General features: G+C 66.6%; 47 protein-coding genes (1 of these 47 cut by a window edge). 25 read left to right on the forward strand and 22 right to left on the reverse strand.

Annotation, left to right across the window (positions count from 1 at the left end):
* From VF168_07865 to VF168_07895, 7 genes are all read right to left on the reverse strand, one after another.
* A protein-coding gene (locus tag VF168_07865; protein ID HEX7004088.1) for a hypothetical protein crosses the window boundary here: on the reverse strand, nucleotides 1-207 show its 5' end (the start). It extends 2,043 nt beyond the left edge of the window; 207 of the gene's 2,250 nt are visible here — the first part of the coding sequence; the start codon lies at nucleotides 205-207; the stop codon falls past the left edge of the window.
* A gap of 10 nt (nucleotides 208-217) precedes the next feature.
* Entirely contained in the window at nucleotides 218-1,105 is an 888-nt protein-coding gene (locus VF168_07870; protein ID HEX7004089.1) for an ABC transporter permease, read from the reverse strand.
* Nucleotides 1,098-2,048 (reverse strand): ABC transporter permease, encoded by a 951-nt coding sequence (locus VF168_07875; protein HEX7004090.1) that lies wholly within the window; start codon nucleotides 2,046-2,048, stop codon nucleotides 1,098-1,100. Before VF168_07875 ends, VF168_07870 begins: the two co-directional genes overlap by 8 nt.
* A gap of 88 nt (nucleotides 2,049-2,136) precedes the next feature.
* Nucleotides 2,137-3,645 carry an ABC transporter substrate-binding protein gene (locus VF168_07880; protein ID HEX7004091.1) on the reverse strand — a complete coding sequence of 503 codons (1,509 nt, stop codon included), beginning with the start codon at nucleotides 3,643-3,645 and terminating at the stop codon, nucleotides 2,137-2,139.
* A gap of 53 nt (nucleotides 3,646-3,698) precedes the next feature.
* Nucleotides 3,699-4,178, reverse strand: coding sequence for an Lrp/AsnC family transcriptional regulator (locus tag VF168_07885; protein HEX7004092.1), 480 nt, complete (start codon nucleotides 4,176-4,178; stop codon nucleotides 3,699-3,701).
* A gap of 105 nt (nucleotides 4,179-4,283) precedes the next feature.
* Nucleotides 4,284-5,063: an amino acid racemase gene (locus tag VF168_07890; protein HEX7004093.1), complete on the reverse strand. Its 780-nt coding sequence runs from the start codon at nucleotides 5,061-5,063 to the stop codon at nucleotides 4,284-4,286.
* On the reverse strand, nucleotides 5,063-6,061 hold the full coding sequence (locus VF168_07895) for a D-cysteine desulfhydrase (GenBank protein ID HEX7004094.1): 999 nt from the start codon (nucleotides 6,059-6,061) through the stop codon (nucleotides 5,063-5,065). The genes VF168_07890 and VF168_07895 overlap by 1 nt, the downstream gene beginning before the upstream one ends.
* Nucleotides 6,062-6,209: 148 nt before the next feature.
* On the opposite strand from VF168_07895, the gene deoC reads away from it, so the two are divergent.
* The 9 genes from deoC to VF168_07940 all read left to right on the forward strand — a co-directional run bounded on the left by deoC (nucleotide 6,210) and on the right by VF168_07940 (nucleotide 15,573).
* Nucleotides 6,210-7,184: a deoxyribose-phosphate aldolase gene (gene deoC, locus VF168_07900; protein HEX7004095.1), complete on the forward strand. Its 975-nt coding sequence runs from the start codon at nucleotides 6,210-6,212 to the stop codon at nucleotides 7,182-7,184.
* Nucleotides 7,185-7,251: 67 nt separating this feature from the next.
* The gene (locus VF168_07905; protein HEX7004096.1) at nucleotides 7,252-9,654 is read left to right on the forward strand and encodes an aldehyde dehydrogenase family protein; all 2,403 of its coding nucleotides are present in this window, start codon (nucleotides 7,252-7,254) and stop codon (nucleotides 9,652-9,654) included.
* A gap of 131 nt (nucleotides 9,655-9,785) precedes the next feature.
* Nucleotides 9,786-10,016 carry a hypothetical protein gene (locus VF168_07910; GenBank protein ID HEX7004097.1) on the forward strand — a complete coding sequence of 77 codons (231 nt, stop codon included), beginning with the start codon at nucleotides 9,786-9,788 and terminating at the stop codon, nucleotides 10,014-10,016.
* A 48-nt stretch (nucleotides 10,017-10,064) separates the two neighbouring features.
* The gene (locus VF168_07915; GenBank protein ID HEX7004098.1) at nucleotides 10,065-10,901 is read left to right on the forward strand and encodes a TIGR02587 family membrane protein; all 837 of its coding nucleotides are present in this window, start codon (nucleotides 10,065-10,067) and stop codon (nucleotides 10,899-10,901) included.
* A gap of 1 nt (nucleotide 10,902) precedes the next feature.
* Nucleotides 10,903-11,466: a hypothetical protein gene (locus VF168_07920; GenBank protein ID HEX7004099.1), complete on the forward strand. Its 564-nt coding sequence runs from the start codon at nucleotides 10,903-10,905 to the stop codon at nucleotides 11,464-11,466.
* 57 nt (nucleotides 11,467-11,523) lie between these two features.
* Nucleotides 11,524-12,843, forward strand: coding sequence for an ABC transporter substrate-binding protein (locus VF168_07925; protein HEX7004100.1), 1,320 nt, complete (start codon nucleotides 11,524-11,526; stop codon nucleotides 12,841-12,843).
* Between the two features lie 35 nt (nucleotides 12,844-12,878).
* The gene (locus VF168_07930; protein ID HEX7004101.1) at nucleotides 12,879-13,724 is read left to right on the forward strand and encodes an ATP-binding cassette domain-containing protein; all 846 of its coding nucleotides are present in this window, start codon (nucleotides 12,879-12,881) and stop codon (nucleotides 13,722-13,724) included.
* Nucleotides 13,721-14,608 (forward strand): ABC transporter permease, encoded by an 888-nt coding sequence (locus VF168_07935; protein ID HEX7004102.1) that lies wholly within the window; start codon nucleotides 13,721-13,723, stop codon nucleotides 14,606-14,608. Before VF168_07930 ends, VF168_07935 begins: the two co-directional genes overlap by 4 nt.
* Nucleotides 14,609-14,877: 269 nt before the next feature.
* The gene (locus VF168_07940; GenBank protein HEX7004103.1) at nucleotides 14,878-15,573 is read left to right on the forward strand and encodes a hypothetical protein; all 696 of its coding nucleotides are present in this window, start codon (nucleotides 14,878-14,880) and stop codon (nucleotides 15,571-15,573) included.
* A gap of 22 nt (nucleotides 15,574-15,595) precedes the next feature.
* On the opposite strand, the gene VF168_07945 is transcribed toward VF168_07940, so the two are convergent.
* Nucleotides 15,596-16,219 carry an NAD(P)H-dependent oxidoreductase gene (locus VF168_07945; protein HEX7004104.1) on the reverse strand — a complete coding sequence of 208 codons (624 nt, stop codon included), beginning with the start codon at nucleotides 16,217-16,219 and terminating at the stop codon, nucleotides 15,596-15,598.
* Nucleotides 16,220-16,333: 114 nt separating this feature from the next.
* Complete coding sequence (locus VF168_07950) at nucleotides 16,334-18,418, reverse strand: sodium-translocating pyrophosphatase (protein ID HEX7004105.1); 2,085 nt, start codon at nucleotides 18,416-18,418, stop codon at nucleotides 16,334-16,336.
* A 176-nt stretch (nucleotides 18,419-18,594) separates the two neighbouring features.
* On the opposite strand from VF168_07950, the gene pgm reads away from it, so the two are divergent.
* Together pgm and VF168_07960 are read left to right on the forward strand one after the other, a co-directional pair.
* Entirely contained in the window at nucleotides 18,595-20,235 is a 1,641-nt protein-coding gene (pgm, locus tag VF168_07955; GenBank protein HEX7004106.1) for a phosphoglucomutase (alpha-D-glucose-1,6-bisphosphate-dependent), read from the forward strand.
* Between the two features lie 89 nt (nucleotides 20,236-20,324).
* Nucleotides 20,325-20,606 carry a winged helix-turn-helix domain-containing protein gene (locus VF168_07960; protein HEX7004107.1) on the forward strand — a complete coding sequence of 94 codons (282 nt, stop codon included), beginning with the start codon at nucleotides 20,325-20,327 and terminating at the stop codon, nucleotides 20,604-20,606.
* 3 nt (nucleotides 20,607-20,609) lie between these two features.
* On the opposite strand, the gene VF168_07965 is transcribed toward VF168_07960, so the two are convergent.
* Together VF168_07965 and VF168_07970 are read right to left on the reverse strand one after the other, a co-directional pair.
* Nucleotides 20,610-20,939 carry a cyclic-di-AMP receptor gene (locus VF168_07965; GenBank protein HEX7004108.1) on the reverse strand — a complete coding sequence of 110 codons (330 nt, stop codon included), beginning with the start codon at nucleotides 20,937-20,939 and terminating at the stop codon, nucleotides 20,610-20,612.
* A gap of 104 nt (nucleotides 20,940-21,043) precedes the next feature.
* On the reverse strand, nucleotides 21,044-22,291 hold the full coding sequence (locus tag VF168_07970) for an MFS transporter (GenBank protein ID HEX7004109.1): 1,248 nt from the start codon (nucleotides 22,289-22,291) through the stop codon (nucleotides 21,044-21,046).
* Between the two features lie 222 nt (nucleotides 22,292-22,513).
* Between VF168_07970 and VF168_07975 the strand changes: the two genes are divergently transcribed.
* Together VF168_07975 and VF168_07980 are read left to right on the forward strand one after the other, a co-directional pair.
* The gene (locus VF168_07975) at nucleotides 22,514-22,987 is read left to right on the forward strand and encodes a hypothetical protein (protein ID HEX7004110.1); all 474 of its coding nucleotides are present in this window, start codon (nucleotides 22,514-22,516) and stop codon (nucleotides 22,985-22,987) included.
* An 8-nt stretch (nucleotides 22,988-22,995) separates the two neighbouring features.
* Nucleotides 22,996-23,478 (forward strand): YetF domain-containing protein, encoded by a 483-nt coding sequence (locus VF168_07980; GenBank protein ID HEX7004111.1) that lies wholly within the window; start codon nucleotides 22,996-22,998, stop codon nucleotides 23,476-23,478.
* A 39-nt stretch (nucleotides 23,479-23,517) separates the two neighbouring features.
* Here VF168_07980 and VF168_07985 read toward each other — a convergent pair whose 3' ends face one another.
* The 3 genes from VF168_07985 to nirK all read right to left on the reverse strand — a co-directional run bounded on the left by VF168_07985 (nucleotide 23,518) and on the right by nirK (nucleotide 28,081).
* A complete protein-coding gene (locus VF168_07985) occupies nucleotides 23,518-24,618 on the reverse strand; it encodes a glycosyltransferase family 9 protein (protein HEX7004112.1) in 1,101 nt (366 codons plus the stop codon).
* A gap of 95 nt (nucleotides 24,619-24,713) precedes the next feature.
* Complete coding sequence (locus VF168_07990; GenBank protein HEX7004113.1) at nucleotides 24,714-26,759, reverse strand: hypothetical protein; 2,046 nt, start codon at nucleotides 26,757-26,759, stop codon at nucleotides 24,714-24,716.
* Between the two features lie 173 nt (nucleotides 26,760-26,932).
* Complete coding sequence (gene nirK, locus VF168_07995; protein ID HEX7004114.1) at nucleotides 26,933-28,081, reverse strand: copper-containing nitrite reductase; 1,149 nt, start codon at nucleotides 28,079-28,081, stop codon at nucleotides 26,933-26,935.
* A 136-nt stretch (nucleotides 28,082-28,217) separates the two neighbouring features.
* Between nirK and VF168_08000 the strand changes: the two genes are divergently transcribed.
* Both VF168_08000 and VF168_08005 read left to right on the forward strand, forming a co-directional pair.
* Nucleotides 28,218-28,952 (forward strand): NTP transferase domain-containing protein, encoded by a 735-nt coding sequence (locus VF168_08000; GenBank protein ID HEX7004115.1) that lies wholly within the window; start codon nucleotides 28,218-28,220, stop codon nucleotides 28,950-28,952.
* Nucleotides 28,949-29,911 (forward strand): hypothetical protein, encoded by a 963-nt coding sequence (locus VF168_08005; GenBank protein HEX7004116.1) that lies wholly within the window; start codon nucleotides 28,949-28,951, stop codon nucleotides 29,909-29,911. Before VF168_08000 ends, VF168_08005 begins: the two co-directional genes overlap by 4 nt.
* A 50-nt stretch (nucleotides 29,912-29,961) precedes the next feature.
* Here VF168_08005 and VF168_08010 read toward each other — a convergent pair whose 3' ends face one another.
* The 6 genes from VF168_08010 to VF168_08035 all read right to left on the reverse strand — a co-directional run bounded on the left by VF168_08010 (nucleotide 29,962) and on the right by VF168_08035 (nucleotide 36,116).
* The gene (locus VF168_08010; GenBank protein ID HEX7004117.1) at nucleotides 29,962-31,557 is read right to left on the reverse strand and encodes an ATP-binding protein; all 1,596 of its coding nucleotides are present in this window, start codon (nucleotides 31,555-31,557) and stop codon (nucleotides 29,962-29,964) included.
* A 1-nt stretch (nucleotide 31,558) separates the two neighbouring features.
* Nucleotides 31,559-33,343 (reverse strand): ATP-binding protein, encoded by a 1,785-nt coding sequence (locus VF168_08015; GenBank protein HEX7004118.1) that lies wholly within the window; start codon nucleotides 33,341-33,343, stop codon nucleotides 31,559-31,561.
* Nucleotides 33,340-34,344: an ATP-binding SpoIIE family protein phosphatase gene (locus VF168_08020; protein ID HEX7004119.1), complete on the reverse strand. Its 1,005-nt coding sequence runs from the start codon at nucleotides 34,342-34,344 to the stop codon at nucleotides 33,340-33,342. Before VF168_08020 ends, VF168_08015 begins: the two co-directional genes overlap by 4 nt.
* Before the next feature lie 102 nt (nucleotides 34,345-34,446).
* Nucleotides 34,447-34,851, reverse strand: coding sequence for an anti-sigma regulatory factor (locus VF168_08025; protein ID HEX7004120.1), 405 nt, complete (start codon nucleotides 34,849-34,851; stop codon nucleotides 34,447-34,449).
* A gap of 9 nt (nucleotides 34,852-34,860) precedes the next feature.
* Entirely contained in the window at nucleotides 34,861-35,247 is a 387-nt protein-coding gene (locus VF168_08030) for an STAS domain-containing protein (protein HEX7004121.1), read from the reverse strand.
* A 5-nt stretch (nucleotides 35,248-35,252) separates the two neighbouring features.
* Nucleotides 35,253-36,116 carry an STAS domain-containing protein gene (locus VF168_08035; protein HEX7004122.1) on the reverse strand — a complete coding sequence of 288 codons (864 nt, stop codon included), beginning with the start codon at nucleotides 36,114-36,116 and terminating at the stop codon, nucleotides 35,253-35,255.
* Between the two features lie 107 nt (nucleotides 36,117-36,223).
* Here VF168_08035 and VF168_08040 point away from each other — a divergent pair, with 107 nt between their 5' ends.
* The 3 genes from VF168_08040 to nagZ are packed head-to-tail and all read left to right on the forward strand — an operon-like array spanning nucleotide 36,224 to nucleotide 40,010.
* Nucleotides 36,224-37,282, forward strand: a complete 1,059-nt coding sequence (locus VF168_08040; GenBank protein ID HEX7004123.1) for a serine hydrolase domain-containing protein — start codon at nucleotides 36,224-36,226, stop codon at nucleotides 37,280-37,282.
* Nucleotides 37,279-38,478, forward strand: a complete 1,200-nt coding sequence (locus VF168_08045) for an anhydro-N-acetylmuramic acid kinase (GenBank protein ID HEX7004124.1) — start codon at nucleotides 37,279-37,281, stop codon at nucleotides 38,476-38,478. The genes VF168_08040 and VF168_08045 overlap by 4 nt, the downstream gene beginning before the upstream one ends.
* A gap of 5 nt (nucleotides 38,479-38,483) precedes the next feature.
* Nucleotides 38,484-40,010: a beta-N-acetylhexosaminidase gene (nagZ, locus tag VF168_08050; protein ID HEX7004125.1), complete on the forward strand. Its 1,527-nt coding sequence runs from the start codon at nucleotides 38,484-38,486 to the stop codon at nucleotides 40,008-40,010.
* A gap of 40 nt (nucleotides 40,011-40,050) precedes the next feature.
* Here the strand turns inward: nagZ and VF168_08055 are convergent, their stop codons facing one another.
* Both VF168_08055 and VF168_08060 read right to left on the reverse strand, forming a co-directional pair.
* Entirely contained in the window at nucleotides 40,051-40,815 is a 765-nt protein-coding gene (locus tag VF168_08055) for a gamma-glutamyl-gamma-aminobutyrate hydrolase family protein (protein HEX7004126.1), read from the reverse strand.
* 45 nt (nucleotides 40,816-40,860) lie between these two features.
* Complete coding sequence (locus VF168_08060; GenBank protein HEX7004127.1) at nucleotides 40,861-42,546, reverse strand: glycoside hydrolase family 3 N-terminal domain-containing protein; 1,686 nt, start codon at nucleotides 42,544-42,546, stop codon at nucleotides 40,861-40,863.
* A 194-nt stretch (nucleotides 42,547-42,740) separates the two neighbouring features.
* On the opposite strand from VF168_08060, the gene VF168_08065 reads away from it, so the two are divergent.
* The 7 genes from VF168_08065 to VF168_08095 all read left to right on the forward strand — a co-directional run.
* Nucleotides 42,741-43,994, forward strand: coding sequence for a sugar ABC transporter substrate-binding protein (locus tag VF168_08065; GenBank protein ID HEX7004128.1), 1,254 nt, complete (start codon nucleotides 42,741-42,743; stop codon nucleotides 43,992-43,994).
* Nucleotides 43,995-44,072: 78 nt separating this feature from the next.
* Entirely contained in the window at nucleotides 44,073-45,218 is a 1,146-nt protein-coding gene (locus tag VF168_08070) for a sugar ABC transporter permease (protein ID HEX7004129.1), read from the forward strand.
* Nucleotides 45,219-45,221: 3 nt separating this feature from the next.
* Complete coding sequence (locus VF168_08075; GenBank protein HEX7004130.1) at nucleotides 45,222-46,046, forward strand: carbohydrate ABC transporter permease; 825 nt, start codon at nucleotides 45,222-45,224, stop codon at nucleotides 46,044-46,046.
* A 180-nt stretch (nucleotides 46,047-46,226) separates the two neighbouring features.
* The gene (locus VF168_08080; GenBank protein ID HEX7004131.1) at nucleotides 46,227-46,679 is read left to right on the forward strand and encodes an SRPBCC family protein; all 453 of its coding nucleotides are present in this window, start codon (nucleotides 46,227-46,229) and stop codon (nucleotides 46,677-46,679) included.
* 2 nt (nucleotides 46,680-46,681) lie between these two features.
* Nucleotides 46,682-47,008 carry a metalloregulator ArsR/SmtB family transcription factor gene (locus VF168_08085; protein ID HEX7004132.1) on the forward strand — a complete coding sequence of 109 codons (327 nt, stop codon included), beginning with the start codon at nucleotides 46,682-46,684 and terminating at the stop codon, nucleotides 47,006-47,008.
* 39 nt (nucleotides 47,009-47,047) lie between these two features.
* A complete protein-coding gene (locus VF168_08090; GenBank protein HEX7004133.1) occupies nucleotides 47,048-47,575 on the forward strand; it encodes a DinB family protein in 528 nt (175 codons plus the stop codon).
* Nucleotides 47,576-47,876: 301 nt separating this feature from the next.
* The coding region (locus tag VF168_08095; protein ID HEX7004134.1) for a hypothetical protein at nucleotides 47,877-48,550 on the forward strand (674 nt) is incomplete at its 3' end.

Below are 48,550 nucleotides of genomic sequence, written 5' to 3' on the forward strand. Positions count from 1 at the left end.
CCGTGCGAGAGCGGCCCCTGCGGCGAGTCCGAGCACGGCGATCGACAGAACCAGATAGCTGTAGGTGGAGAAGAAGAGGACCGAGAGCAGACGAGTGAGGGAGATCTCGAACAGGAGGCCGCCGGCGGCGAGGAGACTGAGCGCGGCCGCAAGGCGGAGAGTCCTCCCGGTCCGCTGCGGCGCCCCTGCGGTGGCGACCGAAGTCACCGCCGTCCCATCAGCGCATCCGCGGATCGAGCAGATCGCGTAGGCCGTCCCCCAGCAGGTTGAAGCCGAGCACCGAGATCATTATCGCCAGGCCCGGGAAGATCCCCATCCAGGGCGCCTGAGCCAGGTAAGAGCGCCCCTCGGCCAGCATCCGCCCCCATGACGGGTCCGGAGGTTGCGTGCCCAGTCCGAAGAAGGAGAGCGCCGCCTCGGCGAGGATGGCGAAGGCTAGACTGAGCGAGGTCTGGACGATTATCGGGCCGGTAGCGTTGGGGAAGACGTGGCGGTACATTATCCCGCCCGAACCGCGGCCCAACGCGCGAGCGGCGGTGACGAACTCTCTGCCCCTCACGCTTATGACCGCGCCCCTCGCGACCCTGGCGAAGATCGGGATGTAGACGATCGCGATGGCGATCATGGCGTTGGTCACCCCGCGACCGAGGATGGCCATGACGGTTATGGCGAGGAGGACGGCCGGGAAGGCGAAGAGGACGTCCATGAGGCGCATGATCAGCTCGTCGAGCCAGCCGCCCAGGTAGCCGGCGATCACCCCGAGGAACACGCCGACGGTACCGGAGATGCCGACCGCGATTAGGGCGACCTTCAGTGACACCGCCGCCCCGTAGAGGACCCGGGTGAAGATATCCCTGCCGAACTCGTCGGTTCCGAAGGGGTGCTCCAGGCTGGGCGGCGCGAACTGGGCGGTGAAGTCCATCTGAGTGTACTCGAAGGGGGCGATCCTGCCGCCGAAGAGGGCGGTGAACACCAGCAGCAGCACGATGAGGGCGCCGGTGACTGCCAATCGGTGGCGCAGGAAGCGTCTGGCGAAGCGCGCGGCTGCGCCCGCTTCCACCGGCTCGCGCCGGCTGGCAGCGCCGGGGGCGGTCGTCTCAGGCATATTCCACGCTCGGGTCGAGCAGCACGTAGGAGAGGTCGGTGAGCAGGTTGATGATGACGAAAGCCGCCGCCGTGGTCAGAACCGCCGCCTGCAGCAGCGGATAGTCGCGCTGGAGGGTGGCGTTGAGCGCTATCGACCCCAGGCCCGGCCAGGCGAAGATGATCTCGACCACCACCACCGCCGAGAAGAGCGTGGCCATCTGCAGTCCGACGATGGTCACGATCGAGATGGCGGCGTTGCGCAGGACGTGCTTCACGAGGATCTTCCCCTCCCGCAACCCTTTCGCCCTGGCGGTCCTCACGTAGTCGTTGCGCAGGACCTCGAGCATGGCGCTGCGGACGAACCGTGCCATTATCGAGCCGCTGATGATCCCTACCGTCGTCGCCGGCAGGATGATGTGGCTGAGGAACGGTCCGAGCCCCTGGGAGAGCGGTGCGTAACGGCTGGACGGCAACCAGTCGAGCGTCTCGGCGAAGAGCAGGATGAGGAGTATGCCCATCCAGAAGTCTGGGATGGAGACCCCTATCTGGCTGAGCAGCGAGACGCCCAGATCGCGCCGGCCGCCCGGTTTGAGGGCCGAGATGATCCCGGCTGGCAGGGCGATGAGGAGGCCTACCAGCAGGGCTGCGAAGGCGAGGATCAGGGTGGCGGGGAGGCGGTTGGCGAGCACTCCGGTTATCGGCTGGCCGGTGATCAGGCTCTCGCCGAAGTTGCCGTGCAGCACGATACCGCCCAGCCAATCCAGGTATTGGACGTGGAGCGGCCGGTCGAGACCCAACCGGTGCTCGACCGCGGCCACGTCCTGGGGCGTCGCCTGGACGCCAAGCCTCACGCGCGCCGGACTTCCGGGGATGAGCGGGACGATCGCGAAGGTGAGGATAGAAACGCCGAACAGCACCAGCAGGAGGCTGCCCAGTCGTTGCATCAGATAGCGGAGGCTCAATGTGGCTCCCGTCCCGGCTCGGTTCCACGCCTCGGCGAGAGCCGGGAGTGGCGCCCGGACGGCGGTGGGCCGTCCGGACGCCGTCGACTCAGTTGTCGAGCCAGGTCTCGGCGAACCGTACCGCCTGGTCGGTGCGCGTTTCGAAACCCTGCACATAGGGTCGGTAGGCGTGGATGTTGAGGGGGTTGTAGAGGTAGATGTAGGGTGCCTCGTCAACGACGATCCGGTTGATCTCCTCGTAGATCGGGAGTCGCTCGATGAAGCCCTGGGTGCGGCGGCCCTCGACGAGGAGTTCATCGACCCTGGGGTTGCTGTAGCCGGTGAAGTTGAAGACCTCGCCGGTCTTGTGCTGGGCGTAGAAGTAGTCGTCGGGGTCGACCAGCCCGTTCCAGGAGCAGATGTAGGTGTCGTAGTTGCCGGCACCCTCCTCCTCCAGCCACTCGGCCCACTCGAGAGTGCGGATGGTGGCGTCGATTCCGACCGAGGCGAGGTTCTGCTGGACCACCTGGGCGATGCGGATCGACTCCTCGTATTGGGTGGTAGGCATGATCTCGAGCTCGAAGCCGTCACCCACGCCGGCCTCCTCGAGAAGCTGGCGGGCCTTCTCGGGGTCGTACTCGTACGGCGCGTAGCCCAACGCCCAGGCGCTGGAGGAGGGGATCGGGTCCTGCGTGGGCTCGGCGATGCCGAAGGTCGCGGCGAGGACGATGTTGTCCCGCTGCAGCGCGTAGGAGAGCGCCTGGCGCACCTTCACGTCATCCAGCGGCTCCCGCTCGGTGTTGACGCCGATGTACCAGTAGGCGCCAGCGGTCGTCTCGTCCACCACCACCTCTTCGCTCTCGCTCAGCTGCTCCACGCTCTGCGGGGGGATGCTGATCGCCCAGTCGACGTCGCCCGACACGAGAGCTGTGCGCCGCACCGAGCCGTCGGTGATGATCTGGATCTCGACGGCGTCGAGGTAGGGGAGGCCCTCCCGCCAGTAGTGCTCGTTCCGCTCGAGCATCACGAGGTTGCCGGGGCGGTAGTCGGTGATCCGGAAGGGTCCGGTGCCGATGGGGATGTTGATGGTGCCGTCGGCCTCGACGCTCTCCTCGGCGAAGATGCCTACCGACTTGTTGACGGCCAGGTGGCCCAGCAGGGCCGCATTGGGCGCTTCCAGCGTGAGCACTACCGTGCTCTCGTCGGGCGCCGCCACGTCGGTGACTCCGGCCAGCAGGTAGGCGTTGCCCGAACCGGTCGCTGGATCGAGCATCCGGTCGTACACCCGCACCACGTCCTGAGCGGTCATCTCGGTGCCGTTGGAGAACATGATCCCGTCACGCAGGTGGAACGTATAGGTCAGCCCGTCGTCAGACACCTCCCACGACTCGGCCAGGGAGGGCACCACGTTCTGCTCGGCGTCTAGGGTGACGAGGGTGTCGAGAACGTTCTCGAGGACCTGGAAGCTGGAGTAGGCGCTGGTGATGTGGGGGTCGAGGCCTACCGGATCCTGGGCCCAGGCTGCGACGAGGGTGCCGCCTTGCTGCTGGGCGCTGGCCAGGCCGAACAGGGCCACTAGCAGGCCCACGAACAGGGGCCGTAGAAGGGTTCGGGTCAATGGGATCACTCCGTTTCGGTGGGGGCTGCGTTGCCGCGAGTTCGGGCCGGCCTTCAGGAGGCCCGTGAACTGGGGATCTCCCAATCCCACACGCTCTTCTTGATCGCGACCACTTGTATCGTCTCGCTGCTTATTATCCCCTCCAATCCCAGTTCACTCTGGATGAACCGGTGTAGCTCGGCGTTGTCGGCGTGAAGCGACTCTACGACCACGTTGTAGGAGCCGACTCCCACGGCCACGTAGCGCACGGCCCGTGAACGGGCGATGCTGTCGGTAACGGCCTCCACCGCTCGAGGACTGACCTTGAGATAGGTGGTGGCGAGGATCGGTACCCCGAGTTGCAGCGGATCGCTTATCGCCAGGATCCGCATCCAGCCCTGTTCGAGCAGTCGGTTCACCCGTTTGCGAACCATGCTCTCGGAGGAGCCGATGCGCCGGGCTATCTCACGGTAGGGCATGCGGCCATCCTCGCGGAGATAGTCGACTATCCGGCGGTCGGTCGCATCGAGTTGTTCGTACGAGGCCGGTTTCACGTTCGGGCTCTCCCGCCAGTCAGGGTTGGCCGATCCTAGCGCGTTGCGTCCGAAGAGGTCAAGGAACGGGACGCAATGCGTCCACCGTTGCAACCGCGCGCGGAGCTACCCGTGGGGGTCGAGCTCCGGTTCGCTCGGCAGACGTCTGCCGGTGGCGACCTCCGCGGTAGCGTCCACCAGAACGTCCGTCGAGTTGACGAGTGGGACCGGAACGTCAACTTCCCCGAGCAGCAGCGGGACCTCGGTGCAGCCTGCGACGATCGCTTCGGCCCCTGCTCCCACCAGCGAGTTGGCCAGCGCGCGCATTCGAATCCTCACGCCCTTACCGGCGTCGCCCGACTTGAAGAGGTAGAGGAGTTCCATGAACTCGTCGCGCGCCTCACCGCGCGGCTCGAGCGCCTCGATCCCATTCCTCTCGAAAGCGTTTGCGTAGAGCCCGGCGTCGAGGGTACCGGCTGCGGCCAGAACGCCAACGCGTTGGATGCCAAGTCGACTCGTCGCGGCGACCGTCTCCACGATGATGCTCAGGAAGGGGACCTTCACAGCGGCGCGTATCTCGGCTTCGAAGGCGTGGGCGGCGTTGCAGGGCATGACCAGCAGCTGAGCCCCCGCTGCCTCGAGGCCCCGGGCCATGTTCGCGAGCAGCGGCGCCGGTGAGGGTCCCGTGCCCGCCACCGCTTCGTTGCGGTTGGGGACCTGAGGGTTGTTGTCGATGAGTACCCTCAGCCGATCCTGATCCCGCCCCGCCGGTGTAGCCGCCAGCAACTTGGCGAAGAAGTCGAGGGTCGCCTCGGGCCCCATGCCGCCCAGGACGCCGACGGTGAGCTTGGGACCCGACGGTAGCCCCTCGGACCTGGACTGGGACCTGGCTTCGACAGTCGCCACTAGTCGAGGATCACACCCTGATAGGCGTACAGCGCGGGCGAGCCGCCGGTGTGGAGGAAGAGCACCCGCTCGCTGGCATCGAGCGTGCCGCTCCTCACCAGGCCGATGAGCCCGGCCGCTGCCTTGCCGGTATAGACCGGATCGAGCAGGATCCCTTCGAGCCGGGCGAAGAGGCGGATCGCCTCCACCATCTCCGGAGTGGGCAGCGAGTAGCCAGGCCCCACATAGTCGTCCACCACGGTAACGGCCTCGCGGGGAACGCCCTGACGGCTGCCGCACAGCTCGGCAGCCTGCTGGGCGAGGCCGTGGATCTTCTCCTCCTGCGGGCCCTTCTGGGCTCGGGTACTCACTCCCAACACGGGCAGGTCGGTCGAATGGGCGTGGAGGCCAGCCAGCAGGCCGGAGTGGGTGCCGCCAGAGCCGCTCGCCACCACCAGCCGATCGAAGGGCAGTTGCATCTCGAACGATTGCCGCACTATCTCGGCCGCGCAAGAGACGTAGCCGAGGGCGCCGAGGGCGTTCGAGCCGCCCCCGGGGACGACGTACCCCTTACGCCCTTCCGCTTCCAGTTCGGTCACGACCTCGTTCATCGCCGCGTTCACGTCGCTGTCGCCGGGCACGACGGTTATCGCCTCCACCCCCAGCAGTCGGTAGAGGAAGTTGTTGCCGCTTGCGTCCGGGTCGTACGAATTGGGCACCCTCTCCTCGATCACCAGACGGCAGGCGAGGCCCTCCTTCACGGCGGCTGCCAGCGTGAGGCGGCAGTGGTTCGACTGAACCGCGCCCACGGTCACCAGCGTGTCGGCGCCCTGGGCGATGGCGTCCGCGACCAGGAACTCCAGTTTGCGAGTCTTGTTCCCGCCCGCGGTCAGACCCAGCTGGTCATCTCGTTTGATCCAGATCTCGGGACCGCCCAGGTGCTGGCTCAGTCGCTCGAGTCGTTCGATGGGGGTGGGCCCGCTCGTGTAGCGGCGCCTGGGGAATCGGGCTAGATTCATCTCTGTCCTCTGCTTTCCGTGGAGATCTGGTAGCGAACAGGATAGCGCGTCACGACGTACCAGCCGAGCGGTCGTTCTGGTGCGGGATGTAAACTGTGCCCACCATGCGACGGCAGCGGATGGAAGTGGACGGAGAGAGGTGCACGCGGTGACGGTCAGCGAACGGCAGGAGCGGGTGGCGCGCAATCCGGGCGTTCCCCTCGAGGAGGGGTGGTTCCGGCAGGCGCAGGTGAACCTGTCGGCTGCCGAGCGCCGGAGTGCCACCATGGGCACCAGGCGCAGCGTGAAGAAGGCGTGGCAGGCTGCGTGGCTGCTGAAAGCCGTGAGCCTGATCGACCTAACCACCCTCTCCGGTGACGACACGCCCGGACGGGTCAGGCGTCTTTGCGCCAAGGCGCGCAACCCGGTCAGGGCCGACCTCCTCGAACAACTCGGTGCTGCCGACCTCGGCCTGACAGTGGCTGCCGTCTGCGTCTATCACGCGATGGTTCCTGTCGCGGTGCAGGCGCTGCGCGGTAGCGGCATCCCGGTCGCCGCCGTCTCGACCGGCTTCCCCGCCGGCCTCAGTCCGTTCGAACAGCGCCTGGCCGAGATCCGCGCCTCGGTGGCTGCCGGCGCCGAAGAGATCGATATCGTCGTGAGCCGCCGTCACGTCCTGCTGGGCGACTGGCCCGCCCTCTACGACGAGGTGCGGGCGTTCCGCGACGCCTGCGGCGAAGCCCACATGAAGGCGATCCTCGCTACCGGCGAGCTGGGGACGTTGCGTAACGTGTACAAGGCCTCGATGGTTGCGATGATGGCGGGAAGCGACTTCATCAAGACGTCGACCGGCAAGGAGCCCGTCAACGCAACTCTGCCGGTCGGGCTCACCATGGCCAGGGCGATCCGTGACTACTACGAGCGAACGGGTTACCGCATTGGCCTCAAGCCCGCCGGCGGCATCAAGAGCGCCAAGGAGGCGCTGGTGTGGCTGATCATGATCAAGGAGGAGCTCGGCAGGCCGTGGCTCGAGCCGGAACTGTTCCGCTTCGGCGCTTCGAGTCTGCTGGCCGACATCGAAAGGCAAGTCGAGCACTTCGCTACCGGTCGTTACTCGGCCGGCTTCCGCCACCCGCTCGGATGAGCTCGGCGAGCATGGTTGGCGGCTGCAGGCGGGGGCCAGGGACCGGGTCCGGGCATAGGAGAGCAGCGTGAGCAGCGTCAAGGAGATCTTCGAGACGATGGAGTACGGCCCGGCGCCGGAGGGAAGCGCGCCGGCGACGCAGTGGCTCGAGCGCCACGAGCGCAGCTTCGGGCATTTCATCGGCGGCCGTTTCGTCGAACCGGAGGCGGGCGAGAAGTTCGAGACGATCAATCCTGCCAACGGTGAGCTCCTGGCGCGGGTCGCCCAGGGCACGGAGTCCGACGTCGACAAGGCGGTTGCAGCTGCCGGGGAGGCCCGGGCAGAGTGGGGATCGCTCACCCCCCACGCGCGGTCGCGCCACATCTACTCTCTGGCCCGGCGGATCCAGAAACACAGCCGCCTCTTCGCCGTCATCGAGTCGCTCGACAACGGCAAGCCGATCCGCGAGACCAGGGACCTCGACATACCGCTTGCCGCCCGCCACTTCTATCACCACGCCGGCTGGGCGCAGCTGCTGGAGAGCGAGTTCCCCGGCTACCGGGGCGTAGGGGTGTGCGGGCAGATAATCCCCTGGAACTTCCCGCTGCTGATGCTCTCCTGGAAGGTGGCGCCGGCACTGGCCGCCGGCTGCACGGTAGTCCTCAAGCCGGCCGAGTTCACGCCGCTCACCGCGCTCCTCTTCGCGCAGGTGGCCCGCGACGCCGGCATCCCCGACGGAGTCTTCAACGTGGTCACCGGCGACGGCAGCACGGGAGAACTGATCGTCCAGCACCCGGAGATCGACAAGCTGGCGTTCACCGGCTCCACCGAGGTTGGGCGGATCATCCGGAGAAGCAGCGCCGGCAGCGGCAAGAAGCTTTCGCTGGAGCTGGGCGGCAAGAGTCCCTTCCTCGTATTCGATGACGCCGATCTGGACGCTGCGGTCGAGGGCGTGGTGGACGCCATCTGGTTCAACCAGGGCCAGGTGTGCTGCGCCGGATCCAGGCTTCTCGTCCAGGAGGGCGTCGCCGACAGGCTGCACGACAAGCTGCGGGCCCGCATGGAGGCGATGCGGATGGGCGACCCGCTCGACAAGTCGATCGACCTCGGAGCGATCATCGCCCCGGTGCAACTGCAGAAGATCGAGCGGCTCGTCGAGGAGGGGAAGGCGCAGGGCGCGCGCTGCTGGCAGCCTTCCTGGTCGGTGCCCGAGGAAGGTCTCTTCTATCCGCCGACCCTCTTCACCGAGGTCGAGCCGGCCTCTCTGCTCGCCCAGGTCGAGATCTTCGGCCCGGTTCTGGCGTCGATGACGTTCCGGACGCCGGCCGAGGCGGTGGAACTCGCGAACGACAGCCGCTACGGTCTGGCCGCCTCGCTCTGGACCGAGAACATCGACCTGGCGCTCGACATCGCTCCGAAACTTGCGGCCGGGGTGGTGTGGATCAACAGCACCAACATGTTCGACGGCGCCGCCGGCTTCGGCGGTTACCGCGAGAGCGGCTACGGCCGCGAGGGTGGTCGCGAGGGGATGTACGAGTACCTGGTGCCGGTCTGGGAGGCGGAACTGGCGGTCGTGGAGGCAGAGGAGCACGCCATCGTGGCCGGACCGGGAGATGGCGATCTGCCCGGCGGCAACGGCAGCGCTTCGGCCAGAATCGACCGGACAGCAAAGCTCTACATCGGCGGGAAGCAGGCCCGGCCCGACGGCGGCTACAGTTACCCGGTGGTGGGTAGGGCCGGCGATATCGTCGGGGAGGCCAGCCTGGGCAACCGCAAGGATATCCGGAACGCGGTCGAGGCGGCCCGCAAGGCCACTGCCTGGAGCATCGCCAGCGGTCACAACCGGGCCCAGGTGCTCTACTACCTGGCCGAGAACCTGGCGGCAAGGGCTCGAGAGTTCGAGGAGCGGCTCCAGCTCATGACCGGCTCGAGCCGCTCGCGAGACGAGGTGGAACTCTCCGTCTCGCGCCTCTTCACCTACGCGGCCTGGGCCGACAAGTACGACGGCGCGGTACACCACACCCCGTACCGGAACGTGACCCTGGCGATGAACGAGCCGTGGGGGATCATGGGCATCGTCTGCCCCGAAGAATCACCGTTGCTGGCTTTCGTCTCACTGGTGGCGCCGGCGGTGGCGCTGGGCAACCGGGTGGTGGCGGTCCCCTCCTCACGCTGGCCGCTCGCGGCGACCGACCTCTACCAGGTTCTCGAGACCTCCGACGTGCCGGCAGGAGTGATCAACATCGTCACCGGCGACCGGAACGAGCTCGCCAACGTCCTTGCCCTGCACGACGAGGTCGCCAGTATCTGGTACCTGGGAACGCAGGAGGGCAGCCGGATGGTCGAGGAGGCCTCGACAGGCAACCTCAAAGCGACCTGGGTGAGCTACGGCAAGAAGCGCGACTGGTTCGACCCCAGGCAGGCAGAGGGACGCGAGTACCTGCGGCGCGCCAGCCAGGTCAAGAACATCTGGGTGCCGTACGGAGAGTGACCCTGCTGCGCCGCGAGGCGCCGCCTCATGAAGGATGCGACGGCGCCAACTGGGCGTTGGCTCTCGACGGGATCGCTCCCGAACCGCTAAGTTGAGGTCCCTGGACTCCAACCGGGGGAAAGCGAGGGGGCATGAGCGGCTTGGTCCGTATACGTTCCGAATCACGAAATGTTCGCCACCTGGTGAACCGCTGGCAGCACCGCCACGGAGTCAGCGGCGCCGTGTACCAGGCAGATCCGAGCACTCTGCTGGTCACGGCCGATACCTCGGTCGAGGCTCTCGAAGATCTGGTGCGCTCCTTGCAGAGCAGCGACCTGGAGGTCGAGATCATCTGGCGTGAAGGCGACCTGCTGCAGGCCTGAGCCCCATCCGACACGGCATAGATCGCATTCTCTGCTTATAACGAGCTGATGACGGCGGCGATCGACGAGAGGTTGAGCAGCGCCCTGCGAGGCTACGCCCGCGGGGTGCTTGGGGCGATGCTCGTCAGTATCCCGCTGCTGGCCACGATGGAGATGTGGTGGCTGGGATTCCTGATCCCGCCCTTCCGCTTGCTGTTCTTCCTGCTCGCCAACTTCGCCCTGCTCGTGGTCCTCGAATATTTCAGCGGCTTCCAGAAGGGTCACGTCCGTCTGCTGGAGGAGGTGCAGGATGCGGTCGACGCCTACGGCATAGGCCTACTGGTGGCAACCGTCGTGCTCTTCCTGTTCGGAGTCATCGGGCCCGGCATGTCCCTTCGGGAGATCGCGGGCAAGATCATCATCGAAACCATACCGCTGTCGATCGGAGCTTCGATCGCCGTCTCGGTCCTCGGCGAGAAGGATCCGACCAACGAGCGCCGCAAGCGCAGAGCCGGTTTCTGGGGGAGCCAGGTCATCGGTGTAGCCGGAGCGGTCTACTTCGGGTTCAACGTGGCTCCCACCGAAGAGCCGGTCATCATCGGCCTGGGACTCACCTGGTGGCACGCGGTCCTGCTGCTGGTCATCGGCCTGCTGCTCACCCATGCGATCGTCTTCTCGGTCGGTTTCGCGGGCAGCTACCGGATACCAGGGGGCCGCACCTGGTGGGGCTCGCTGCTCCGCACCGGGGTCGTCTCCTACACTCTTGCGCTGGGCGTCAGCGCCCTCATGCTCTGGCTCTTCGGCCGGATCGACGACTCGACCGGACTTACCCCCGCCCTCCACATGATCGTCACCCTCGGGTTCGTCAACTCGCTCGGCTCGGCTGCCGCCAAGCTGATCATCTGACATGGGGGCCGAGGCCGGTAGGGGCAGAGGAGTTGCCGAGGGCAAGAGCGGAGGAGTTGCCAAGGGCAGAGGAGTTGCCGAGGGCAGGGGCAGAGGAGTAGCCGGGGCCGAGCGCAACGGACCAGACGGCAAGCAGGCCCAGGCGGCCGCCCGGTCGAACGACCGTCACGATCGGAAGCGGAACGACGAGCGTCCGCGCGAGACTCGACTGCAGATCGTCGTCACCTGGATCAGCAGCATCCTGCTCCTGAGCATCGTCGGCTACCTCGTCTGGGAGGGAACCCGGCCGTTCACCCCTGCCGCCTTCACCGCCCGGGTCGCGGAGATCCGGCAGCACGCCGACGACTACTTCGTGCGGCTCGAGGTCAGCAACGTCGGTGGTCAGAGCGTCCAGGGGCTTACCGTGGTGCTCGAGCTGCTCGACGGAGAGACGATCGTCGAGACGGCCGAGGGTGTCCTCGACTGGCTCCCGGAGGATTCCACCCGAGATCTGGTGCTCATACTGCAGCACGACCCCAGGAGCTTGAGCCCGGACGTCAGCTACGACTCGTACCGGATCCCCTGATCCTCCGCGTGGTCGTTGCTCGACCGGACGGCCGGGTAGCAGGCGTTATCTTTAGGCATGGAGAGTAGATACTGTCGATCGAACCGGGAGCGTCCGGTATCCCTTGGAGCGCTGGTCACGGCGCTGCTGCTGAGCCTCTCGCTGTGGGCGAGCGCATCGGCGCAAGGGGTGTTCGAGCGCCCAGTGCGCATCGGGGTGATCCTTCCGCCTGCCGCGATGGAGGAGGTCCCTGTCGGGGAGGTGCCTGCCACGGTGGGTCAGTCGGCCCGGCTGGGCGCGCAGTTCGCGCGTGACGAGCTCGTGCACAACGCCGCGCTGTTGGGCATCGATGTAGACATCCTGGTGGAAGGCGCAGAGGATTCCGAGGTGGTGCAGGTCGCCGAGCGGCTGGTCGACGAGGAGGGCGCCTTCGGACTGGTAGGGGGCTTCGGCCGCGAGGCAGCCGTCCAACTGAGCGCCTTCGCCGCCGAGCGCGGTATCCCGTTCATGAACATAGGCTGGCCGGGTGACGAGCTACGCAACGAGCAGTGCAGTCGCTACACCTTCCACGTGGCGCCCAGCGACGCCATGTACCTCGACGCTCTGACGGGCTGGTTCGTTCGGGCCGGCTTCCGTCGCTGGGCTTTCGTCTACGAGGATTCCGACCGCGGACGTGACCTGTACGAACGGACGAGGTGGGCGCTCGAGGAGCGCCACTTCGGCGGCCGTGAGGTGGCGCGGACCCGCGTATCTGCCCAGGATCCCGATTGGGAAGCGGCGCTCAAGAGGCTCAGGAGCGGCGAGCCGGAGGTCGTCCTGGCGCTCCTCGACCCTCGGCAACAGCTGGAGTTCCTGGCCCGCAGCAGCGAGGCGGGGGACACGTGGCAGGTCACCGGCTTCCCCCATCCCGAGACTCAGACCCGCAGCTACTACGAGGCGTGGGTGCAGAGCGCGCCGAACGATGAGAACCTCTACCGAGGCAGCGGCTGGGAGGCGACGATCGATGCATACGGCGCACGTGAACTTAACGCCCGGTTCCGCCAGGAGATGGGGACGCCCATGGACGTCGGCTCCTGGGCGGCCTACCAGGGGGTGCGCATCCTCTACGACTCGGCGATCGCCGCCAGGAGACTGGACGGGCAGGCCCTTCTCGAGTACATGTCCAGCCCGGCTGCGGTCTACGACGTCTGGAAGGGTATCGGCGTGAGCTTCAGGCCGTGGGATCACCAGCTCCGGCAGTCGCTGTTCCTGGTCCACTTGGCTCGGGGAGAGGGGGAACTGCCGCAGGTGACCCTGGTGGGCGAGCTACCCGCCCTCTACCTCCCGCGGACCGACCCACTGGAGCGACTCGACCAGCTGGGCGACCTCGAAGCTCAGTCGGAGTGCGACTTCGGTTAGGCTGGCCAGCGTGTCCTCAGGCGATAGGGTCCGGAGTGGATGAGGCGCGGTTGGGGTCGAGCGTGAGCGATCCTGCCGCTCCCGCGATTGTTGCCTCGGAACTCACGCGCAGCTTCGGTTCGGTCGAAGCGGTCAAGGGCGTGAGCTTCGAGGTCGCGCAGGGCGAGTTCTTCGCCCTGCTGGGGCCCAACGGTGCCGGCAAGACCACCACGGTGCAGATGCTCACCACCCTGCTTCGCCCGACGACGGGACGAGCGAGGGTATTCGGGGCCGACACGGTGGCCGACGCCGCCACGGTCCGAGCGGCCCTCGGCATGGTCTTCCAGGAGCCCGCTCTCGACGAGCGGCTCTCTGCCCGCGAGAACCTGCAGATCCACGCCGCGCTCTACCGGATACCACGTGCCGTGGCGCGCTCCCGGATCGAGGAGGCGCTCGAGTGGGCATCCCTGGTGGAAGTCGGCAAGCGCACCTTGCGGAGCTTCTCGGGAGGTATGAAGCGGCGGCTCGAGCTGGCTCGCGCGCTCATGCACCGGCCGCGACTGCTCTTCCTCGACGAGCCGACGCTTGGGCTCGACCCGCAGGGCCGGCGCCATCTGTGGGAACGGATCGAGTGGCTGCGCGGTCGCGGACTCACGGTGTTCATGACCACCCACTACCTGCAGGAGGCCGAGTCGTGCGACCGGGTGGGGATCATCGACGACGGTCGGATGGCCGCCCTAGGCACGCCCACGGAACTCAAGGAGAGCGTGGGGATGAGTCTCGACGCGAGCCTCGAGGACGTCTTCATCGAGCTCACCGGCAGGCAGCTCCGCGACGAGGAGGCCGGCGCCAGGTCACGGATGCTCGACTTCGCGAAACGGGGCGGGGAGCATACCCGGTGAGCGTGGCGGCTGGCAGGAGCGGGAAGATCGGGCCGGATCTGCGGGTCGTCGGAGCGATATGGCGTCGAGAACTGCTGCGTTACGCCCGCGACCGCTCGCAGCTGTTCGGGGCGGTGTCGCGTACCGTCCTCTGGTTGATAATCCTGGGATTCGGCCTGGGGGCGGCCCTGCGGGACATCGAGGGGTACACCTACGCTCAGTACATCCTCCCGGGCGTCGTGACCCTCAACATCCTCTTCGCCTCGCTCCAGTCGGCCATCGCCCTCGTCTGGGACCGGGAGGTGGGACTGCTTCGCGAGGTGCTCGTATCACCAGCGGGGATGCCCGCGGTGACGCTGGGCAAGGTCCTGGGTGGCGCGACGATAAGTCTGGTGCAGGGAAGCATCCCGCTTCTCGCGATACCCTTCCTCGGTCTCGACTTCGGCCCGCTCAGGCTGCTCCTTGCCTGGGTGGTGATGTTCTGCATGGGGACACTGGTGACCTCGTTCGGCGTCATCATCGCCAGCCGGATGAGGACATTCGAAGGGTTCGGCAGCATCTCGAACGGCATAATCCAGCCGCTCTACTTCCTCTCCGGCTCGATCTTCCCTCTGAAGGGGATAGTCGGCGGCGTCGGATTCCTCGACATACCGGCTCCGCTTCGAGCAGAGCTTCGGGAACTGGGCATCTTCGCGATCGGGAGCGGCTGGGTAGTCCAACTCCCGACCTGGCTCGAGGTGCTGGTGTTCGCCAATCCCCTCAGCTACCAGTTGGACCTGTTGCGCTACTTCATCCTGGGGTTCCAGCAGTTGCCGCTGTGGCTCGACTACCTGGCCGTCGCGGTGCTGCCCCTGCTGGCACTGGCCGTCGCGACTCTGATGATGAACCGGCTACGGCAACGCTGAGACCGGTTCTCGCGCTGTTCGTGCCGGCGCCCAAGAAAGTCTTCGGGCAACCCCCACCCCCTTGGCGTGCTCTTTCGGTTCTCCCGGCACCTGGCTCTGGGTAGATACTCAGTCGAGCCTATAGTGGGAGAGAGGGTTGCCCGAGTAGGAAGATTGGTTGTCCTGATCTATGAGGACCTCCTTCCTGACCGGATCGTAGTCCCAACCGGAGTCGATCGAATGCCTCCACCTCCTAGCGCCCGGTTCGGTAGAGCGCTATACTCTTCAGGTTGCACACCGACATCCTGGACCTCTACCCGCCGCCGTTCGATATCGAGGCGGATATGCTCTTCGTCGCGGCGTGGGCAGCGGCGGGCCCGCTCGTCGAACGGTTCCCGGAGCAGCCCTTCCTCTCCATCGCCGGCAGAGTGCCGCTGGCGCTCTGGTTCAGCCGCGTCCGCTCGCTGAGCTACGGCGAACCAGATGAGGGGTCGGTGCTCGACGAACGGTCGGGTTTCGGCTACCGGGAGCTCAACATCGTAGCGCTGCTCAGGCGTCGGGCGATCTTCGTGCCCGGCATCTACGCGACCTCCGGCCTTAGCCAGCGGCTAGGCCACCGCTACGGCATGCCGAAGCGCGAGGTGGAGATGTGGTTCCGCGTTCTCGAAGGACGGATTGAATCGGCCGCGAGCTTCGGCCGCGGCCCGACCGAGGTGAGCGCTAGCCTCCTTGCCTCCGGTCGGATCCTGGCCAAGCCGTTCGATCAAGCCGCTCCCTGGTGGACCTGGCCGGCGCGTTTCCCGAGCGGCGAGAGCGTCCGCGCTCGTATCCTACGGTTCCCGCGAGCGCAGCTGGCGCGGATCCACGGCGTCCTGAGGCTGGACGAACCGTGGTTGGCCGAGCCGGCGAGGTTGTGGCCACTCGGCATCTTCGTGCCGGGATTCGTCATGCGCCTGCCGCCACCTTCGAGCTGGGCGGAGGGTTAGCCGGGTCGACCGAGGATCCGGATTACTCCCGACGCGATGTCGGTACCGCTGGATGCCTTCCTCCCAGGTCCTCACGCAGCAGGGACGAGATCTCGCTCATCACCCTTCGCAGATGCTCCCGCGTCGGCGCGTGTACGATCTCTCCGTCGCCGGCCAGCTTCTCCCGGGCGAAGGTGACCAGCACCCCGGCGTGGTCGAGCAGGCGTGCCCTGGTGGAGAGCAGGACGAGCTTGAGCTGCTGCTGAGCGCGAACCGTGCCGAAGGCGCCAGGCGCCGCGCCGAAGATCGCCACCGGCTTGTCGCGCAGGGGCGAGCGGCCGGCAGGCCGTGATACCCAGTCGATGGCGTTCTTCAGGACGCCGGGAACGCCGTGGTTGTACTCGGGCGTCGCCAGCACGAGTCCGTCGCTCGACGACACCGCATCCTTGAGCGCCTGCACCTCGGCGGGTCGCTCCTCGTCGTTGTCGATGTCCCCGTTGTAGAGCGGTATCCCCGAGAGGTCGAAGATCTCGACCTCGAGCTCGGGGGGCGCCAGCAGAGCGGCAGCTTCGAGCAGGGCGCGGTTGAGCGAATGGCGCCTGAGGCTGCCTGCGACACCCAATAGTCTGATCGTGGTGGCGTTCCTCGTTAGGTTCGAGTCATCCATGGTCATGAGGCTGCCCAACGCGGCACAAGCGCAACCCAGCCTAACCTGCCCAACGGATACCGGGCGGAGCGCGTCGGCACTCCACCCGGTATCCGAGGCGTCGTGAGGGCGGGCCTACATCAGGATGCCACCCACCGAGGCGATGACCGTCGCGAAGATCAGCGAGACGGTGTTGATCACCTTGATGAGCGGGTTGATGGAGGGACCCGCCGTGTCCTTGTACGGGTCACCGACGGTGTCGCCCACGACCGAAGCCGCATGCGCTTCGGAACCCTTGCCGCCGTAGTTGCCGTCCTCGATGTACTTCTTGGCGTTGTCCCAGGCGCCGCCACCGTTCGACATCATCAGAGCCATCATCAGGCCCGAGGCGATCACGCCGATCAGCAGGCCGCCGAGTGCCAGCGGGCCGAAGAGGAAGCCTACGACGAGGGGTGCGACGACCGCCAGGATCCCCGGCAGGATGAGCTCGCGTAGCGCCGCTGCCGTGACGATGTCGACGGCCTTGCCGTAATCGGGTTTGGCGGTTCGCTCCATGATCCCCGGGATGGCCCTGAACTGACGACGGACCTCCTCGATGACGCTGCCGGCGGCCTTGCCCACCGATTCCATCAGGAAGGCGCTGAAGAGGAAGGGCAGCATGGCGCCGGTGAGGAGACCGACCAGCACGATCGGGTCGTTGAGGCGGAAGGCGCCTTCACCCAGCTCGAGCCTCTCGGCGTAGTCGGCGAAGAGGACGAGTGCGGCCAGCGCCGCCGAGCCGATCGCGTATCCCTTGGTCACGGCCTTGGTGGTGTTGCCAACCGCATCGAGGGCGTCGGTGTTCTGCCGCACCTCCTCGGGCAGGTCGGCCATCTCGGCGATGCCGCCGGCGTTGTCGGTGATGGGTCCGTAGGTATCCATCGCCACGATCATGCCGGTGACCGAGAGCATCGCGACGGCGGCGATGGCGATCCCGTAGAGGCCGGCCAGGACGAAGGCGACGAAGGTGGCGAGCACCAGGGTGATTACGGGGAGCGCGGTCGACTGCATGCCAACCGCCAGTCCGCTGATGATGTTGGTCGCCGCGCCCGTCTCGGAGGCCCGGGCAACCCGCTGCACGGGGCCGAAGCGAGTTCCCGTGTAGTACTCGGTGATGAACATGATCAGCACCACTACGACGATGCCAACCACGCTGGCGCCGAAGATGCTCCAGGCGTTGCCGGCCTCGGGCAGCTGCGAGAAGTCGAAGGTGCGGAACATCAGCAGGGTGGCGAAGAGGAAGCCCACGACCGAGAGGATCGCGCTGGCGAACACGCCCTTGTAGAGTGCCGGCATTATGGCGCCGTCGTTGCCCAGTCGCACGAAGAACACGCCGACGATGGAGGCGATGATGGCGATGGCCCCGAGGACCAGCGGGTAGACGACCAGGGCCGAGACCGTCCCGGTACCGGGCAGCAGGAAGCCCAGGAAGACCGCGCCGATGGCGGTGACCGCGTAGGTCTCGAACAGGTCGGCTCCCATCCCGGCGCAGTCGCCCACGTTGTCGCCGACGTTGTCGGCGATGACGGCAGGGTTACGGGGATCATCCTCGGGGATCCCCGCCTCGACCTTGCCTACGAGGTCGGCGCCTACGTCGGCGGCCTTGGTGTAGATGCCGCCGCCCACCCTGGCGAACAGCGAGATGAGGCTGGCGCCGAAGGCGAAGCCGACCAGCGGTTCGACCGGGTTGGGGAGGTCGAGCACTACGAAGAAGAGCCAGAAGAACCCTGCCACGCCCAGCAGCGCCAGCCCCGCGACGGCCAGCCCGGCCACGGCTCCGCCGTTGAAGGCGATGCGGAGCGCGCCATCCAGGCCACTCCGAGCGGCCTGCGCGACGCGAACGTTGGCGCGAACGGCGATGTTCATGCCGATGTAGCCGCTAATGGCCGAGAAGAGCGCGCCTACGGCGAAACCAGCGGTCGTCCACCACCAGAGAGTGGCCGTTTCCCCCTCGTTGACGAGCGCGATGATCGCGAAGATCACCACGATGAGGACGGCGACGTAGGTGATGGTGCGGTACTGCCGGTTCATGTAGGCCGAGGCCCCGGCTTTCACCGCGTCGGAGATCTCGACCATGGCCGGGTTCCCGGTGGCCGCGCCGACGATGCGCTGTGCGATGACGCCCGCTGCGACCAGTGCTGCGATCGCGGCCAGCGGTATCAGGATGATGAGTCCTTCCATTAGCCCTCCAAAGGCGGATGTTGCCAGGTGAAGCCCGGCACACAATTCCCGGAATTCTAACACGTCTCTCATGGGATTCCGGCCTTCGTCGCCGCCCCTCCGACGGCTGCGTCGCGGTCGCCCGGGAGCCGGTGATAAGGTGTCCGGTGCCCCCGAACCTGGGAGGAGAGAATCAGATGAGTACCGATCCTCTGGCGGGTAAGCCCGCCCCGCTCGAACTGCTCGTCAACGTTCCACGGCTGGTAGCCGCTTACTACACCGAGCGGCCCGACCCGGACGATCCTGCCCAGCGCGTCTCCTTCGGTACCTCCGGTCACCGGGGCAGTTCACTCGAGGGTTCGTTCAATGAACAGCACATCCTCGCGGTAAGCCAGGCGGTGGCGGAGTACCGCCGCGGTCAGGGCGTGACGGGACCGCTCTTCATCGGCATGGATACTCACGCCCTCTCCGAGCCGGCCATGCGCACGGCGGTAGAGGTACTGGTCGCCAACGACGTCGAGGTGGTTCTGGCCCAAGACCTCGGTTACACCCCGACACCTGTCGTCTCGCACGCCATCCTCGCGAACAACGGGAACTCGGCAGCGAAGGCGGACGGCATCGTCATCACCCCCTCGCACAATCCGCCGGCCGATGGAGGTTTCAAATACAACCCGCCGCACGGTGGTCCCGCGGGCACCGGTGAAACGAAGGCGATCGAGGAGCGGGCCAACGAACTGCTGGCGGCGGGCTGCCGTGAGGTGCGGCGAGTCCCGTTCGAGCGGGCTCTGGCACAGGCTCACCGGCGCGATTTCGTGGGCCCTTACGTGGACGACCTCGGGTACGTCGTGGATATGGAACGGATCGCGGCGGCGGGCCTGCGGATCGGAGCCGATCCGATGGGCGGCGCAGGGCTGCCCTACTGGGAGCCGATCGCGGACCGGTACGGGCTCGAGCTCGAGGTGGTGAACCGTCGCATCGACCCTACCTTCTCGTTCATGACGGTTGACGGGGACGGCAAGATCAGGATGGACTGCTCCTCGCCATACGCCATGGCCGGGCTCATCGGCCTGAAAGACCGCTTCGACATCGCCTTCGGCAACGACCCCGACTTCGACCGTCACGGCATCGTCACCCCCTCCGGATTGATGAACCCAAACCACTACCTGGCCGTGGCCGTGAACTACCTGTTCTCCCACCGCTCGGATTGGCCCTCGGACGCCGCGGTAGGCAAGACGCTCGTCTCGAGTTCGATGCTCGACCGCGTGGCGGCGTCGCTGGGGCGCAGGCTGAGCGAGGTGCCGGTGGGCTTCAAGTGGTTCGTAGAGGGGCTGCTGGAGGGGAGCTTCGGTTTCGGGGGCGAGGAGAGCGCGGGCGCCTCGTTCCTGCGTCGCGACGGAAGCGTCTGGACCACCGACAAGGACGGGATCATCATGGATCTGCTTGCCGCCGAGATCACTGCGGCAACCGGCCGCGATCCGAGCGAACACTACCGCGACCTCGAGGAGGAGTTCGGCTCGCCCGTCTACCGCCGTTCCGAAGCTCCTGCCGACGACGCGCAGAAGAAGGTATTGGCGAACCTCGACGTCGACTCGGTGACCGCCCGAGAGCTCGCCGGCGAACCGATCACCGCGAAGATCACGCGCGCGCCCGGCAATGGCGCCGCAATCGGCGGTCTCAAGGTGATGACGGAGAACGGCTGGTTCGCCGCCCGCCCGTCGGGCACCGAACCGATCTACAAGATCTACGCGGAGAGCTTCCGCGGGGAGGAACATCTGGATGCCCTGCTGGAGGAGGCGCGGGCGATTGTGAAAGATGCGTTCTCCGCAGCGAGGGTCTGAGTGCCAGAATGTGCCTCTGACTACTATGGAGGCCGAACTGTGGCACGCTCCCTACCATCACTCTCCGCCGCGTGCATTATCTTGGGAGAATGCACGTTGACGCACACCGCGGGGTAGGGATGGGGCAGAACATGCGCTTCAGCGACATCGTGATCGACGACCCTGGCATCAGCATGGCTGCCAAGGGCGTGTTCTCGACCCTCGGACTGATGGGCAACAGCTGCTCGGTCGCCGAACTCGCTTCCCGCACGAAGGACAAGCAGCAGGCCGTCCAGGCGGCTCTGCGGGAGCTCGAGAACGCGGGCTACGTGAGGGTAGTGGACGGGATGGTCCACGTCCACAGCGCCGGCAGCTTCGGCGTCGTCAAGTGACGTTCAGAGCCTGACGAACGACTCGACACCCAGCACGAAGACGATGGCGCCACCTACCGGCACTTCGACGGGGGGTCCGGCGAAGGTCGCTTCCGGCGCGTGGAAAGGGCTGCCGCCGGGGATCACCCGCGTCCTCTCGCGACAAGTGTCGTGGATTATCCCCTTCACCTGCTCCACGTCGGTGTCTTCGACACCCACCAGCAGGGTGGTATTGCCCTCTCTGAGGAAACCTCCGGTCGAGGCCAGCTTGGTCGACTGGAAGCCTCCCTCGTTGAGGGCCTGCTGCAGACGACCCACGTCGGCGTCCTGCACGATGGTCAGCAGCAATTTCATCTTGGCGACATGCTAGCACGGCGCCGTTCCGTTCGCGTGGAGCGTGGACGCGTGCGTACCAAGGAGCGGCCTCGGTACGCCTTGTATGCGGCCACCGGTTCGTCTCAGTCGGCAGCTGCGACCTGGGTACTCGGCACTGAACGCCCCTGCCAGAGCAGGAGGAGCAGGAGCAGCGAGATCGAAGCTCCGGCCCAGCTCATGAAACCGAAGCCGGCGGACGCGTAGACGAGCCCGCTCACGAGCGACGCGATCGCGGCAGGGATGCCGGTGAGCAGGTCGTTGATCCCCTGCATGCGCGCCCTCTCGCTCAACGTGAGGTGATCGGAGAGCATCACCGAACCGCCCACGAAGCAGAGGTTCCAGCCGAATCCGAGGATGAACAGCGACGCCATCATGGGTAGCAGCGCGACCGACGGGATCGAACCGAGGCAGCCGAGCAGCAGTCCGACCGCACCCAGCGCGAGGGTGGGCCGGCGGCCCCACTCGTCGGCTAGCCGGCCTGAGAGGGGGGAGAGAGCGAACATGCCCAGCGTGTGCGCCCCGATGACGAGCGAGATCGAACCGAGTCGATGAGCGTGGTCGTGCATGTGCAGCGAAGTCATGCCCATGACCATCACCATCACGACGTACGAGCCGATGGTCATGAGTATCGCGGTGCGAACGCCCGAGTCTGCGAACAGCCGCGCGAGGGAGCGAGCCGGGGCGACCGGGGAGCCGTCATCCTCGTTGGCGTCGACCTGCTGGGCCAACAGCTTGGGCTCCGGGCGCAGGAAGAAGATCAGCAGGAGCGCGGCTACCGCGAAGAGGAGCGCTCCCGCCAGGTAGGGTCCGGCCAGTTCCCCCAACCCTACGGATGTCATCACGTTCGCCGAAGGGGTTACCAGCAGCGGCCCCAGTACCGAGCCCACGGTTCCGCCCAGGACTACCGTCGCTACGGCCCGGCCTCTGCGTGCTTTCGGGTTGACCTCCGCTGCGGTGAAGCGGCTGAGGCGGAAGGCTGCCTGACCGGAGCCCATCACGACGAGGCCAACGATCAACAGTGGGAAAGAGGCGGTAGCTGCTGCGGCAACGCAGCCGGCGGCGCCGCAGGCACCGACCAGCACCGCTGACGCCAGACCCCAGCGGCGGCCCACCCTGTCGGTCGTCAGCGACCAGGGCAGAGCGCTGAGCGCCGCCCCGAGTTGGAAGACTCCGGCCGGCAGCCCGGCGAGCGCGGCGCGACCGCTCAGCTGCGCGCCCACGATGGCGGCAACCGTCAGCGTGACTATCACGCCGGCAGATCCGAGGCTCTGCACGGCGAACAGAGCGCCCGTGATCGCGCTCGCTCGCCGTTCCAGTTCGGCTCGTTCCATGTCGTAGAGCGTATAGCAATGGGACCGGTTCCGTTCGGTGCTGCCGCGAAGTAGTCAGCGGCGCGAGGAACGGGTACGAGTGCACGTGATCCAGGGCCACTTGACGCTAGACTCGCCGTAATACCACGTCCCGTTCTTCCGGGTCGAACGGATCGCGTTCACATAGCGGGGAGGGCGATGTCACCGCAGAAACATGTTCCTGAACCGCCGAAACCTCCGAAGATGGAGCAGCGTGGCAACCTATCGATGTTCCAGCGGTTCGGCCTGCCGCTCATGGTGCTGTTGCCCCTCCTGGCCCTGTTCGGTGTTTTCGGAGTCACCTTCGAACGCACCGGCGCGAGCAGCGAGAGGCTGGAACTGCACGTACGGCACTCGACCCGCACGCGCCTGCGGGCCCCGCATCTCCTCACGGTCGAGGTCACGAACCGGGGCCAGTCGCCCCTGGAGGGCGTGACCGTGGTGGTGGACCGCGAGTACGTGGATGCGTTCTCCAACGTCGCCTTCACTCCTCAGGCGAGCGAGGTGACCCCCGACGAGTACCGGATCGAGCTGGGTACGATCGCCGCCTCTGCCACCCGCCTCGTCACCGCCGACATGACACCGGCCGCCTACTGGCGCCACGAGGGGATCATCTCCGCCTCGGCCGAGGGCGTCGAGCCTGTCGAGGTCGCCGTCGCGACCTTCGTTTTCCCCTAGGAGGGCGCATGGAAACGGTTGTGCGCGTGGTGGTCGTCTACCTGTTCGTACTCGTCTCCCTGCGCATCATGGGCAAGCGCGAGTTCGGTCAGCTGGCGCCGATGGAACTGATCGCCCTACTGCTCGTGCCCGAGATCGTGTCCCAGTCGCTCGTAGGCAACGACTACTCACTCACCAATGGCTTCGTGGCGCTGTCGACACTGCTCGCCCTGGTGTTCGCCAACTCCCTGCTCTCTCACCTGAGCAAGGGTTTCGAGAAGGTTTCGGAAGGTGAGCCCGCCGTGCTCGCCCATCACGGGAAGCTGGTCCAGGCGAACCTGAACCGGGAGCGGATCTCCCCCAGCGAACTCTATGCCGAGATGCGCAAGTCGGGCCTGGAGCGCCTAGACCAGGTCCGATGGGCGGTCCTGGAAACGGACGGTAAGATCTCGATAGTTCCCGTCGAGCCGGGAGAGAGCGTGCAGAGGAAAGCGGGGAAGGGCCCCCTATAGCGCCGCCTCGGCACGTGCCGAGCGGAAGGCCGGTTCCCTTCAGTTCCTGACACCCAGCAGATCGAACGCTTCGTCCACTACCTCGCCGACCTGGGCCGGCTCCCAACCCTCACGGCCGGGCAGAGCGAGGCTGCTGCAGGCGTCGCGCAGGCAACGGTGGCCGTCGACGTAGGGAGTGTGCAGGCAGGCGTTGATCCTGTCCGGCATTATCCGGCCCACCACGCGGTGACGTTCTCGGTCGAGGGGAGCCCAGCGTTCCGGATCGGACGCAGAGAAGACGACCACGCTGGGCGTGCCGACGGCTACCGCCAGGTGGGACACGCCGGTGTCGTTGCAGACGAGTAGCGAGGCCCCTCTCAGCAGGGCGGCCATCGCGCCTAGACTGGTCCGGCCCCCGAGGTCCACCGCCGGCGCCCGCATCTCGCTCGCCACGGCCCGCGTCAGCTCCCGCTCGCCGCCGCTGCCGGTGAGGACGACCGTGAACCCCTCGTCGGCCAGCGCGTCTCCCGCTTCTGCGAACCGCTCGGCCGGCCACCGCCGCTCGGGTTCGAAGGCGCCCGGGTGAAGGCAAACGTAAGGAGCGTCGCGCCACCGCGGCCACTCCTCCGTCAACGTCTCACCGTCCTCGGGCCGCTCGGGGAACTCCATGTGATCCCCTTGCGGCGCCACGCCGAGGAACTCGAGGAACTCGAGCCAACGGAGTATCTCGTGGGCGTGCGCCTGGTAGGGGAGGAAGAACTCGGGATCCGGGCACCAGAGGGCCGGGAGGTAGTAGCCGGCCGTTGTCCGTGCTCCCAGGAGCGCCGCGAAGGAGTTGCTGTTGGTACCGCTGCCGTGCAGCTGCAGCGCCAGATCGAACTCGCCTTGTACTCCGGCGACGAACCGCGCCAACCTGGCAGGGTCGTAGGGGACTTCGGGGATGCCGGGGAAACCGGGGAACTCCATCAACTCGTTGACGTAACCGTCGAACCTGCTCAGCAGGTCGGCTGTCCACGGAAGGCCGATCAGCGTCACCTTCGCCTCCGGATACTCCGCACGCAGCGCCCTCAGGGCGGGCACGACGCAGAGCATGTCGCCCAGGCCCCGCAGTGCGCGCACTACCGCGATCCTCTCGGGCCTCCCCAACCGACCGGTTTCCACTTCCCGATGTCACCCCCTGGTTAGAGTCCAGCACGCGCCGTTAGAAGAGATATCGCGGTCGTTCACGCTTCGCTACGGTTGCGGCCGTTTGGCCACTAGAGCGAGAGGATCAGTTCGTCGAGCTGACCCTGGACCCTTCGACGTTCATCGAGCAGCTCCTCGACGGTTCCACCGAGGTCGTCCAGTTCGTTCTCCTGGGCCTCGAGTTCTGCCAGGTAGCGGCGGTAGAGCGAGGAGTCACGGTCGAGCTGGGCCATGTTCTGCCGTATGCGGCCCTGGTCGCGGAAGATCTCTTCGACCTGCTGCTGCATGCTGTCTATCCGACGGTCGAGGTCGGCCAGCTGCTGTTTCAGGTCGAGGATCGCCGACAAGCTGTCCCGGTCCCCGTCGCTCAGAGTGGAGTTCTCCAGGTAGAACAGTATCTGCTCGCTGCTCAGGTTGCTGATCGCCACCGATCGCGAGAGTTCGCGCTCCAGGACCACTCTGAGTTCGCACGCCCCCTGAACCTCACAGCTGAGGTGTGTCGGCACGGTCGGGTCGGCTGGAGGGTCCGCTTCGCTGCGTCCGATCGCTACCCCGAACCGGTATGCCTGTGGGGTAGTTGCCGGTGGGATGGTGGGAGAGACCACCTCGTAACCGTCCCGACGCGGTTGTTCGATGACGAGGAAGCGCTGGCCTCCTGCCCGCACGTCGATCTCGTAGCTGATCGAGATCCGCTGCCGGAAGCCTGTCTCCACGAGGCCGTTGGCGATGCGGATGGCGACGAGCCGCTCAGGCTCACTTTCGCTGACCGTGTTGACGGAAAGGTCGAGGTCGACGGCGTAGGCGAGGATCCGCGAGTCGCCGGGTACGACGTCGCCCAGGAGGGCGTTGCCGGCGAAGCCGCCATCGTCGAAGACCGATACCGGGCCGGAGGCCAGGTGCAGTCCGGTGTCGTTCACGAGGCGAAGGCCACGCAGGGGGTGCAGCGGATGCGACGCCTGGTCGTATATCGACAGTTGCTGCGCTTCGACCGCCGTGCTGATGATCGGGACCATCGCAGACTCGAAGCGACCCACGGAGACCGGCTCGGTGACCCGGTACTCGAAGCTGGCGCCGCTCCGACTCCCCTGCGCCATCGATTCGACACCGGCACCGTAAGGTCGAGGGGTGGGAGCCGGCGCGGCCAGTTGCAGGTTGGCGCGAGACTTGGCCTCGTCGGCCGCCCTCGCGAACGAGTCGGCCTCGAACTGGCGTGCGGTCACCCCGGGTGAGCGGTCGGGACTGATGTGCTGGCGTTCGATGTAGATGGGCTCGAACAGCGAGCTCACGAACGAGATCGGCTGGCCGGCGACGAACGAGATGGCGACGTCCTTGAAATCGGTGGCCGTGGGGTTGTCGAAGATCGCCCACCCCTGGAGGTCGGCTTCGCCGTCACCATCGAGGAGGAGGCGGTAGCTCGTCTTCCACACCGGCATCTCCCGCACGTAGCCCACGCTCACCGGCCGTTCGCCCTCACCCTCGAAACGCAACGTCAGAGTCTGCTCGTCCTCCTCGCTCTGGCGTGCGATGGCGGCGAGCGCTGCTTCCAGTTCGCTCTGGAGTTCCCGGTCGGCGAAGGTGATGGTGCGGACCTCGGCCAGGTCTATCCGCCTCAGTCCGGTCAGGGTTGCGAGGGTAAGGTAGCTGAGCGGCTCCTCCTCGGGTACCTCCACCCGTTCGACGTTGACGATCCGGCCCGACAGTGAGTCGGAGGTCTCGATCAGCACCCTCTGGCCGCGAGCTTGCGAGAGGAGTTGCGCGAGGCTGGGGTCAGCGGAGAGGTCGAGGGCGTAGCTGGCGAGGATGCGCTCGAGGGGATCGCGCGAGGGGTAGCGAACCGGGCGGACGGTTCCACCGCCGAAGTCCTGAAGCACCAGGCTCTGGAGGAGGTCGTTCATCGCTTCTTCGGGCACGCTCAGCTCGAGTTCCGCGTCCCCCGTGACGGTGCCGCTGTGTTCGAAGTAGCCGACGCCGCTGGTGAAGAGGACGAGCCGCGTCACCGGCAGCTCGACAGTTGCCGCGCCTCGAGCGTGCGCGCCGCCCCCGGCGAGCAGGATGGTGAGCAGCAGCAGGGCGATCGGTCCGTTGCGGATGAGGGCGTGCTGCGCGGGGGTTCGCATGAGGAGACTCTACTGCATGCGGACGTTCGCCCATCAGCGCCCCCGGCTGGTCCCAGGGAGGGTCGGTCGTAAGGGCCGGGACAGCAGAGGGAACCCCGCGCCTCTCGCGCGGGGTGTGCCGGGGTGGTGGGGGCCGGTCGGATCCGGGCGGTTCGTCGCGGCCGGGGCCTGCTCTAGTGGCCTTGGCCTTCAGCCAGTTCCTGGGGCGCGTATGGGCGGTTGTAGAGCTGGCCGCTGAAGACCGCGTCGTTGTTCTCGCCGTGGACCGCCAGTTCACCCATGGTTCCCTTGTTGGTCGCGCGGATGATGCTGTGGTCGACGAGGCTGAAGTGGCCGGGCTGTTCGACGCCGAACTCTACGATGGTGGCTCCGCCGGCAGGTACGAGGGTGGTCTGGACGTTGTGGTTGACCTGGCTGCCGCCTTCGACGTAGACCCGGTCGAAGATCTCGCCGATGACGTGGAACGAGCTGATCAGGTTGGGGCCGCCGTTTCCTACGAAGATCCTGACCTCGTCGCCGCGTTCGGCGTTCAGAGCGTTCTCGCCGGTGATGCTGCCGACGGCGCCGTTGAAGAGTACGTAGGAGGGGTCTTCGTCGATGGCGCGCTGCATGTCGAACGCCTGTAGGCCTTTCTCGCCGAAGTCTCCTGTGGTGTAGAAGTCGCCCTGCATCACGTAGTATTCGCGGTCTACGGGAGCCAGCCCCTCTGCAGGTTCGACGACTATCAAACCGTACATGCCGTTGCCGATGTGCATCCCTACGGGAGCGGTTGCGCAGTGATAGACGTAGACGCCGGGGTTGAGGGCGCGGAACTCGATGCCGGTTTCGAAGCCGGGCATGGTCATCGTGGCCCGGCCACCGCCGTGTTCACCGGTTACCGCGTGGAGGTCGATGTTGTGCGGCATCTGACTGCCGTGATCGTTGCGAAGGCTGAGCCTCACGACGTCGCCCTCGCGCACTCGGATCATGGGGCCAGGGACGCTGCCGTTGAAGGTCCAGAACTTGTACTCGACTCCGGGCGCGATCTCCATGACCTCTTCGCTGGTGATGAGGTCGACTTCGACGAGCGCCGGGTAGTCGCGGCCGACGGCCGGGGCGGCTTTGGGAGCGTAGCCCAACTGGGCCTGGATGACGGGAAGGTCGGCGATCGGAAGGGTCCGTAGTTCCTGCGCTGCTGCGGCTCTCTCCGTGGTGTCGGTGGGGACGGCGCCGCCTGTGCTGGCGTCGAGGCCGCCCACGGTGGTCGCTACGGCGATGAACCCGACGAAGATTCCTGCTACGAGGTTCGGTCCGCTGAGGATGTTGTTCTTGAACCCTTTCATCGCTTCTCCTTCCATCCGATTCTCGGATGTTCTGGTCCAAGTTTAGGAGCGGCGCCGGCTCTGCAACAGGGAGCATTGTCCCGAGGGCGAGACGCTCCTTCGCGTCGGGGAGGGTGGACCTGTTACCTTTGCTGCCATGGAGTTCATCTGCCTGGCTGCCGGCAAGGGAACGAGGCTCGGCCGCCTGGGCGATTACCTGCAGAAGTGCATGTACCCGGTGGGGCTCAAGCCGTTCGTCGAGCACACGTTGGGTCAACTGGTGGCGAGCCGGTCGGCACGAGCGGGTCACGACCGGATCACCCTCGTGGTAGGCCACCATGGTGAGCAGGTGCGGCGCTACTTCGGCGGGGAGTTCGAGGGCCTCACCCTGGAGTACGTCGAGCAGGTTCAGAGGCTGGGAACGGGCCATGCCCTCGACCTGGCGTTCCAACGGCTCAGGCCCAAGGAGAGCGTTGTCGCCTGGCAGGCCGACCTCTTCGTCACGAGCTCGATGTTCCATCGGATCGGCGCCCACCCGGCCGCGAACGTCGTGACCCTCGGTCCCGGCCACGAAGAGGAGTCACCGGTACTGCGCGCGACGGTCGAGGGCGAGTTGGTCACCCGCGTCTGGGAGGGGGAGGGCCCGCTGCTCGACGTCGGCCTCTGGAAATTGTCTCCCGACGTACTCGGTCGGATCGGAGAGCGGCTCTCTCCAGGCGGCGAGATACGCATGCTGACGAACCTGCAGAGGTGCATCGACGATGGCGTCGCCGTGGGCTACGTCGTCACGGACGAGTGGATCCACCTGGGCGGAACGCTCCCGTCGGCAGAGGAGAACGTGCGGCGGGTGGTGGCGCGGATACACGAGATCGTGGAGGCCCCGGCGGGATGATCCGGGTCCGCACCCCGCTCAGGCTCCCTTTCGCCGGTGGGCTCACCGACGTCAAGGCGTACGCTCAGCGCTTCGGCGGCGTGACGGTGAGCGCCACGATCGGTCTGGGGGTCGAAGTCGAACTCTGCAGCTCACGGAGTGGCCGCTTCGAGATAGTAGATGCCGAGGGTCACGAAGCAGTCGACCGGTTGGACGATATACGGAACGACCTGGTGAGGGAGGTCCTCAGGGCGGTCGATCCCGCCCACCAGCCGGTGCGGGTAGTGGTCCGCCTCGAGGTCGAGGGGAAGAGCGGGCTCGGCGCCTCGGGCGCCATAGCCGTTGCCCTGCTGCAGGCGGCCTGGACGGCCCGGGGGGTCAGGCCCACAGCCGCGGAGTTGGGACGGGAGGCGGCGCGTATCGAAGTAGAAGTTCTGGCTGGCAACTCCGGCTACCACGACCCTCACGTCTGCGCCCGGGGCGGGATCCTGAGGCTCGACTACCGCGGCGCCGAGGTCGAGGCGACGGGGATCGAACTTCCGCAACGATTCCTGAGCGAGTTCGAGGCGTCGCTGCTCCTCTTCGCCACCGGGGTGAGGGCCGGCACCAGGGAGTCGCTGAGTCGCTTGAGCGGAAGGCTAGATGACGCGCTGGACGTCATGCACGAGATCAAGGCGCTGGCAAAGGAGACCGAGCAGGCCCTGACGCGAGGAGATCTGCACGGCATAGCGCGCTGCATCGCAGAGCAGCAACATCTGAAGCAGAGGCTCCCCGGGAACTTCAACGACCCGCTGGTCACGGAAGTACACTCGCTCCTCGCCCCACTCGGCGCGAGCGTGCAGTTCCCCGGCGGCAAGGTTGGCGCCTACATGTTCGTATGCTGTCCGGACGCCCAGCAGCCGCAGGTCAGAGCCGCACTGGACCGCTTCGCCGAGCTTCCTCTGAGCTTCTCGATGGAGGGGAGCCGCGTGGTGGAATAGGCGACCTAGGTCGGGCGCGCGCCCAGGAAGCTGGCTCTCCGGGCTCGGGTTCAGGCCCTCGATGCCAACTCGTCCTGGTCGCTTTGCCGCAACTCCTCCGTGTCCGGCGCGTGCGGAAGGGTGAACCAGAACGTGGCCCCGTTGCCGGGGCTCGATTCGGCCCAGACCCTGCCGCCATGCCGGTGGACCACCCGTCTCACCGTCGCCAGCCCCACGCCCGCCCCCGGGAACTCCGAGGTGGGATGCAGGTGCTGGAACGCGGTGAACAGCTTGTCCCGGTACTTCATGTCGAACCCGACGCCATGGTCGCGAACGAAGAAGACCTGCTCGTCACCCTCCTCGGTGGAACCGACCTCGATGATCACGCGTTCCAACGGTTGACTGAACTTGAAAGCGTTCTCCAGCAGGTGGCCCATCAGGGTCCTCAGCAGGTCTTCGTCGCCTACCACCGAGAGTCCCTCTTCGACCGAGAACTCCAGATCGACTTCGGGGTGATCCGCCGCGAGCGAACTCAGGAGCTCGTGCGACAGAGCCGTCAGGTCCACGCGGCTGGCGCTCGTACGCCAACGCGAGAGTCGCGACAGGGCGAGGAGGTGGTCGATCTGCTCCCCCATCAGCCGCGCCGCCCTGCGGATGCGGTCGAGGTAGTTGCGACCCTGCTCGTCGAGCAGCTCACCGTAATCTTCCTTCAGGACCATGCTGAAGCCGTCGATCCCCCGCAGAGGAGCACGAACGTCGTGGGAGATCGAGTAGGCGAGGGCCTCGAGTTCGTTGCTCCGACTCGTCAGCACCCTGTTGGTCCTGCTCAACTCCCGCGTGCGTTGGGCCACCCTCTGCTCCAGCTCGGCGTTCAGTTGCCTGAGCTCTTCGACCAGCCGTTCCCGCTCGATCTCGGCCCGGCGCAGCTCGCTCACGTCCCGATTGACGATGACCATCATCTTGTCGCTGCCCGGGGACGCGCTCGCCAGGGTCAGCGAGGAGAGGATGAACAACTCCTCCCCGGACCTGTTGCGGTGGCGGACCTCGCCCTCCCAGTGACCGCTGTCGCCGAGGGCCCGAAGCACGGGCTCGAGCTCATCGCCCGAGCTGTCGATGCATACGAGTTCGGCGAGATCGCGGCCTGCGACTTCGCCCTCGGTCCAGCCGTAGACCCGCTCGGCCCCGCGGTTCCACCGCTGCACCTTCAGGTCGGGCGTGGTGACTATGATGGCGTCGCCCACATCCTCGAGGAGCAGCGCCAACTCCTGTCGCTGCGCTTCGGCCTCTCTAAGTCGCAGGTGTGCTCGGACCGTCGCGATGAGAACCGGCGGCTCGAGAGGATAGGTGAGATAGCCGTCTGCGCCGCTCTCCAGGCCCCGCACCTGCGAGTCGGCATCGATGAACGTCGCCGAGATGTGGAGGACCGGGATGTGAGCCGTGGCCGGATCCCCCTTCAGGCGGGCGCTGACCTCCAGGCCGCTGATGTCGGGAAGATTGACGTCGAGCAGCACCAGGTCGGGCAGCGAGGCCGCCAACTCGAGGCCTTCGTTCCCGGTGGCCGCCTCCAGCACGCCGAAGCCAGCCTGCCGCAAGATCCTCCCCATCGCGTAACGACCGATCTCGTCGTCGTTGACCACGAGGATCGTACTCAGCCGGGGCTCGTCCATCTCATCTCGCTTTCTCGTGGCGGCGTGCGACCGCCTGGCTCAGGGCCGAGCCAACCAGTGCGGCCGCATCACCCGTCGAATAGGCACTCTTGGGCAGCAGGACAGCCCCCAACTCATCGAGCCGGCTCTTCTCGCGCTCGTCCAGGCTCTTCGAGGTCACGACGACTACGCCGATGCTACTAGTTTCCGCTCCCTCACGCAGCCGCTCTAGGACCTCGAAGCCGTTGACCCCCGGCATCACCAGGTCGAGGAAGATGACTTCCGGCTCCTCCGCGTGCGTGCGCCGAAGGCCCTCCTCGCCGTCCGCCGACTCGACGGCGGGATAGCCCAGGTCCGCCAGCAGGCCCTTGAGGATGTAACGGTCGATCTCGTTGTCGTCCACGATCAGCATCCTGCTGCCCGGCGCCGCGTGACCCTCGCTTCCGGCACTCTGTCCGACGCCCTCCGGGACCCGTGCGGTAGGGAGCCTCAGCCAGAAGGTCGACCCCTTCCCAGGCTCGCTCTCGACCCCGACCGTGGCCTCCAGGAGGTCGGCGAGCTTTCGGGAGATGGCCAGTCCGAGGCCGCTGCCGATAGTCTTCTGCTGCGCCGGTCCCGACAGTTGGCGGAACTCCTCGAAGATGTTCTCCTGATCCTCGGGGGCGATGCCGATGCCGGTGTCCGTCACCGAGAAAACGACCGCCTCCGACTCCAGTTCGACGGTAATCCGGACTTCGCCTTCTGCGGTGAACTTGAGGGCGTTGGCGATGAAGTTGCGGAGGATCTGCGTGAGTTTGCGCTCGTCGACCCAGAGGACGGGGATCCGCTCGAAGCCGGTGAAGACCAGGTCGACGTCGGGGCTCGTTACCAGCGGGAGGAACATCCCGCGCAGGGCGCTCATCAGATCCTGGGGGTCGACCTTCGTGGGTTGGACCGGCAGGTTGCCCGCCTCGACCTTGGCCATGTCGAGCAGGTCGTTGACCATCTCGAGCAGCTCGCCGGCAGCCCGCCTGATGAATATGACCTGCTTCGTCTGCTCCTCCGAGAGGTCGCCGTCGGCGTGGCCGAGGAGCAGGCGCGAGAGTGCGAGTACCGAGTTGAGGGGGGTGCGGAACTCGTGGCTCATGTGAGCGAGGAAGCGCGACTTCACCTGATTCGCCTGGTGCAACTCCTTCGCCTTCTCGTCGAGCTCGGCGTAGAGGGCTACGACCCCGCGGTTGGTATCCTCGAGCTCCTGGTTCAGTCTCACCAGCTCCTGCTGGTTCCGTTCGAGCGCCTCGAGGGCGGTTATGAGGTCCTGGTTCTGCTGCCTCAGTTCGTCGATCGGCGTGCGCGGCTGGGAGTCCACGATCGTCTCGGTGATCTCCTGCAACTGCGTCCGGTTGAACGGCCGCAGCGACTGCGGCCGCGCCTTCCTTATCGTGACGGTCGTTCCGTTCCCCGGCGTGGAATCGATCTCGAACCCGTCCATAAGCCTGCGCGCGCCAACCAGCCCGAGGGCCGATGTTCCGCTGCCATGCGAGGAGGGGTTGAGGACCTCCTCGATGTCGGCGATCCCCGGTCCTTCGTCGGCGACCTTCATCACCAGCACCTGGGAGGGCGGGGCCTCCTCGAGCGCGAACTCGACCCTCCCCGATCCGGCGTGGACGACGGCGTTGCGCGCGAGTTCTGAAACGGAGGTGGCGACCCTGATCTGGTCCTGCGGTTCGAAGCCGAGCAGCTGAGCCACCTGTTTCGCTCGCTGTCGTGCGGTGACCACGTCCTGCTCGTAACGGAGTTCGAGCGTCAGGAGGGGAAGCCGCTTCATTCCAACCACTGCCTTGCGACCAGGACGGAGAGGTCGTCGCGGTCGCGCGCGAAGTCGCGGTAGAGGACGGCCGCCAGCAGGGCGGGTGACTTCCGCTCGAGGCCTGGGTAAGCGCCGATGTCCCAGCGGTTGCTCATCCCGTCACTGTGCATGATCAGCGTCGTGTTCGCCGTCCAGGGATAGTCGAAAGCCTGGAACTTCCTGACCTCCTGCCCAAGGGTGCCATTGTAGGAGACGAGGTTGCGGCTTCCCTCCGGGGTGTGCAGCACGGCGTTGATGTTGCCGATGCCCACGTAGCGGATCGACTGTCGGTCGCTCCTAAGCTCGGCGACCGCGGCGACACCTCCCCGACTAGCCCTGAGTGCGTTGTGCACGGCTTCCATCAGCCTCTCGGGCGGAAGGTGGAGGTTCTTCGAGAAGGTACGTACCGCGGTATCCGCCGCTTCTGCCGCCATCACGCCATGCCCCAGCCCGTCCACCACGAAGGCGAGGAAACGGCCGTCCCCTCCGGCCCAGGCGAGCCCGTCGCCGCACTCGGTTTCACCGACCATCGGGAACCGCAGGCCGGAGGCAGCCATCCCGTGAGCAGGTCCACGCGCTCGGGCGCCTGTCGGCGAAAGCCGCGCGAGGACGGCGGTTCCCCGGCCGGGCGACGAGTAGAGATCGAACTCGTCCGCGAGGCGTCTCACGGCCCCCAGGCCCGTGCCTGGGCTGCCCGCCGTCGAGTAGCCGTCGGAGAGGGCCTGAGAGACGTTGCGGATCCCTGGACCTTCGTCGAGGGTCAGGACCGTGAGGGAGGGTCCGCCAGCCGCCGGCACCACTATCAGCTCACCTCCTCCATCGGAGTGCTTGACGAGGTTCCTGGCCAGCTCGGTCACCACGAGCTCGACTTTCCCGACGTCACTGTCGCGCCAGCCGCACTCAAGGCTCAGGCCCGACGCCCGACGCCGGGCCTCGCCCACCTGGCTCGTGTCGGCTACGGCCAGCTTCAGGGGCAGCATGCGAGCCCGTTCAGTAGCACATTCCAGACCCAGCTCACCAGCGCAGGCCAGCCCCAGCTCACTGGCGCCCTCCAGATCCCGTTCCGCGGACCACCCGAGCCCCTACTTCCACTTGGTTGCGACGACACTCGTGCCCTCCCCGACCCGAGAACTGAGTTCGAACTCGTTGACCAGCCGCCTGGCTCCGCCCAGACCGAGGCCCATGCCCTCGCCTGTGGAGTAGCCATCCTTCATGGCGAGTTCCACGTCGGCTATCCCCGGACCCTTGTCCTCGAACGTCATCCGCAAGCCCTGACGGTTGCCGTTCTCGAGCATCTCCAGGCGAAGTTTCCCACCGCCTCCGTAAACGTGCATGTTGCGCGCCAGTTCGCTCGCGGCGGTGACGAGCTTGGTCTGGTCCACGAGGCTGAAGCGCATCTCCACCGCCCACGACCGCACCGTCTGCCGTGCCCTCACGATGTCGTCGGCTGATCTGACGGCGAGCTCGTCGCTCCGCCGCACCTTCATCGAGGAGACCTAGCCATCGTCGGGATCGGCCTGGTCCAACGTCGTTCGGAGCAGCTCCATGCCTCGTTCGACGTTGAGGGCGGTCTTGACGCCCTGCCAGGAGATCCCGAGTTCGACGAGCGTGATCGCCACGGCCGGCTGCATGCCTACGATCACGGTACGGGCGTCGAGGATGCGTGAGAGCACCGCGATGTTGCCCAGCACGCGGCCGATGAACGAGTCGACCATGTCCAGCGCCGAGATGTCGATGAGCACACCACGGGCCCCGGTCGCGGTGATCATGCTCGTCAGGTCCTCCTGAAGCTGGAGGGCGAGCCTGTCGTGCATGTCGACCTGGATGCTTACGAGCAGGAATTCGCCCATCCGCAGGATGGGTATTCGTTCCGTTCCTACCATCCGCGTCAGGAGTTTACAGGGCCGACCTTGTGGCCGGTACGCCGCAGGGCGGTGTAGAGGGCGTCGGCCAGTGAAGCCTTGGTCGTGACCTCGTTGAGATCGATGCCCAGGTGAACGATAGTCTGCGCTATCTGAGGACGTATGCCGCTGATGATGCAGTCGGCGCCCATGAGCTTGGCTGCCGAGACGGTCTTGAGCAGGTGTTGCGCCACCAGAGTATCGACGGTCGGCACGCCGGTGATGTCGACGATGGCGATCGTCGAACCCGTCTCCACGATCCGTTCCAACAGGCTCTCCATCACGACCTGCGCCCGTTCGCTATCGAGAGTACCGATCATCGGCAGGGCCAGAACGCCCTCCCAGATCTTCACGACAGGAGTGGAGAGCTCGAGCATCTCCTGGCGCTGTCTCTCGATGATCTCGTCCCTGGAGCGGGTGTAGGTCTCGGTGGTGTAGAGCCCCAATCGGTCGAGCAGCGTGGTCGCTTGCCACAACTCCTTCACCAGCTCCTCGGGTTCGTTCTCATACTCCTTGCGGAGGAAGGTGAAGAGGCTCTGCTTCAGGGAGAATATGTAGGTGGCGACTTCCACCGGCGTGAACCCCTGGCGGGCCCGGCTACGCGAATACTCGTCCAAGGCGTCCCGCAGGTCGGACCACTGCTCGGCCTCGAGGTTGTCGACGCTGCCGTCCTTCGCCGCCTCCTTGAGGAGCCCCAGGAACTCCTTCGACTGGCTCCTGAGTTCGGTCTCCGAGATCAGGTCGGGCCTGAATGCCGAAGAAGACGCCTGCTGCTTCATCCAGTCGTCGAGGATGCGCTTCTCTTGTTTCTCCAGTATGGCTGGTATGCGGCTACTGCCGGACTTCGGCATCAACTGCCCCTTTCGGTCAACGCCGGAGTCTACCAGAAGGTATTCTCACGTCTGGTCTCATGCCGTTAGCGTTACAGCGTTGCGGCAGCCCATGCTAGTTTGTTCCGATGCGCGCTACCCCAGACTCCCGGTCCATCGTCGAGAGGGCGGTGGCCTCGGGCGCCGCGTCGTGCGCGTTGGCGTTCGCGTCGGGCGACGAACGGCCTTTCGCCGTGGGAGTGGTCCGGGAGGGAGGTCCGGCGGCGACTCCGGGCACCATCTTCGACCTCGCCTCGCTGACCAAGGTAGTCGCCACCCTGCCCTCGGTCGTGCGGCTCTTGTCGGAAGGGGAACTCTCGCTGGAGGACCGGGTGGGCCGCTTCTTCAGCAACGCAGGCTGGTTCCAGACCCCGTCCCTGGCCGACTCGACGGTCCGTCAGCTACTGACGCACACCTCCGGCCTGCCGGCCTGGCTGCCGCTCTTCGCGACGACCTCGCTGCGGCGCGCCGCGCTCGCCGCCCTGCTGCAGACCCCGCTCGAGCGGCCCCAGACGGTCGCCTACAGCGACCTCGGCTTCATGCTCCTGGGCGCGTTGATAGAACGGGTGAGCGGCGAGCGCCTCGACCGCTTCGCCAAGCGGTACGTCTTCGAGCCACTGGGTATGTCCCGTACCGGCTTCGGGCCGGTGGACGGCAGTGATGTGGCTGCCACCGAGGATTGCGGCTGGCGTGGCCGGTTGCTCCAGGGCGAGGTCCACGACGAGAATGCTGCGGTGTGGGAGGGGGTGGCCGGGCACGCCGGTCTCTTCGGCACCGCTGCCGATCTGGGCCGCTACTGCCGTTCCTGGCTCCTCCTCGACCCGCTGCTGGGGTCCGAGGAGATCCTGCTCGAGGCGACCCGTGAGCAGGTGAGGTCGAAAGAAGGCGTGCGCTTCGGGCTGGGCTGGCTGCTCGACAACGACGGCGGCTGGGCCGGCAAGGGTGCCAGAGGCTACGGCCACACCGGCTTCACCGGCACTTCCATCTCGTTGGAGCCGGCCGAAGGGGGCGGCGGTTCGTTCGCCGTGCTGCTCACCAACCGGGTTCATCCACACCGGGGGCGGCGGAAGGGCGTCTCAGAGCTCCGCAGCGCGTTCCACGAGGCGCTGCGGGCCGGGGACGAGCCGGCGGAAGGGGAGCGGCGATGAGCGGCGAAGTGCGTCGCCGCCAGGTAGATGCCCCTGCCGGCGGAGGGGAGCTGCCACCGATGACGGTGCTGAGCCTCATGTCGGGCACCTCGGCCGATGGCGTCGACGGCGTCCTCGCACGGCTCCACCTTCGACCCGGCGGACTCGACTGGCAGGCGCTGGGACGCCTCTCCCGTCCATACCGACCGGAACTGCGAGAGCGGCTGCTGCGGGCGCTGAAGCCGCAGACCTCCGACGTCTCGCTCATCACCCAGCTCGATGCCGAGGTGGGTCACGCCTACGCCGATGCCGCCGAGGAGTTGGCGGCCTCTTGCTCCACGCCGCTCGACCTCATCGCCATCTCGGGCCAGACGGTCTACCACATCCCTCGCGAGGACGCCTCGCGTGACTGGCGAACCAGATCTACTTTGCAGGTCGGCGAAGCCTCGTTGGTGGCCGAAAGGTGTCGGGTGCCGGTCGTGAGCGACTTCCGGAAGGGCGACATGGCGGCCGGCGGGCAGGGAGCGCCCCTCGTTCCGTTCGGTGACCTGCACCTCTACGGCGAACGCGGCGTGAACAGGGCCGTCCACAACCTCGGCGGGATATCGAACCTCACCTATCTCCCGGCCAGCCTCTCCGGGGAGCGCGTACTGGCTTTCGACACCGGTCCGGCGAACTGCCTGATGGACGAGGCGGCAGCTCGCTACGCCGGTCTGGCGTTCGACGAGGACGGCGCCCTGGCCGCGGCAGGACGGGTCGACGAGAGGCTCCTGAACGGCTGGCTGGAGCACCCCTACCTGCGACTGCCTCCGCCCAAGACGACCGGCCGGGAGGTGTTCGAGCTCGATTCGTTCGTCAGCGGGCCCACGCCCGAACCTGCCGACCTGCTGGCCACCCTGTGCGCCTTCACCGCCGAGTCGGTGGCGGCCGCCTACCGGGAGCACGTCATCCCCCTCGGGCTCGACGAGGTGCTGCTCGCCGGCGGCGGAGCCCTCAACCCCACCTTGGTGCGGATGATCCGAGACCGCCTGCCCGTCCCAGTTCGGACCTTCGCCGAACTCGGCTATGACGCCCGTGACCGGGAAGCCCTGGCGTTCGCGGTGATGGGTTACTGCGGTTTCCACGGCCTCGCGAACGTCCTGCCGTCGGCAACCGGGGCAAGCCGGCCGGTGGTAGCTGGCAAGATCGTCGACCTTCGCCCCCGCTGGGGTGAGTGAGCGTAGTGGACGCAGCCCGACTCCTGATGATCGACATCTCCGGACCGCGCCTCATCCCGGAGGAGCGGGCCTTCCTGTCGGAGCGGCGTCCCGGCGGAGTCTGCCTGTTCGGGCGCAACGTCGTCGACCGCTACCAGGTCGCCGAACTCGTGGCCGAGCTGCGTTCACTGGCGGGAGCCGACCTGCTCGTGGCCGTCGACCAGGAGGGGGGTGGGGTGGTCCGCATCCCTGATCTGCCCTACCCGCCCAGTGCCATGGCCCTCGGAGCCGCAGATGACACCAGCCTGACCCACGATGTGGCCGCCGCCACCGGAAAGGGGCTGCGGGCGGTCGGGATCAACGTTGACTTCGCCCCGGTGGCCGACGTCAACTCCAACCCGGCCAATCCGGTGATCGCCGACCGCTCCTTCGGCGCGGACCCGCAGCACGTCGCTCGCCACGTGGCCGCGTTCGTGACGGGCCTGCAGTCGGCGGGGGTGGCAGCTACGCTCAAGCACTTCCCCGGCCACGGCGATGTCGACGTCGACTCGCACCTCGACCTGCCCACGCTGGAGAAGACCCCGGAGATGCTCGAGCGACTCGAGTGGCTCCCGTTCCAGGCGGGGATGGACGCCGGTGCCGCGGCCGTCATGACCGCCCACATCCTGCTTCCGGCGGTCGATGCTGAGCTGCCCGGTACTCTCTCTCCGGCCGTTTCCGGTGCGCTGCTGCGGCAGCGGCTGGGCTTCGGTGGGGTCGTTTTCAGCGACGCCCTCGAGATGAAGGCGATCGCCGATCGCTGGAAGGCACCCGAGGCGGCCGTGCTGGCGATCGCTGCGGGCGTCGACATGGCTGCTCAGGTCGGTCCGCTGACGACCCACCGGCAGACCGTGGTGGCGTTGGAGGAGGCGCTGGCGCAGGGCCGGCTCGATGAGGTCAAGCTGAAGGACTCACTGGCAAGACTCGAGAGGCTCTCGAACGCCTTCCCGGGCATCGGGGCCGACCTCGCCGCCGCCTTCCCCGAGGGGGCTGAGGAGCGGTTGCGCGATGCAGCCCGCCTTGGGAGCGTGGCCATCGGCGACCTCCCGCACCTGAGCCGCGGCTCCCGGGTCGTGCTCGTCGCGGCTGGCGCGAGCAGGCAGAGCGCCGCCACCCAGGCGACGGTGCGTCCCGCTGCCGGGCTGGCCGGCGAACTGCGCGAGTTGGGGGCAGAGGTGGCCGAGATCGAGTACCGACGGGGCGAGGCGGACTCCGCGGCAGAAGCCGCACTCCGAGCGGCGAACGGGAGAGACCTCCTCATCTTCGCCTCCACCTCCCGTACTGCGCTCGGCGCGGACGAGCAGGCGCTCGCCATGCGCCTCGCGCGACAAGCGCCGCGCTTCCTCCACCTCGCCCTCTGGAACCCGTTCGCCGTCAACGTCGTGCCCGGTCCCGCGCTCATCACGTTCGGTTGGCGCGCCCGGTCGCTGAGGGCTGCCGCCTTGGCTCTCTTCGGCGAACTGGTGGTGACCGGTTCACCGCCGGTTCGACTGGAACCGGCGCGCCTGGCCTAGCAGAGCTTCCCCGACTCGACCCGGTCGGCCGAGGACGCCGCTAGCTCCTGGCAGGCCTGGCGTCGGCTCGTTCGCTCGATGAGGCTCTGGGGCCCAGCGCCGCTCCCACCAGGAACTCGAACGGCAGCAACTGGTCCGGATGGTCGCGGAAGCTCATCTCGGGGTGCCACTGCACCGCGAGGAGCGGCGCTCCGGCGCTGGCCTCGATCGCCTCGATCAGCCCGTCACCGGTCCGGCCCACCACCCTCAGGTTCTCGCCCAGGTGTTCGATCCCCTGGTGGTGGTGCGAGTTCGTCCGAAGAGCGGTCCGGCCGAGTTCGCGCGCGAGGAAGCACTCCTGTTCGAGGGAAACGGCGTGGCTCGGTGCTCCGCCGATGTCCACCTGGTCGTGCTGGATCATCTCCGGCAGGTCAGGCAGATGCTGGTGGAGGGTGCCCCCTTCGGCGACGTTGATCACCTGGATACCGCGGCAGACCCCGAGGACCGGCAGCGAACGCTCCCGAGCGGCCCGGTAGAGGGCGAGTTCGAACTCGTCACGGCGGCGGTCGACCTTGCCTAGCCGAGGCTCCGGCTGGCGGCCGAAGTATTCCGGATCGATGTCGGCGCCCCCCGTGAAGAGTACGCCGTCGATCCCCTCCAGGAAGGCGTGGACGAGTCCTGGCTCGAGATTGGCGGCGAGTAACGGCAGGCCGCCAGCCAGCGCCACCGCCTCAGAGTAGTTGCGGCCGGTGAGGGTGTCCTCCCGGCGCAGACCGCGGTCTCTGAACTCGGTGGAGGTCGTGAGCAGTATGCGGGGTCGTTCCACGCCCGCAGCGTAACCGCCTGAGGGACCATCGCTTGCCCTGTGCACCTAGTAGCCCTGCATCCCCGCGCCGATGGGGAACTCGCCTACCGGAACCGGCAAGGTCCCGCTCGGCTGGGCTGCCCCGGTCAATATCGCGGCGGCGCCGCGCAAGTTCGAGCCGCGGTAGCCGTAGACTGCCAGATAAGCGTCGGGACGTTCGGGGAGGAAGCGGAGGTCGTCCGGGTTCCCCAGGGCCACGACCACGAGCGGCCTGCCTGTCGCGGCGAGCCGTGCCTCCAGCTCCGCCGATCCGGCCGGGAACCCGCCTAGCCAGTGGTAGCTGCCCAGCACCACGACATCGGCGCCCTGAGCCAGGCGGACCGCCTCCTCGATCTGACCCTGGGTGGGCCGCTCTGAGACGGTGAAACTCTGGACCCCGGCTACGCTCTGCGCCAACACGGAACCTAGGTGGGGCGGCTCGCCGAACAGGCTCGGTCGCGGTGCTACTACCAGGACGCGAGCGTCTTCGGGGAGTGGCAGGATGTCGTCGTTGATCAGGAGCGTTGCGCCAAGGGCGGCTACCCGGGTCGCCAGTTGCCGGTGCGATTCGTAGTCAGGGGTCGGCCCGTCCCAGCTGGGACGGTGGCGCTCCGCGACCGCTCGGCCGCGCGCGACCGCTTGCCGCACCCGCTCCTCACTGAGCCTGCCGCTGCGTACGGCCTCGAGCAGGGCAGCGTGCACCTCGCGCTGCTTCTCCAGGTCAGGCCCGAGCAGCACCAGGTCGGCGCCGGCGAGCACGCTCATCACCGCCGCCTCGCCGGCCCCGAAGTTCTCGTCGATGGCTTCCATGTCCATGTAGTCCGTGACTATTAGCCCCTCGAACCCGAGGTCGCCGCGCAGGAGACCGGTCAGTGCCGCCGACGACAGGGTGGCGGGCAGTTCCGGTTCGATAGCCGGGAAGGTGACGTGCGCCGTCATGATCGCGGGCACGCCAGCCTCCACCATAGCTCTGAAGGGGGGGAGCTCCACCGCCTCGAGGCGTTCCAGGTCGCCGTCGACGCTGGGAAGCGCGAGGTGCGAGTCGGTGGAGGTGTCGCCGTGGCCCGGGAAATGCTTGGCCACCGCCGCGACACCTGACTCCTCCAGGCCCAGGAGGTAGGCGCGGCCGAACCGGGAGACCGTGTCGACGCTGGCGCCGAACGAGCGGATGCCGATGATCGGGTTGTCGGGATTGATGTTCACGTCCACCACCGGCGCGAAGTTCATGTTGAAGCCCGCGTAGGTTAGTTCCTCGCCGGTAGCGCGGGCGACGGCGGTAGCCAGTCGGGGATCCCCAGTTGCAGCCAGGGCCATGTTTCCGGGGAAGATGGTCGCGTCATCGACCCGGTAGGTGGTGAACGGACCTCCCTCCTGGTCGATGCCGAACAGCAGGGGATAGTCTGCCGCCTCCTGCAAGGCGCGGGTCGCCTCCCGCGCGGCCCGCGTGGAGGGCACGTTGCTGGGGTAGATGAGGAAGCCGGCTGGCTCGAACTCTTCGAGCCGCTCGAGCGGCGCTTCGGCGCCGGGGTAAGCGAGCAGAAGCAGCCGACCCACCAGCTCCTCGGCCGGCACCTGTTGAGCGAGAGCAGCGAAGGGTGCCGAGCAGAGGATCAGCACGATCAGCATGCGCACGGCGCCTTGGAGAGGCCCGAAGATCGAGGGATTCTCGGCAGCAGTCATCTCGCTACCGTCGTTCGGGGTCGAGTAGGTCACCCGGGCAGTCTATCGAGCCATCGGCTGTCCGTCTGCCCAACTCTTCGGACATAGGGCGTGTGTCTGGCCGCTGCCCCCGGTGCGTCGGACCGCCGAACTGTGGTTCTCGCGGCTTGTTTGACCCGTCCCCGACACCGGAGTATCGTTATGCGAGCAAAAAATACAGGTATTCAAGGAAGCGAAGGAAGGTAGTGATGTCAAAACCGTTGAAGTCCATCCTCCTGTTCTCCCTGCTGGCGAGCTTCACGCTGGCGCAGACCGAGATCGAGTTCGCCACCTGGGGCGGCACCGAAGACCTGGCTATCTACGAGGACCTGATCGCCGAGTTCGAGGCCGAGCACCCGGAGATCGACATCGTCCTCAACCACATCCCCTCTGCCGGGGACTACGAACAGAACCTCGCCACTCTGATCGCTGCGGGCGCCGCCCCCGACGTCTTCTTCATAAACAACATCTCGCTTCCGGGCTTCGCCGCCCAGGGCGCCTTCATGCCGCTCGAGGAGTTCGCCGGCGAGGAGTTCCTCTCGGACTTCTTCGAGGGCCACCTCGACGCCTTCCGTTATCAGGGTGAGCTGATGGCGATCCCGCGTGATATCTCGAACCTGGTGCTCTTCTACAACCAGGATATGTTCGAGGAGGCGGGCATCGAACCGCCAACCGACGACTGGACTTGGGATGACTTCCTCTCCGCCGCTCAAGCGCTCACCCAGGACACCGATGGCGACGGCCAGGTCGACCAGTTCGGTTTCGGCTACTCCACCTACTACCTGTTCTGGCAACCGTGGGTCTGGTCCAATGGCGGTGAGTTCTTCGCCGAGGACCACAGCGAGTTCACCCTCGACCAGGGCGCCGGGCTCGAAGGACTGCAGTACTACGTGGACCTGCGCTGCGAGGAGAACGTGGCCCCCACCTCCGAACAGGCCGCCGAGCGCAATGCCGCCAGCATGTTCGCCGAGGGTGACGCCGCGATGATCGTCGACGGTCGCTGGCGCGTGGCGCCCCTCAACAGCGATCCGGCTGTCGACTTCCAGTGGGACGTCGCCCTCTTCCCCCACGGCGAAGCAGGTTCGATCGTCGACATCGACGGGTCGGGATGGGGTATCTCGAGCAGCAGTGACGCGCCCGAGGCGGCCTGGGAGTTCATCCAGTTCGTTTCCTCACCCGAGGCGATGGAGCGGTGGACCGAAGCAGGCATCATCATCCCGGCGCGTCGCAGTGTTGGACTGAGTCAGTCGTTCATCACCCCCGACGTCCCGCCTGCAAGCGATGAAGTGTTCATCGAGGCGAACGAGACGGCAATCCCGACCGAGACCTTCGAGGGCTGGGGCGAGTTCGTCAACCTCCTGAACGAGGGCATGAGCGAAGTGTGGCTCTGCGAGACGTCGGTCGAGGAGGGTCTCTCGATCATCCAGGAGGACGTCGAAGACCTCCTGTCCGACTACCAGTAGGAGTCGACTGAGGGTGGGGGAGAGGCCCTTTCCCCCACCCCTAGCTAAGACCTTCGGCCGCCTGGCGGCCTATCTTCGATGGCTACCGAATCGAAAGTCACAGCCGCCCGCACCCGCCGCGAGGAGCGTAGCAAGCCGGCGAACCGTTCCGGCGACGGACTCTGGGCCGTGTTCTTCCTCGCGCCCAGCCTGCTGGGCATCCTCGTGTTCGTCGTCGGGCCGATCCTGATGTCTATCGTCATCTCGTTCACCGACTGGCGACTCGCCTCCCCGCTCACCGTCGCCTCGCTGCGCGACGCCTGGGTAGGGCTGGAGAACTACGTCGAACTCCTCAGCTGGGAGGAGGCGATCTGGTCGCCACTCAGGAATGTCGCCTGGCGAGCGCCGATACTGCTCCTGTCGGCAGCGGGGAGTATCTGGCTGCTGGCCCGACGGAAACTGAGCGTCGCCTGGGGCGTTGGCTTCGTTGTCGTGTCCCTGGTGCTGTTCGGTTACTTTGCCGGGCTGCAGATCGACTGGGAGGACCGGCGGTTCTGGCAGAGTATGTGGAACACGCTCTACTTCGTAGGGCTCACCGTTCCGCTCACAGTGGCGATCGCCCTGCTGCTGGCGTCGGCTCTGAACCGACCTCTGCGAGGTTTGGCTCTCTATCGCGCGGCCTACTTCATGCCGGTGATATCGGGCGCGGTGGTGGTCGCGCTCGTGTGGAGGTGGATGTTCAACCCCACGATCGGCCCGATCAACCAGTTCCTCGGTCTCCTGGGGATCGAGGGCCCGGGCTGGCTCAACAGTCGCGAGTGGGCGATGCCGGCGATCATCATCACCGACGTGTGGAGCAACGTGGGCTTCTACATGGTGATCTTCCTGGCCGGCCTGCAAGGGATCCCGCAGCACCTCTACGAGGCGGCCGAACTGGACGGGGCCGGACGGTGGCAGAAGTTCTGGAACGTCACCGTGCCGCTGCTGAGCGCCACCACCTTCCTCAACATCGTACTGGCGCTCATAGCGGCCTTCCAGGTGTTCGCTCTGCCCTACATCATGACCGACGGCGGACCAGCCGGCGCCACCCGAGTGCTCGTCTTCTACATGTACGAGCGGGCGTTCGACACGCCGTTCCGGATGGGCTACGGCTCGGCGATAGCCTGGATCGTCTTCCTGATCATCTTCGCCATAACGGCGGTCCAGTGGTACGCCAGGCGCAGGTGGGTGCTCCATGAGGAGTAGGGCGTGAAGCGCAACCATCCTCTGGCCACAGTGGGCGCACACGTCCTGTTGCTCGCTGGCGCCTTCCTGATGCTCATCCCGTTGCTCTGGACCGTGTCGACCTCGTTCAAGGCCCCGGGGACCGAGTTCAGCCTGCCGGTGCGCTGGATCCCGGAGACTTGGCATCCGGAGAACTACCTGGAGGTGGCCCGGCTGGTCCCGCTCGGGCGCTGGTTCTTCAACTCGCTGGTGGTCGCGCTCGCCTGCACGGTGGGACAGATGCTGACCGGTTCGATGGCCGGCTACGCTTTCGCGCGGCTGCGCTTCCGCGGTCGCGACACGGCCTTCCTGCTCTTCCTGGCGACGATGATGATCCCGCCCCAGGTGACTATCATCCCGCTCTTCATAATCGTTCGCGCCCTCGGCTGGTACGACACCTACCCGGGCCTCATAGTCCCGGGCCTGTTCGGCGCCTTCAGCGTCTTCATCATGCGCCAGTTCTTCCTGACCGTACCCGGTGAACTGGAGGATGCCGCCCGGATCGACGGGGCCAACCATTGGCAGATCTACTGGCGGGTGATGCTGCCGCTATCCGGCCCGGCCCTGGCGACGTTGGGCACCTTCACCTTCATGACCTTCTGGAACTCGTTCCTCTACCCGCTCATCATCACCAGGCGGGAGGAGATGAGGACGCTTCCGGTAGGTCTTAGCGTGTTCCGCGAAACGTTCACGACCGAGTGGACCCTGCTCACCGCCGGTCTCGTGATGAGCCTGATCCCGGTGGTGATCGCCTTCCTCCTGGGGCAGAGGTACTTCGTTCGCGGGATCAACATGACTGGTCTCAAATAGGACTCCCTGGGGCGGGCAGGCACAAGGAGATCCTGCGTGCCGTACCCGCGATGGAGTGGCATCCCCGTGCGGTCGTCGTCTACCCAGCCGGATCGAGCACACCCGGCATTCCGGTCCACGCGCAACTAAAAGGTTGCGAAATGCACCGGTCTCCGCTAAAGTGCAACTCGGAGGTTGCGCATGAGCGATCGGATCGAGAAGAGCATCGAACTCGAGGCCCCAAGGTCACGGGTCTGGCGGGCCATCACCGATCATCGCGAGTTCGGCGAGTGGTTCGGGGTGAAGCTGGAGGGGCCGTTCGAGAAGGGGAAGGTAACCCGGGGCCGCGTCACCAACCCCGGCTACGAACATGTGACATGGGAGGTGTTCGTCGAAGCGATCGAGCCGGAAACGCTCTTCGCCTTCACCTGGCATCCCCATGCGATCGACACGGAGGTGGACTACTCGGAAGAGCCCCAGACGCTCGTCGAGTTCAGGCTGGAGGAGACGGCCGGCGGCACGCTGCTCCACCTCACCGAGTCGGGTTTCGACGAGATCCCGGCCAACAGGCGCCAGGCCGCTTACCGCGGCAACGAAGGCGGCTGGACGGCCCAGATGAAGAGGATCGAAAGCTACCTCGCCAGCAGGTCGTAGTCGTGCTCCAAGGCAGGGCTCATGAGCATGCCGCCGTCTTCTCGGCGATGGGCGACGAGACCCGGCTCGCACTAATCGCCCAGCTTGCGAGCGGCGAGCGGCGCTCGATAACCGAGTTGAGCGAGAGTTCGACGCTCACCAGGCAAGCCGTGACCAAGCACCTGCGGGTGTTGGAGGGAGCGGGGATAGTGCGCAGCTACCGCTCGGGCCGGCTGACCCTGTTCGAACTGGATCCGCAGCCCATCCGCGAAGCGAACGAGTTCCTGGACGTAGTCTCAGAACAGTGGGATCGCAAGCTGGCCGAACTGAAGCGGTTCGTTGAGGAGTGAGAAGGCTCGGCATGTAACACTTCGGGTAACAGGAGAGCCATGGACAGTCCCATCCGCAGCCCGTTCCTCATCGAGTCGCTACCCGGCTATTCGCCAACCATAGGTCACCTGGTCGCGATGATGAACTACGCCAGGTCGACTACCCTGGAGGCCGTAGCCGGCCTGAGTCCCGCAGAGCTCGACTTCCTCCTTGATGGTGAGGCCAACAGCATAGGCATGCTGCTCGAGCACATGATCTGGGTCGAGCGAGGCTACCAGGCGAACACCTTCGGCTGGGCGATCGAAGGGGAGGAGGTGGAGCGCTGGCGACTGGGCAGCGACCTGGGCGAGGAGGGGAGGAAGCAGATTCGCGGTTTCGATCTCGACCACTACCTCGAGAGGCTCAAGGCGATTCGCGACCGCACGTTGGCGGAGTTCGCGAAGCGCGACGACGCGTGGCTCTTCGAGGAGGGCGAGTGGTGGGGCGGCAACGTATGTAACAACTACTTCAAGTGGTTCCACGTCTTCGAGGACGAGATCAACCACCGAGGGCAGATCCGTATCATCAGGAAGCGGCTGCCAGGGTAGGGGGCGCAGTCATCGGGAACGACGAGGCGCATCCGTACTTGACGAACGCCTGCGCCGGGAGGATCATCCGCTTACTGGCGAAGCCTGGTAAACAGGTTCGTAGACCTTCCATACACGTCACAACGGGATCTCGGCCTACCCGCTAGTAGGAGGAGGTTGACGCTCTGCAAGGGCGGCCCCGGTCGGTTTCGGTTCTCGACCTGCTGACCGGCGCTATCTGGGCCTTCTTTTCGCGGACGGAAGTTTCTGCCTGACGCGAAGCCACGGGCGCGCCGCTCGTCGCGCCCCGAAGAGGGGAGTCATGAGGGTCACCACCTCCAAGCTGTTCCGCTGGGCGGGCGTGGCGCTGATCGTCGCCGGCGCGATCTTCGCCGGCATCCAGCCGATCCATCCGCCGGATGTTCTCGAGTCGGTCTCGACCGGTGCCTGGTCGGCCATCACCACGCTGAAGCTGGCGATGTGCCTGCTGTTCCTGCTGGGCATCGTGGGCCTATACGCCCGCCAGGCCGAGGAGTCCGGCTGGTTGGGCTTCGCCGGCTTCCTGCTGCTGTGCCTTTCGTGGGGGTTGCAGAGCGGGTTCGTGTTCACCGAAGTATTCGTCCTCCCGGTCCTGTCGGCAGAGGCGCCGACGTTCGTCAACAGCTTCCTGGGGATCATCAACGGCTCGCCCGGCGAGATGGAGATAGGCGCTCTTCCGATCGTCTATAACTTTCTCGTCGGGCTGCCGTACATGCTCGGTGGAGTGCTGCTGGGCTTCGCCACCTTCCGCGCCGCCGTACTTCCGCGCTGGGCGGGCGCTCTTCTGGCGGTCGCTGCCCTGTTGACGCCCGCGGCGGCTCTGTTCCCGCTTGCCATCCAGCGGTTCGCAGCGATACCGGTGGCGGTGGCGTTCATCTGGCTGGGCTACGCCCTCGTCGCCCAGATAGTTGGCAAACGGGCACGCGCCTCGCTCTCGCCAGCAGGCGCGCAGGCCAT

It is taken from the genome of Trueperaceae bacterium, from assembly GCA_036381595.1.
GTDB lineage: Bacteria > Deinococcota > Deinococci > Deinococcales > Trueperaceae > DASVCN01.

What these genes read in the sequence shown, in the direction of transcription:
- VF168_07870 (HEX7004089.1), bottom strand. Translation starts at nt 1,105, where the DNA reads ATGCCTGAGACGACCGCCCCCGGCGCTGCCAGCCGGCGCGAGCCGGTG.
- VF168_07895 (HEX7004094.1), bottom strand. Translation starts at nt 6,061, where the DNA reads ATGAATCTAGCCCGATTCCCCAGGCGCCGCTACACGAGCGGGCCCACC.
- VF168_07910 (HEX7004097.1), top strand. Translation starts at nt 9,786, where the DNA reads ATGAGCGGCTTGGTCCGTATACGTTCCGAATCACGAAATGTTCGCCAC.
- VF168_07915 (HEX7004098.1), top strand. Translation starts at nt 10,065, where the DNA reads ATGACGGCGGCGATCGACGAGAGGTTGAGCAGCGCCCTGCGAGGCTAC.
- VF168_07920 (HEX7004099.1), top strand. Translation starts at nt 10,903, where the DNA reads ATGGGGGCCGAGGCCGGTAGGGGCAGAGGAGTTGCCGAGGGCAAGAGC.
- VF168_07925 (HEX7004100.1), top strand. Translation starts at nt 11,524, where the DNA reads ATGGAGAGTAGATACTGTCGATCGAACCGGGAGCGTCCGGTATCCCTT.
- VF168_07945 (HEX7004104.1), bottom strand. Translation starts at nt 16,219, where the DNA reads ATGGATGACTCGAACCTAACGAGGAACGCCACCACGATCAGACTATTG.
- VF168_07950 (HEX7004105.1), bottom strand. Translation starts at nt 18,418, where the DNA reads ATGGAAGGACTCATCATCCTGATACCGCTGGCCGCGATCGCAGCACTG.
- pgm (HEX7004106.1), top strand. Translation starts at nt 18,595, where the DNA reads ATGAGTACCGATCCTCTGGCGGGTAAGCCCGCCCCGCTCGAACTGCTC.
- VF168_07960 (HEX7004107.1), top strand. Translation starts at nt 20,325, where the DNA reads ATGCACGTTGACGCACACCGCGGGGTAGGGATGGGGCAGAACATGCGC.
- VF168_07965 (HEX7004108.1), bottom strand. Translation starts at nt 20,939, where the DNA reads ATGAAATTGCTGCTGACCATCGTGCAGGACGCCGACGTGGGTCGTCTG.
- VF168_07970 (HEX7004109.1), bottom strand. Translation starts at nt 22,291, where the DNA reads ATGGAACGAGCCGAACTGGAACGGCGAGCGAGCGCGATCACGGGCGCT.
- VF168_07975 (HEX7004110.1), top strand. Translation starts at nt 22,514, where the DNA reads ATGGAGCAGCGTGGCAACCTATCGATGTTCCAGCGGTTCGGCCTGCCG.
- VF168_07980 (HEX7004111.1), top strand. Translation starts at nt 22,996, where the DNA reads ATGGAAACGGTTGTGCGCGTGGTGGTCGTCTACCTGTTCGTACTCGTC.
- VF168_07990 (HEX7004113.1), bottom strand. Translation starts at nt 26,759, where the DNA reads ATGCGAACCCCCGCGCAGCACGCCCTCATCCGCAACGGACCGATCGCC.
- nirK (HEX7004114.1), bottom strand. Translation starts at nt 28,081, where the DNA reads ATGAAAGGGTTCAAGAACAACATCCTCAGCGGACCGAACCTCGTAGCA.
- VF168_08000 (HEX7004115.1), top strand. Translation starts at nt 28,218, where the DNA reads ATGGAGTTCATCTGCCTGGCTGCCGGCAAGGGAACGAGGCTCGGCCGC.
- VF168_08005 (HEX7004116.1), top strand. Translation starts at nt 28,949, where the DNA reads ATGATCCGGGTCCGCACCCCGCTCAGGCTCCCTTTCGCCGGTGGGCTC.
- VF168_08010 (HEX7004117.1), bottom strand. Translation starts at nt 31,557, where the DNA reads ATGGACGAGCCCCGGCTGAGTACGATCCTCGTGGTCAACGACGACGAG.
- VF168_08015 (HEX7004118.1), bottom strand. Translation starts at nt 33,343, where the DNA reads ATGAAGCGGCTTCCCCTCCTGACGCTCGAACTCCGTTACGAGCAGGAC.
- VF168_08020 (HEX7004119.1), bottom strand. Translation starts at nt 34,344, where the DNA reads ATGCTGCCCCTGAAGCTGGCCGTAGCCGACACGAGCCAGGTGGGCGAG.
- VF168_08025 (HEX7004120.1), bottom strand. Translation starts at nt 34,851, where the DNA reads ATGAAGGTGCGGCGGAGCGACGAGCTCGCCGTCAGATCAGCCGACGAC.
- VF168_08030 (HEX7004121.1), bottom strand. Translation starts at nt 35,247, where the DNA reads ATGGTAGGAACGGAACGAATACCCATCCTGCGGATGGGCGAATTCCTG.
- VF168_08035 (HEX7004122.1), bottom strand. Translation starts at nt 36,116, where the DNA reads ATGCCGAAGTCCGGCAGTAGCCGCATACCAGCCATACTGGAGAAACAA.
- VF168_08040 (HEX7004123.1), top strand. Translation starts at nt 36,224, where the DNA reads ATGCGCGCTACCCCAGACTCCCGGTCCATCGTCGAGAGGGCGGTGGCC.
- VF168_08045 (HEX7004124.1), top strand. Translation starts at nt 37,279, where the DNA reads ATGAGCGGCGAAGTGCGTCGCCGCCAGGTAGATGCCCCTGCCGGCGGA.
- VF168_08065 (HEX7004128.1), top strand. Translation starts at nt 42,741, where the DNA reads ATGTCAAAACCGTTGAAGTCCATCCTCCTGTTCTCCCTGCTGGCGAGC.
- VF168_08070 (HEX7004129.1), top strand. Translation starts at nt 44,073, where the DNA reads ATGGCTACCGAATCGAAAGTCACAGCCGCCCGCACCCGCCGCGAGGAG.
- VF168_08080 (HEX7004131.1), top strand. Translation starts at nt 46,227, where the DNA reads ATGAGCGATCGGATCGAGAAGAGCATCGAACTCGAGGCCCCAAGGTCA.
- VF168_08090 (HEX7004133.1), top strand. Translation starts at nt 47,048, where the DNA reads ATGGACAGTCCCATCCGCAGCCCGTTCCTCATCGAGTCGCTACCCGGC.